Here is a 56,163-nt window from a genome sequence, read left to right as displayed (position 1 = left end):
AGCCGGCCACGGTCGCGGCGACCGAGACCGCCGCCGCCGCTGCGAAGGCCATCCAGTCAAAGTCCACTTGTAGCACCGGGAAGCGGAAATATTGCCGATAGAGGTCGACGATCGCCGCGCCCAGGGCTGCGCCGATCACGCCCCCACCCAGCGCGCCGAGTAAGCCAACCGCGGCGGCAAGACGCCAATAATTCTGAGCCGCCTCCCGATCCCGGTAGCCGAAGGCCTTCAACAAACCGATCTGCTCGCGCTCGGCCTCGACAAGGCGCGTGACCACCAGATGCACCATGGCTGCGGCGACCAGCAGGAAGACAGGCGGCAGAATCGAGGCCGAGGTCGAGAGCTCTTTCAGTTCGGCGGTCAGGAAGGCGTGCGACGGCTGGTCCTTGCGGGCGTAGGCGGTTCGGCCGCCATAGGCCGCCAGCAGCCCGTCCACATCCTGCAGCACGGCCGGCGTCGACGCCCCGGGCGCCAGGCTGAGGGACACCGCATTGAACGCGCCGCTCATACCGGCCGCCCGCTCCACGGCAGGCCGCGGGGCCCACAGGATCGCCTGGTGGGCGTCGTCCGGCATGAAGGAGTCCGGCGACGGGACATAGACGAACTCAGGCGAGAGCGCCGCGCCGACGATCGTGAAGGTAGTCGTACGCCCATTGAGGGTCGCGGTCAGCCGGTCTCCGAGCCGAACACGGGCGGCTTCCAGGAAGCTGTTTAGCGCCACGGCCTCGCCTGTCTGGCCGGGCGCCGGAAGACGGCCGCGGACCAGCCGCAGGCAATTCAAACACCTCGCCGGATCGTCGGGCAGGGAAATGAGCCGGGCGATCGCCGGCCGCGCGAGACCGGGCACATCCATGAGCCCGCTCTCGACAATCCGCGCGTCGGTCGCCGTGACGCCCTCGATCGCCGTCAGGTCGCGCACCCTTGAAATCGGCGCCCGCTTGGCGAGGGCGAACACGTCGGCGAAGCGCGTCTCCTGGTAGAAGTCCGCCTGCGCCCGGGCCAGCGCCTGCTGGGCGGAAAACGCCATGACCGCGACGGACACGCCGCAGGTGATTAGCAGCGCGATCGCCAGCACTTGCCAGCGCATGCGCCACAGATCGCGGGCCAGCTTACGGTCCAACGGCGAGGGCTTCACCAGGTCATCTCCCGCGGCTCGACCTTTTGTCGGTTGGCGCTGATGTCGGTAATGCCGCCGTCGCGGAACCGGATGATCCGGTCGGCCATGGCCGCGATGCCGGCGTTATGCGACACGACCATCGTCGTCGCGCCGACATCGCGGGAGACTTTAGCGAGCGCCTCCAGCACCTGAACCCCACTCTCACTGTCCAAGGATCCGGTCGGCTCATCGCATAGGAGCAATTCTGGCCGCTTTGCGATCGCGCGGGCGACCGCTACCCGTTGCTGCTGGCCGCCGGACAGCTGCGCTGGGAAATGGTCCATACGGTCAGACAGGCCAACCATCGCCAACGCCTCTTCTGGCGCCATTGGGTCGCTAGCAATCTCGGTGATCAGGGCGACGTTTTCTCGTGCCGTCAGGCTGGGGACGAGATTGAAGAATTGAAAAATGAACCCCACGGATTTGCGACGATACAGGGTGAGCGCGGTGGTCGTGGCGCCCACGAGTTCCAGGTCATGGAAGCGGGCCGATCCCGACGTGGCGGCGTCAAGGCCGCCTAGAATGTTGAGCAACGTCGATTTTCCCGAGCCGGATGGGCCCAGCAACACCAGAGTCTCTCCCCTTTCGATTGTGAGATTGACGCCGCGCAGCGCCTTCACCGTGCCCGCCTCGGTCACATACGTCTTGCACAGATCGCTGATGACGAAAGCGGGCTCTGGATCTGGTGTCGTTCGCGATTCTGACACCGCAATCTCCCAGGCCCGGATCGGTCAACCTCTACCCTAGGGCGGTCTTTGGGTAGCGCCGTTGATTTGTCGCAAATGATCCACAGCGGGACGGAGGTCAGCACGCGCTCAGCCCAACACGTCTTGAGCATAGGAACGCCAGAGCCAGGATAGCAAACGAGGACCCCAATCTGCGATACCAGTCGGCGCGGGGCTGGGCCTTGGGATTGTCCGAAGTATTGTCGAGGCGCATGGCGGCAAGGTGACGGTGCAGAGCCCACCGGGCGGCGGCGCCCTCTTTGTCTGCGATTTTCCCAACACCTCCCAGAACCAGCGCCCCCCGGCTTTTGGAAGCGACATCGCCGCCCACAGGCGCTGGCATGATCCTGGCCAGCCCTTGGTCAAAATCAAAGGCGACCGACGTTAGGTCTTCCGAGCCTTGCGGCCGCGCGTGAAACCGCGATCGCTTTCCATGAAGCGGCCGACCATCGGCACGATCAGCTTGCCTGGCTCGGCGACCTTGGCGTTCGTCTCGGCCGCCAGTTGCTTACCATAATCGAGCAGATCGCGATGCAGGGCCGCGGGCAATTCCACCGTGACCTTTACGGGGGTGTCGTCCTCGATAGGACCCAGTTTCAGCTTGCTCATTGAGGGCCTTCCTCGGTGTAGGGTTCGAGCACCAGATCGCGCGACAGCAGCACGCGCAGGGGCGCGCCTGGGCGGATGGTCAGGGTCGGGGTCAAGATGAGGCTGCGGCCGACGGCCTGCTGACCGACGTCGCTGATAGACTGGCTGGCGCCGCGACGGATCGCCCGCTCCAGGTCATCGCCGCCGCTCGACTGCCCGGCCTCGGCCCCGATGGCCAGGACCGTGCTAAGTGCGGCGGCGGCGAGCACTGCCTTGCCGTGCCGGTCGACGCCATCGGCCAGCCCGGCCATGCCTTGGGCGTCGGCGCCCGGCAGCTTGTCGAGCATGATCGAACGGCCCGAGGGCAGGATCAGCCGCGTCCACGCCACCGACAGTCGGCTCTGGCCGACGTGGGTGGCGGTTTCGTATTGGCCGATCAGCCGGGATCCGGCCGGGATCAGGAGGTGATGTCCGCCCAGGCTGTCGAAGACATCCTGACTGACCTGGGCGATGGCCACACCCGCCGCGTCCGATCGAAGGCCCGTCACGAGGGCCGCCGGAATGATCGATCCGGCTTGCAGGAGGTAAGGCGAGGCCGGCGGCTGGAGTCGCTCGGGGCTGGTCGCGCGCTCGTCGGCGATGCTGGCGCCTGCCGCGCCCACCGAAGCGGCGGGCAACGTCGGCTCACCGCCCTTCACCGTCGCCGCCGCGAAGAGACCGGCTTTGCGCGCCGCCTGACGAGCCTGGATCGCTGGATCCACCGCCACCGGCCTCTCGACCGGACGCGCAGTCACTGGCGGCGGCAAAGACATCGTCTGCTCCGACGGCGCGGCTGAAGCGTCGAGCCCGCGAGCGCGCTGGGCGCTGAGCATGGGCCGGCCAAGATCGCCGGGCAGCGGCGGCCCCAGCACCGGAACCTGCCGACGTTGCAGGTAGTCCCGCGGCAAGCCGGTGACCGCTTCGGGCGGCGAGGCGGCCGGCTGGAACACAGGCGCAGCGGCCGAACGCTCCTTTTCGCGCAGCGACCACGCCACGGCGGCGGCCACGCCGATCGCCACAACGCCAACCGTGATGATCAGGGCCTTGCGCGAGACGCGCGCCACGGGCTCGGCCGCGCCACGCAGGCGCAAACTCTTGGCGATGGCCTGCTGTTCTTGGTCGATGGGCTGGGTCATTGGCCGGCCTCCCGCGCAGGCGCCGCTCGTTCGATCCGGACGCGGCGCTCCCATCGTTTCAGGCCAAAGCGCAGCTCGGCGCGGTCGAACAGCCGATCGACCACCAGCCGGCGACCTTCGAGGCGATAGTTGATCAGTTCCGAGGTCTTGCCGTCGGGTCCCAGACCGTAGAGCGGAGGCAGGTCGGACAGGACGATCGCGGGACCAAACTCGACATAGGTCCGTGCGCCGTCGTCATAGACCCGCGCTGGCCGCCAGCGCGCCTCGCCCTTGATGCGATAGCCGAGATTGAGCGTCACGGGCGCTGGCGGAGCCGCCGGTGACACCAAGACGACCGGCTTGACCGGGACCGCCGGCGCCAGGTTAGGCGCTTGCGGATAGCGCCAGGCCACCTGCGAGAGATAGGCGCGCGACGAAGCCCGCATCTGCAGGTGATAGCTTCGCCGGGTGGTGTTGATGATCAGGTTGGTCGAAAGGCCCGCCTCAACGGGCTTGACCAGGACGTGGACGCGGCGGCTGGCCCCCTCGCCGCTCGTGGTGTCGCCGATCACCCAGCGGGCGGTGTCGCCGGCGGCGATCGGATTGGTCTCGACCAGGGTCTCGCCCGGCTCCAGGACGATGTCGGTGATGCGGCCTGGCGCGGCGACCAACTCGAACACGCCGCGCTCGACGAAGAGATACTCCGTGGCCGCCACCGCCTGCACGGTCCGGTCGGCGGCCTTGTGGGGCGGCGACGCCAAGCCGGCCGCCGGCGTCACGAGCCCCGCCAGCGCGACAATCAGCATCGAGCGGGTCATGCGCCGTACTCCCGGGACCAAGAAATCGCCCGCACGAAAATCCCGAACGGGTTCTTGACGAAGGCCTCGGGCGAGGTCGGCGCGGCGATCACCAGGGTCAGGATGGCGCTCCAACGCTGGGTCGAGACCAGCTGGCCGTCGACATAGCGCCGCTCGATCCACGCCAGGCGGAAGCTGTGGGGCGAGGCGCGCACGACGTTGGTGACATCGACGGACACCTGCGCCTTGCCGACCTGGGCGAAGGGATCAGCGCCCCGCGCATAGTCCGACAGGGCCGCCGCGCCGGCCGCGTCGGTGAAGTCATAGGCCCGCCGCCAGTTTTGCCCCAGCACCACCGGGTCGGCCGGCAGGGCGCGGGTGTTCTCGATGAAGCGCGACAGGGTCCAGGCGATCACCGGATCGGGCGGACGATAGCCGCGAACCGCCGGGCCGACCGCGAGGGTCTGGCCGAGGCGATCGACCTCGACGACCCAGGGGGTGACCGTGCCACGCGCGGCCTGCCAGATCATGCCGCCCGACTGGACGATGTTGCTGGCCAGCAGGCCCAGGGCGATCAGCCGCCAGTTGGCGGCCTGGACCCTTGCCGAGCCGATGCGCTCGTCCCAGGCCTGGCCGGCGCGCTGGTAGGGAGTTTCGGGGACGGGTGTCGCGCCCAGGCGCGAGGGACCCTTGAAGGGGTTCATCAGCTTTGCTCCGAGAGAGAGGGACTGGCGCCGCCGCTGTGGTCGTCGCCGCTGGCCAGGCCGTGGGCGGCCAGGCTCGCGCCATGGGCCAGGGCCTGCTGTTGCTTGAGATCGCGCGCCCAGGCCGGCGCCTCGGCGGCCGGGGCCTCGCCCGCGCCGGACGACGCGGCGCCCGAGCCGGGCTCGCCGCCGCCCGAGGTCGCGGGCCTGCTGGGCGCGGCTCCACCGGCTGGCTGAGCCGACCCGCCGCCCGATCCTGGACCCGGGCCAGGTCCCCCGCCGGCGCCGCTGGGAGCTGGCGCATCAGGACCCGGCCGCGGCCCGCCGGCGCCGCCGGCGGTCGAAGCCGCAGCGGCCAAACCCGACCCGCCGCGCACGGCCATCTGCGCCGCGCCTGCGCCGACCATGGCCATGCCGGCCACGGTCAGGCCCGTGCCGACCGCCGCGCCGGCGCCCAGTTGCGGCGCGCCCGACACTAGGCCGGAGGCTATGCCCGGTCCGAAGATCGACAGGCCCAGGAGCGTCAGGGCCGCCAAGGCCATGGCCAGGACCTCTTCCAGGGTCGGCTGGCCGGAGGCGGCGCTGGTGAATTCCGAAAACAGCGTCGAGCCAATCCCGACGATCACCGCCAGGACCATCACCTTGACGCCCGAGGCGATGACCGCGCCGAGAACACGCTCGGCCAGGAAGGCGGTGCGACCGAACAGGCCGAATGGGACCAGGACGAAGCCCGCCAGCGTGGCCAACTTGAACTCTATGAGCACCACGAAAATTTGCACCGCGATCACGAAGAAGGCGACGATGACCAGGAGGGCCACGGCCAGCAGGATCACGATCTGGACGATGTTCTCGAAGAAGCCGGGAAAGCCGCCCAGCTCGCTGGCCGCCTGCAGGATCGGCTTGCACGACGAGATCCCCAGGGCCGCCAGCTTGCCGGGCCGCAGGAAGTCGTCGGCCGAAATCCCCGCGCCCGAGGCCTTCAGGCCCAGGCCCGAGAAGCTCTTCAGAACGATCAGGCTGAGCGCGTGGAAGTTGCCGATCAGGAAGGCGAAGAAGCCGACATAGAGCGTCTTCTTGACCAGGCGCGCGGTGACGTCGTCCTGAGCCCAGGCCCAGAACAGCGCCGCCAGGGTCATGTCGATGGCCACCAGGGTGGTGGACAGGAACGCCACCTCCCCGCCCAGCAGGCCAAAGCCGCTGTCGATGTGCTGGGTGTAGACGTCCAGCATCCGGTCGATGACGCCGGTGTCGCTCATGACGCCGGCCGCCCGAAGAAGCGCGCGCGCGCCGCCGCCCAGGCCGCGCGGCAGGCTTCATCGCCCTCCCCCGCCGTCTTGCAGCGCGCAAGCTCGCTCTGGGCCCCGGCCGACCTTGTCGACCCAGAGACCTGGATTGGCGCTTGGGACGCCCTGCCCGCCAAGACAGCGGCCCCAAGCAAGATGATCAGCACCGTCCCCCAGACGAGGGCCCGAAAGCCGGCGGACTGTTTCATGGCTGGGGCGCGGCTCCCATGAACTTGGAGAAGCGGGCCTTGGCGTCGGCGCGCGCGGCGGCGCGGTCGGCCGCCTCCAGGGCCTGCGCCCGACCGTTGGCCACCACCACGGCGGTCAGGGCCGAGAGCTGTTGGGCCTGCAAGGCCAGGAGCTGGTTGCCAGCCTGGGCCGCTTGCAGCGCGCCGCTCGCGTCCTGGCTGACCGACACCAGGCTCTGCATCTCGCCACGGCTGGTCTCAAGACCGCCGACCACGCCGGCCTGGACCTTCAAGGCGTCCTCGAACCCGGCCACCGAGATGGTCCAGCGGGCCTCGGCCCGCGCGGTCAGGTCGGCGTCCGTGGCCAAAAGATCGGCCACGTCGTAGTGACGATGAAAGGCCTCCTGGATGTCCTGGACATTGTAGGCCAGGGCGCGGGCCTCTCCCAGCAAGGCCTGGGTCGCGGCGACCTGCTGCTGCAGCGCCGACAGCGACGAATACGGGAGGCTGGCCAGATTGCGCGCCTGGCCGATCAGCATCTGAGCTTGGTTCTGCAAGCTACTGATCTGGTTGTTGATCTGCTGCAAGGCTCGCGCCGCCTGCAGCACGTTCTGAGCGTAGTTGCTGGGATCGTAGACGGCGACCTGGGCCACGGCCGTGGTGACCAAGGCCGGCGTGGCCGCCAGGGCGAGCGCGCCGCAGAGCAGCGCCGCCATGCGACGACGGGAGAGGTGTGGTGAAACACTCATCGCGAGGACTCCGGGAGGGTGATCGACGGCAGGAGGTCGGCGGCCCAGAAGAGGCCCCGATGGCGCAGCCAGCCGGCGGCGAAGTCCTCGGGACCCTGGGCGGCGAGGACGGCGGCGATGTCGGCCTGATCGGCTTTCGAGGAGGCCGCGCAGAAGGCCAGGGCGACGGGGCCCAGGCCCAGGTCGAACAGGCGCTCGCCCGCCCGGGACTGGACGTAGTAGTCGCGCTTGGGCGCGGAGCGGCTGAGGATCTCGACCTGGCGGGCGCTGAGCCCGAAGCGGGCGTAGATCGCCGCGCTCTGCGGCTCGAGGGCGCGCGGGTTGGGCAGGAAGATCCGCGTCGGGCAGCTCTCGACGATCACCGGGGCGATCGGGCTGGCGTCGATGTCAGTCAGCGACTGGGTGGCGAAGACCACCGACGCGTTCTTCTTGCGCAGGGTCTTGAGCCATTCGCGCAGCTGGGCGCCGAAGGCCGGGTCGTCGAGCGCCAGCCAGCCCTCGTCGATCAGGATCAAGGTCGGCCGACCGTCCAGCTCGCGTTCGATGCGATGGAAGAGATAGGCCAGGACCGCCGGTGCGGCGGCCGTGCCCAGCAGCCCCTCGGTCTCGAAGGCCTGGACGGCGCCGGCGGCCAGGGCCTCGTGATCGGCGTCGAGCAACCGCCCCCAGGGTCCGGCCAGGGTGTAGGGCGTCAGGGCGCTCTTCAGGTCCAGGGTCGGCAGCAGGGCCGCCAGCCCCGTCAAGGTCCGCTCATCGACCGGGGCGGAGGCCAGGCTGGCCAGGGCCGACCAGATGTGGTCGCGCACCGTCGGGGTGACCGGCACGCCCTGCGCCGAGAGCAGGACCGCGATCCACTCGGCGGCCCAGACGCGCTCGGCCGGATCGTCCACGCCCGCCAGCGGCTGCAGGGCGACCGCTGGCCGTTCCGCATCCAGCAGCGCCCCGCCCAAGTCATGAAAGGCCCCGCCCATGCCCAGGGCCGCGGCCCGGATCGAGCCGCCGAAGTCGAAGGCGAAGATCCGCGCGCCCGCATAGCGCCGAAACTGCAGGGCCAGCAGCGCTAGGAGCACGCTCTTGCCCGCCCCAGTCGGCCCGACAACCAGCGCATGGCCGACGTCACCGACGTGCAGCGAAAGCCGAAACGGCGTGGAGCCATCGGTCTTGGCCATCAGCAGCGGCGGACCGCCAAGGTGCGGGTTGGAGAACGGCCCGGCCCAGACGGCCGACAGCGGCGCGATATGGGCCAGGTTCAGGGTCGACAGCGGCGGCTGGCGGACATTGGCGTAGGTCTGGCCCGGCAGCGTTCCCAGCCACGCCTCGACCGCGTTGATCCGCTCCTTGATGATCGTGAAATCACGGCCGGCGATGACCTTCTCGGCTAGGGCCAGCTTGGCGTCGGCGCGGTCGGGATCCTCGTCCCAGACCACGAGGCTGGCGGTGACGTAGGCATAGGCCACGGCGTCGCCGCCAAGGTCTTGCAAGGCCTGATCGGCCTCATCGGCCTTGTTGGCGGCGTCGTTGTCGACCAGGGCCGAGGGCTGCTGGGTCAGGGCCTCCTGCAAGAGGACACCGATCGACTTGCGCTTGGCGAACCATTGGCGCCGGATCTTGCCGATCAGCCGGTTGGCGTCGGCCTTGTCCAGGCACAGGGCGCGGGTCGACCAGCGATAGGCGAAGGCCAGGCGATTGAGCTCATCGAGGAGGCCCGGCACGGTCTGGCTCGGGAAGCCGACGATGGTCAGGACGCGCAGATGGGATTGGCCCAGGCACGGCTCCAGCCCGCCCTCCAGCGGCTGCGTCGCCAACAGCGCGTCCAGGTGCATCGGCGTCTCGGGGACGCGCACGCCTTGGCGCTGGGTGGTCACCGCCCCGTGCAGGAAGCCCAAGGTGGCCGCGTCTGACAGCCACGCGGCCTCGCGGGTCAGGCCCTGGATCAGGGCCAACAGGCGATCGGACCTGTCGATGAAGCCGGCGAGTTGGGCGCGCCAGTCGATGTCGGCGCGGGCGCGTCCCTCGACGAAGAGGTTCTCCAGCCGGCCCGCCCGCTCGGCCGGCGGCAGGTAGACGAGCGTCAGGAAGTAGCGGCTCTCGAAATGCGCCCCCTCCTCCAGGAAGGCCTGGCGGCGCTCGATATCGACCAGGGCCGAGACCGGATCGGGGAAGACGCTGCCGGGATAGGCCATGGCCGGGTCACGGCGGGCCTCGATGAAGATCGCCCAACCCGACCCCAACCGGCGCAGGGCGTTGTTCAGCCGCGCGGCGACGGCGGCGACCTGCGCGTCGCCGACGGAGTCGAGGTCGGGGCCCCGGAAGCCGGCGGTGCGCTGGAAGGCGCCGTCCTTGTTGAGCACCACGCCCGGCGCGACCAGGGCCGCCCAAGGCAGGTAGTCACAGAGGCGCTTGGGCCGGCGGGCGTATTCGCGAAGATCCAGCATGGCTAGACCTCCAGGCGCGTGGGCACGCGCACGTGGCGGCGGCCAACGTCGAAGATCAGGGGGTCATGGCGCGCGGCCCAGACGGCCAGGCCATGACCGACCAGCCAGACCCCGACGCCGACCAGCCAGAGCCGCAGGCCCAGGCCCAAGGCGGCGGCCAGGGTGCCGTTGACCAGGGCGATCGCGCGCGGGGCCCCGGCCAGCAGCATCGGCTCAAGCAGGGCCCGATGTACGGGCGCGGCGAACCCCATCGCGCGATCGCCGGCCATCAGATCACCGCCCCGCCGCCGAACGAGAAGAACGACAGGAAGAAGCTGGAGGCGGCGAAGGCGATCGACAGCCCGAAGACGATCTGGATCAGCTTGCGCGAGCCGCCGGAGGTGTCGCCAAAGGCCAGGGTCAGGCCGGTGACGATGATGATGATCACCGCGATGATCTTGGCGACGGGGCCTTCGATCGACTCCAGGATCCGCTGCAGCGGCTCTTCCCAAGGCATGGACGAGCCGGCGGCCTGGGCGTGGCTGGCGGCCAGGATCGCCGTCCCGGAAAGCCCGGCGGCGATCGACCGCAGGGTCAGGCGCGAGAAACGCCACCGGGGCGGTTCGAACGAGACTCCAGGCGCGACGAGACTATGAGACATGGGGAATCTCCTTTGAGGTCAGGGCGGGGGTGAGCTGGTAGGCGCCGTCGGGCCCAAGGCCGGTCAGGCGCGCCAGATCGACCAGGCGGCGCTGCCGGCCACGGCCGGAGATGACGGCCACCAAATCGATGGTTTCGGCGATCAGGGCGCGCGGCACGGTGACCACCGCTTCCTGGATCAGCTGTTCGAGGCGCAGCAGCGCGCCCAGGGCCGACCCGGCGTGCAGGGTGGCCACGCCGCCCGGATGGCCTGTGCCCCAGGCCTTGATCAGGTCGAGGGCTTCAGCGCCGCGGACCTCGCCGATGATGATGCGGTCGGGCCGCAGGCGCAGGGACGAGCGCACGAGGTCGGCGAGACTGGCCACGCCCTCCTTGGTGCGCAGGGCCACCAGGTTGCGGGCCGGGCATTGCAGCTCGCGCACGTCCTCGATCAGGACCACGCGCTCATCCAGCGCGGCGACTTCGGCCAGCAGCGCGTTGACCAGGGTGGTCTTGCCGCTGGAGGTGGGACCCACGACCAGGATGTTGTGGCGCTGGGCCACCGCGTCGGCGAGCACGCTGGCTTCCTGCGCCCGCATCACGCCCTGCTCGACATAGGCGCCCAGCGGAAAGACGACGCTGGCCGGCTTGCGCAGGGAGAAGGCCGGGCCTGAGACCAGCGGCGGCAGCAGGCCCGCGAAGCGCTCGCCGCCGCCCGGCAGTTCGGCCGCCACACGCGGCCGGCCCGCATGGACCTCGACGCCGACGTGATGAGCGACCAGGCGGATGATCCGCTCGCCGTCGGCCGGGCTCAACAACAGATCGGCGGGCCGCAGCCCCACATCGAACCGGTCGATCCAGACCGAACCATCGGGGTTGAGCATGATCTCGGCGACGCCGGGATCTTCCAGGCGAGCGAGCAGCAAGGGACCCAAGGCCGTGCGCAGCATGCGATGGCTGCGCGACATCTCCAGATCAGGCTTGGAAGGCTCCACGGCGCATCCCCGTTGTTGACGGGGATGAGTAAGAAGACCGCGTTCGGGCCGGCCTCAACAGCCAAATGGGCCGGGAAAACAACGGCTACGAGAGAGAACCTCGCTGCATGGCGAGTGGCGGATTCCGCGCTAGATCGACGAGCGGGGCGCCTTGGCTATCGAACCCTGTGGTCAGGATCGCGCCATATAAGGGGCCGTTGGCTTGGCTCCAGAGTTCAGACATACAGCCGAAGGCGCCCACACCTAAACGATCCTGCTCGCCAAGCGACTCGCCAGGCGAATGGCTTGGGGCCAGCTTGAGGCAGATCAATGCCCTCCCGTCTGAGGCCCCTACTCACATCAGCAGCACGAAGCCCAAGCCGCTGATGCCCTATCGAAGCGGCACCCGTGCTACCAAGGCTCAAAATGAACTACAGCGTCACCGCAGAGCGCATCGACGGCCACGGGAGCCTGGCGCGAGCCAAGGATGCGAGCCTTGTCCTGGACACGGATGTCGCTGGCCGCCGGGATGCGTTCAATCCCGCGGAACTGTTCCTGGCCTCGATCGCAGCCTGCATGATCAAAGGTATCGAGCGGGTCACCCCGCTCCTCAACTTTAAGCTTCGCGGTGTAGAGGTTCGGATCCAGGCGGTGCGCCAGGACGCGCCGCCCCTCATCCAGCGCGTGGACTATGAGTTGATCGTCGACACCGACGAGGACGATGGTCGCCTGGAACTCCTGCATCGCAATGTTCGCAAATATGGGACGATCTCGAACACGGTCGCAGCGGCGACCGTCTTGGAAGGGGTCATTCGCCGCAGCGTGGTCCAAGCCGCGACCTGAAGCCCCGTCTAGTCGCCAGGGAGGCGCACATGACCTACGTATTTTCCAAGAGCCTCAACGTTACATTCGACGAGGCAGTCATACGGACTCGCGAGGCCCTTGCGAAGGAAGGCTTTGGCGTCATCACGGAGATCGATATCCAGAAGACCTTGAAGGCCAAGATCGGCGTGGACTTCCGTCGCTATCTGATCCTGGGCGCATGCAACCCGGGGCTGGCGTATGAAGCGCTGAAGCTGGAGGCCAATGTGGGCGCCATGCTGCCCTGCAATGTCGTGGTGCAAGAGGGAGATGATGGGCGCACGGAGGTCTCCGCCATCGATCCCGTCGCGTCCATGCAGGCGATCGACAACGCGGGCCTGAAGGACGCGGCTCGGACGGTCGCCGACAAGCTCCACGCGGCGATTTCCAGCCTGTAGGCGAAACCGCCAGAGCTATGACGACAAGGATGTCGCCAGTGGTTTTAGGCGTAACCAGCGCGCAACGGCGTAATGGCGGTTCCAAGCCTAACCTTGTGCTGCTCTGGGGAGCACCGCCAATGCGCCGGAAGGAGACACTTGCTTAGGTCCAGAAACGCGACATTCGTTTCAGGAAAGCTCGGACCACTTTAAGCCAGTTCTGATTGAACCGGGATGGCCAACGGAGCGGCAAGCTATCCGTCGCTTGAGGCGCCCGCCATCCGGTGTCGTCGAGTTGGATGGACGCATGCAAACACAGGAGGTCCGCAATTACCGTCGCCGACCTCGACCAAACCTCACCGTCCAATTTGCCCCAGGGCGCATTGGTGAACGAACGCCTTTCGGCAGTTCTGATCCGCTTATCCCTGTCGGGGAATGAACGCCTATCGATCGCCGATCTGATGGACGGCTTCGGAGAGCGATCCTTTGGCAGCGTGTTGCTGGTCCTGGCTGTGCCCGCGACCTTGTTGCCGCCGCTGGCCTCGGCTGTGCTCGGCGCGCCGCTTCTTTTGATCTCGACCCAGTTGTTGATCAGGCGCGCACAGCCTTGGTTGCCAGAAGGCTTGAGCCGACTGAGCCTTGGGCGGGCGCGCGCCACGATCGTCCTGGCTCGCGCCGCCAAAACGTTAGAGCGCCTGGAGACGGCCTCGCGCCCACGGTTCGACGCTTTGTTCCATCCCTGGCACGCACGCGTGGTCGCCGTGGGCTGCATGGGCCTGTCGATGGTCCTCATGCTGCCGACGCCCATCGCCCATACGGCCGCGGGCCTGGGGATCGGCGCCTTCGCGGCGGGGCTCATTCAGCGCGACGGCCTGGCCCTGCTGGCGGGCTGGTTGCTGACGATCGCCTGCGGCCTCATCCTCGCCCTCATGGTGGCCGGCGCACTGATCGGCTGGCGACATCTAGGTTAGGTGCGGTCGGCCTTCCCCTGGTGCTAGACAACCGCGCCAAACAGCCGGCCGATCCCCGCGGTCAAAGCCATCGCCGCCGCGCCCCAGAACGTCACCCGCACCACGGACCGCCAGACGCCGGCGCCGCCCGCCCCCGCGCCGACAGCCCCGAGCACGGCCAGGCAAGACAGCGCGGCCAGCGCGACGGCGACTGTCAGCCAGGCGGCGGGAACCAAGAGCACGATCGCCAGCGGCAAGGCCGCCCCCACCGTGAACGTCGCCGCCGAGGTCAGGGCCGCCTGGATCGGGCGGGCCGTCGTGTGGGCGGAAATCCCCAGCTCGTCGCGGGCATGGGCGCCGATCGCGTCCTTGGCCATCAACTGCTCGGCGACCTGCCGCGCCACGTCCGGCGCGACGCCTCGGGCCACATAGAGCCCAGCCAGTTCGTCCATCTCGGCGGCCGGGTCGGCGGCCAGTTCCGCGCGCTCCCGGGCCAGGTCGGCCTTTTCGGTGTCGGACTGGGAAGAGACCGAGACATATTCGCCGGCCGCCATCGACATCGCGCCCGCCACCAAGCCGGCGGCCCCGGCCAGCAGAATAGCGCCCTTGTCGGGATTGGCGGCGGCGACGCCGACGATCAGGCTGGCGGTCGAGACGATGCCGTCATTGGCGCCCAGGACCGCGGCGCGTAGCCAGCCGATCCGGGCCACCAGATGTCGTTCGCTATGCAGGCGGCTCATGGGGAAGGTCCTTCAAAGGGGTACGATCGCGAGGCCACCGGGCCAGGGTCGCGCCTGGGTCAGCGGCGGTAAAAATACAGGTGAAGAGCGCGCCGCCACCGTCGGCGTTTCGGGCGGTCACGACGCCGCCGTGGGCCTCGACAAGACTGCGGACAATGCCAAGGCCCAGCCCCGCCCCGCCCTCGGCGGCGCGGGACTTGCGCCAGAAGCGGTCGAAGATCCTGTCGATATCCTCATTCGCAAGGCCGGGGCCATGATCGCGGACGGACAGGCGCGCACCAGGACCGACGGTGACCTCGATCGGCCCCTCGGGATTGGCGTGACGGATCGCGTTCTCGATCAGGTTCCGCAGGGCTCTGGCCAAGGCGTCCGGATGGCCACGCAGCCGAGCGTTTCCCAGATCATTCAGGCGGACGTCGTGGCCGGCCGCGAAGGCGTGGGGCGCGATCTGTCCAACGACCTGCGCCGCCAGGGCGGCCAGGTCGATGTCCTGCGCATCGGTCAGTTCCAGGGCATCGGCCTGGGCGAGGTCCAGCATCTGGTTGACCAGGCGGGTCATCGACTCGACCTCCTGGGCCAGGCGGGCCTTGCCAGGACTATCGGGCAGGCCTTCGATCCGCAGCCGCAGAACCGACAGCGGCGTGCGCAGTTCGTGGGCCGCATCGGCGGTAAAACCCTTGAGCAGCCCCATGGCCTGCTGCAATCGATCCAGCGCCCGATTGACCGCGCCGACCAGGGCGGCGACCTCCCGCGAGGCGTCCGGCTCGGACAGCCTGGCGTCCATGCGGCTGGGATCCAGGGCGTCGACCTGACGAGCCGCCAGCGACAGCGGCTTGAGCAGGCGGCCGACGACCTGGACGTTGAAGAGTAGCAAGAGCAGCGTCAGCGGAATGAGCGGCAGGGCGACATGCTCGACCAGTTCCTGGCCGATCACCGGCCAGTAGAGCCGATTTCCACGGGCCTGCGCGGTGATCGCGATCCAGCGGGGCCCAGCCTGGCCCTCAAACCGCTGAACCCCAAAAATTCGCGTGCCTTGAGAGGTGGTCTCGCGCTGGGTCCAGTCCAGCATGCCCGCCGACGGCGCCTTTGAGGCGCCAGCCAGATCCCCGACCTTGCCGACCAGGCGTTGCCCGCCGTCAAACACCTCGACCCGCCAGGCGCTCACCCCAGCGGGCTTAGCCAACTTGGCCAAGGCGGCCGAAGCCTCCTGCGATTTAGGCTCGCCGGTCAGCAGGTGATCGGCGCGTTGCGCCTGCTGAGCGATGAAGTCCTCGGCCAGCGCCTGCTCGTCATTGGCGTACATCGGTACGACGATCGCCACATCGAGCAGGGCGAAGACCAGGGCCAGCAGGGTCAGCCGCAGGGCGATCTGTGTGAACAGACTTTGTCGGCGCGGCGCGCCGGGTGTGGCCTCAGCCATGCGCGCAAGCCGCGTGCGTTGACGCCAGCAGGACGTAGCCGACACCGTGGGCGGTTCGCAGAATGACGTCGGCCCCGGCGCTGGCGAGGCGCTTGCGCAGGCGCGAGACGGCCACCTCAAGAGCGTTGGGCGTCACTTCCGCATCCATGGCGTAAAGCTGGTCTTCCAGGCTGGCCTTGGGGACGACCTGACCCGCCCGTCGCAAGAGGTGTTCAAGCAAAGCCAGCTCCCGAGGGGTGATGGCGACGCTGACGCCCGCGACCTGAAGGCTCCGGCTGGCGGTGTCCAAGGCGACATTGCCCGCGCTCAGGACGACGCCCAAACAGGCGCCGGGCCGTCGCAGGAGAGCTCGGCAACGCGCCGCCAGCTCGGCGATGTCGAACGGCTTGACCAGATAGTCGTCGGCGCCGACGTCGAGCCCGGCGATCTTCTCGCCCAGGCCGCCACGCGCGGTGAGGATCAGGATCGGTACGACGTCACGATCACGTCGCAGGCGCCTGACGAGATCCAGGCCATCACCGTCCGGCAGTCCCAGGTCCAGCAGGATCAGGTCGTAGGCCGCCAGGCCCCGCGCCTCCAGGCCCTCTTCCAGCGTCTCCCGCCAGTCGATGACGAAGCCCTCGCGCTCGAGCCCTTCGACGATCAACTCGCCCAGGCGCGCATTGTCCTCAATCAGCAGCAGGCGCATGGCAGACGTCGCTTCCCTTCGGCGCACGCTTGAAACCGGTGATCATCGCCAGGACCAGGTTCTCGCGATGACGCCAGCTTTCGACAAGCGCCGCCAGAACGTGGACGATCGCCATGATCAAGATCACATTGGCCGCGCCTTCGTGCAGGGTTTCAAGCCACCGCTCGCCCCAGAAGGCGTCCAGCCCCATCATCCAGCCCGTGACGCCGCACGTCATGACCAGGCCCATCAAGGCCAGCATCATCACCGCGCCCGCCGGATTATGCCCGACATAGCGTGGCTCCCGGCCTCGCGACAGGGCGACCAGATAGGCCAATAGGCGGCGCGGACCGGGCGCGAAGTCGGCGAAGCGGGCATGGCGCGTGCCGATGAAGCCCCAGACTAGGCGGATCACGACGGCGGCCAGCACGACATAGCCGACATAACGGTGGACCGTCTTGACCTCCCGCAGGACGGTCAGGTTGGCGATGCAGCCGAGAGCCAGCGTCCAATGGAAGAGGCGCACGAGTGGATCCCATACCTTGACGCGCGCCGGGGGCGGCGGCGCCAAGGCGTTGGAGATCGGAACGGCGTCGCCCGAGGTTTGAGGCGACATCGGCGTCTAGTCCTCGTTGTCCTGGACGATCGCGCCGGTGACCGGGTTGAAATAGACCTCGGCCTTCTTGCCGGCCTTGTTCATCCCATAGATCTCGTAGCAGCTGCCGCTGACCTGGAAGACCTTGATCTTGGTGTAGCCCAGGGCTGCGATCTTGGCCTTCATCTGGGCCTCGGTGAGCCACTTGGCCTTGGGCTCGGTCGTGCATTTGGGGCCAGCGACGGCGGCGCCGGCGATGGACAGGGTGGCGGCGGCGATGGTCGCCGAGATCAAGAATTTGCGCATGGACTTTCTCCGTTGAAATCCGGAGCGGGCGCTCCTTGATCGCCAGGCTGACCGCGGCGGCTGACGAAAACCTGACGGACGCCAATTTTACGATCGCCTGGCCTGTCAGGTTTTCGTCAGGCCGCGGGCGGAGGTTGGCGGAGCGCGAACCGCGCGCCCTCGGAGACTTCCCATGACCCTGACCAAGCTTCTGGCCGCCGCTGCGCTGGCCGCCATCGTCTCGACCGGTCCGGCCTTGGCCGCCGACACTCTGTCGCCCCAGACCCGCGAGAACCTGCAGGCCGCCATGCACGGCGAGGCCTTCGCCAACCTCAAGTACCGTCGCTACGCCGAGGTCGCCCGCGAAGGCGGCAATGAAGCCCTGGCCAAGCTGTTCGAGGACTCGGCCAATGTCGAAGCCAACGAGCATTTCGCGCGTGAGGCCGACGCCCTGAAGCTGGACGGAACCAACGCCGCCAACCTGCTCGACGCCATGGCCGGCGAGAAATACGAAAACAAGACCATGTACATCGGCTTCGCCGATCAGGCGGAGAAGGCCGGCGACCTGAAGACCGCCGCCCTCTTTCGCCAGATCGCCGCCGACGAGGGCGACCACTATGCCCGCTACAAGGCCGCGCACGACCAGCTGGCCGGCAAGTAACGCCAAGCGCCTCGGCCAGATTGTGGCCGAGGCGGCCGCTTGGCGCGGAACGTCCCGCGCCCCGGCGAATTGACGTCATCTAGGCGGCCATTCCAGACGGCGATCTCATGCGAGATCGCCAAGCGGTCGGACCCGAAAGGGGTCTGATCACTGGCAGACCGTTGGCGGCGCTCTGACAGGATCTGGCCGCCGACGCATCGTCTTCCCGACAGCCTTAAAGATTACGCGCCGCCTGTGGTCCTTGGCGCGATCGTACCGCAACCTCAACACCGAGAAAGGGCTGGCCATGCCGGTCATGACGCGCCTTCGGGCCTACCACGCCGTGCTCGCCGTCCTGGTGCTCGCGGCCTATTTCAGCACCGAATGGGGGGCTGTTCACGCCTGGCTTGGCTATGGCGTGGCGGTTGTGATCCTGGTGCGCGTGATCATGGCGCTGACGGGCGCGCCCCAGTTGGGCCTCATGCGGTTCTACCCGCAGATCCATGGCCTCAAGCTCGACAACGCCTTCACCCATCCGGCCATCAGTCGGGTCCTGCTGCTCGGCATCGCGGTCTGCCTGATCGGGGTGACCGGGACAGGCATCGCGATGGATCGGGGGCGAGCCCTCAAACCCGCCTCAAGTCCCGCATCCGGACCGGTCGCGGCGCAAGTGGAAACGCGCGGCGAGCACGAGGGTGGCGAAGAGGATGAGGGGGGCGAGGAAAGTCCGCTCGGTGAAATCCACGAACTGTTCGGCAACGGCCTGATGCTTCTGGTCGCCGGTCACGTCACCTACCTGCTGCTCTTCAAGCGTCCCCTGGCCCGCTTCATGATCCTGGGCGTGTCCAAGTCTCCGCCTAAATGAATCTAGAAGGCTCGGCAGATCGCTAGCTGCGCCCCCGATCGCAAAAGCGTTACTCCAAGTAGAGAACGATAGATGCGCTTTTCCGTTCACGACGTGGGGCTGACTGGCGCCAATTGCAGACTCTGGAACCGCGCCGGAAACTCGACCTTCAAACCGGCGCGCGAATAAGTTCGACTCTAGCGTGACGCTGGCGGCGATGTCGGCAACAGACCGCATTGACGCGGCGCCGACCTTGGCGCCTCTGCTTTCGGCGCGACCACTCAGTCCGAGGTTCAAAGGTCGTGCAGGTGGCCGATCTCGTTGATCCGACGTGCTTTCACGCCACCGCCATCGATGTCCACCTCGGAGATGCCGCAAGGATCCTGGGCCAGTCGCCAGTAGGCGCTCAGCGGTTGATCCAGCAGTTGCAGCAGGAGCGCGCGGTTGACGCTGTCGTGGCCGACGAACACCACGGTTTCGCCGGGGTACTGTTCAAGGGCGAGCCTCAGCGCGTCGGCTGTCCGCGCGACGAGGTCCTGCAAGGCCTCGCCTTGCGGAAACCGCACCAAGTGCGGCGATGTGCGCCAGAGGCCAAACCGTTCGGGATCGGATTTCTGGACTTCTTCATGGGTGCGCCACTGCCAGGCGCCGTAGTCCAGATCGTGGAGGTCTTCGGTGACAACGACGCCGACGTCGCCGCAGGCGCGCGCGACTTCCTCGGCGGTCCGGCGACACCGTTGCATGGGACTGCTGTAGACGATCGAGGGCGTCCAGTTTCCCGCGATGTAAGCGGCGGTGCGCGCGGCCTGCCGCGCCCCAAGTTCAGTCAGTTCCAGTTCGATCCGCCCTCGGAAACGTTCGGGGTGAATGCCCTCGACGTGGCCGTGGCGGGTCAGAATCAGCTTGGTCAAATCTGACGCTCTCAATTGATCTAGGCTTTGGGCGCTATCGCAGCACGAACATGGCGATCGTGGCGACAGCCATGACCCCCGTCGCGGCCCAACCGAAGATCCTCTGCGGCAGGGTGGCGATGAACGACCCCATCTCGTGGCGACGCGAGGCGACCACCATCATCGCCGCCATGATCGGCACGGAGATCACCCCATTGAGCACCGCGCTCCAGAACAGGGCTTTGATCGGGTCGATCGGCGAATAGTCGATGGCGATCCCCAGCACGGTGGCCAGGCCGATGACGCCATAGAAGCCGATGGCCTGGCTGGCCGGGCGCTCCAGGCCCGTCTTCCAGCCACGCGACTCGCTGATGGCGTAGGCGGCCGAGCCGGCCAGGACCGGCACGGCCAGCAGGCCGGTGCCGATGATGCCCAGGCTGAACAGGAAGAAGGCGAAGTCGCCGGCGATGGGCCGCAGGGCCTCGGCCGCCTGGGCCGAGGTCTGGATGTCGGTCTTGCCGGCGGCGTGCAGGGTGACGGCGGTGGTCAGGATGATGAAGAAGGCGATGAGGTTGGAAAACCCCATGCCCAGCAAGGTGTCCCAGCGGATGCGGCGCAGCTGCGCCGGGGCCTGGTCGGGATTGGCCAGGAGCGAGCCGGTGTCGGGATCGGCCTCCTCGTCCTCCACCTCCTCGGAGGCCTGCCAGAAGAACAGATAGGGGCTGATCGTCGTGCCGAAGATCGCCACCACCAGCGTGACCGCGGCGCCGGTCAGGGCGATCTGGGGCATCAGCGTGCGCAGCGCGACCTGGCCCCAGTCGATGTGGACCGTGAACACCACGGCGACATAGGCGAACAGCGCCAGGGTCAGCCATTTGAGATAGCGGACATAGCGGTGATACGGCACCAGGATCTGCAGCGCCAAGGAGATGGCGGCGAACAGCCAGGTGAACACATGCTGGCCCCAGCCCAGGGTGAGCTTGGCCGCCGCGCCCATGGCCGCCAGGTCGGCGCCGATGTTGACGGTGTTGGCGACGAACAGCAGGACCACCAGCAAGGTGACGACGCCCCGTGGGAAGACGCGCGCCATATTGGCGGCCAGACCAAGTCCCGTGACCCGGCCGATGCGGGCGCTGATCATCTGGATGGCCGTCATCAGCGGATAGGTGAAGACCATCGTCCACAGCATGTTGACGCCGAACTGCGCCCCGGCCTGGGAGTAGGTCGCGATGCCGCTGGGATCGTCGTCGGCCGCGCCGGTGATCAGCCCCGGTCCAAGGCTCTTGAAGATACTGGCGCGGCGCAGGACACGGACGGCGGTTTTCACGCAGGGCTCCAGACGGTCAGGGGTTGATCCATCGGCGCCGATCCCGATCGCGGCCAGGTCGTCATCTTCGGCGAAGTCGCCGGATTTCGGCGTCGTAGGTCTCGTTGGCGGCGCGCCGCAGCAGGCTCGAGACATTGATCATCAGCTTCACGACCCATCGCCCGCGTCGACGTCTTGTCAATCGCTCTCTCACCGCCGCGTTGAGGCGCTGCGCCCCGGCGATCAGCAGCGCCATCTTCCATATGGCGATCTTGCGCTCGATCCGGTCCACCGGGATCTCCAGAACCGCACGGCGCCACGCGGCGAACGGGCCGTCGTCGCTCGACAATGACCACGGCGAGGCGCCGCCGCAAGTGCGGAGCGGACCGCATTGACCTATCCCCCCGGGGAGGATAGGTCAATGCGATGGCCCACGTCGTTCACGAGACCCACCCCCAGATCGTCAAAAGGCTGAAACGCGCCGAGGGGCACCTGCGCAACGTCATCGGCATGATCGAGTCTGGCCGCTCCTGCATGGAGCTCGCCCAGCAACTGCATGCGGTCGAGCGCGCCGTGGCGGCGGCCAAGAAGACCTTGATCCACGACCATATCGACCATTGCCTGGTCCATGCCGCCGAGGATGGGCCCGACGCGGCCGGCCACGCGCTGGACGAACTCAAACAGCTCACCAAGTACCTCTGAGGCGCCTATGGCATCCCTGGCCGATCTCCTCGCGCAGGGCGCGGGCCATGCCTGGCTGTTCGTGCCCTCGGCCTTGCTGCTCGGCGCCCTGCATGGCCTGGAGCCGGGCCACTCCAAGACCATGATGGCCGCCTTCATCGTCGCGGTGCGCGGCACGGTTTGGCAGGCGATCCTGCTGGGCTTGTCGGCGACCGCCTCCCACACGCTGATCGTCTGGATCATCGGCCTGACGGGCCTCTATTTTGGCCGCAACCTCAACCTCGACACCGCCGAGCCCTGGTTCCAGCTGGCCTCGGCGGTGATCATCATCGCGGTCGCCTTATGGATGGTGTGGCGCACGTGGCGCGATGGCCGCGCCGAAGCTAGCGAGCATGACCACCACCATGACCATGCTCATGATGAGGTTCGGCGCATCGACACTGGCCATGGTCTCCTCGCCCTAGCGATCTTCGAAGACGAGATGCCGCCGTGCTTCCGGGTTAGGGCCGAACGCGGCCAAGCCCCTCGCGCCAGCGAACTGACCGTCACCACAACCCGCCCGGACGGCGCGGTGCAGACCTTCGTCTTCATCGACCGGGGCGCGTTTCTGGAATCGATCGACGCGATCCCCGAGCCCCATACCTTCGAGGCGCGCCTGTCGATCGCCCATGGCGGTCACGGCCATGACTTCGACGTCGTCTTCGCCGAGCATGACCACGGGCATGATCACGGCCTGGACGTCGCGGATCCCGGCTATCAGGACGCCCACGAACGGGCCCACGCCAACGACATCAAGAAGCGCTTCGCCGGCCGGGACGTGACCACGGGGCAGATCGTGCTCTTTGGCCTGACCGGCGGCCTGATCCCCTGCCCGGCCGCCATCACCGTGCTGCTGCTTTGCCTGCAGCTCAAGCAGGTCGCCTTGGGCGCCACCCTGGTGCTGTGTTTCTCGATCGGTTTGGCCGTCACCATGGTCACCGTCGGGGTCGTGGCGGCGCTCGGCGTGCGCCATGCCGAAAGGCGTTTCGCCGGGGCGTTCTCGGCCTTCGCCCGCCGCGCGCCCTATGCCTCCGGCGCGCTGATCATCCTCGTCGGCCTGGCTCTCGCGGCCCAGGCGGCGCGAGCGATTCTTAGCTGAGCCGCGCCTCGCCCCAGACGCGCAAGGCGGCCCCACGAAAGTTTTGTTGCGGCGCGACAAGCCGCTTGACAGCGCCGCTTTCGAGGATCATTTCGCGGCCGTCGGCAATCCTCCCCAGGAGGATCGCTCGACACATCAACGGAAACCCCGAACCCATGCCCAGCGACAGTCACAGTCGATCCAACACGCCGCGAGAGGCGTCCCGGTAGGGTCTGGTTTCAGGCTCCCTCGGTGACGGCCGCTCGCGGCCCATAAACGAGGTAGAGCCCCATGGTTTTCCTGTCCGGAGACCCCAAGGCCGCGCGCCCGATCGCGCGCTTTCTTCGCGTCGGAACCGCCCCGTCCTGGGCGGATCTGATCGCCTTCCTGCTTCTGGCCGCCGCCGCGATTCTGATCGTGCGCGGGGCCGACGACATGGGCCAGTCCCTGGCCGTGCTGCATGCCGCGCCGGTGACGCTGGACCCGGCGCGCCTGCCTGAATACGCCCTGCGGACCACGCTGCGGATGTTCCTGGCGCTGGGCGCCTCGCTGATCTTCACCTTCACGGTGGCGACCCTGGCGGCCAAGAGCCGCAAGGCCGAGCTGATCATCGTGCCGGCCCTGGACATCCTGCAGTCGGTGCCGGTGCTGGGTTTCCTGACCTTCACCGTCACCTTCTTCATGGGGCTGTTTCCCGGCCGCCAGCTGGGCGTCGAGTGCGCGGCGATCTTCGCCATCTTCACCAGCCAGGCCTGGAACATGGCCTTCAGCTTCTACCAGTCGCTGCGCTCGATCCCATCGGACCTGGACGAGGTCAGCCGGCAGTTCGCCTTCTCGCCCTGGCGGCGGTTCGTGCGGCTGGAGCTGCCATTCGCCACGCCCAGCCTGGTGTGGAACGTGATGATGTCGATGTCGGGCGGCTGGTTCTTCGTCGTGGCCTCGGAAGCCATCACCGTGGGCGACACCACCGTCACCCTGCCGGGGATCGGCTCTTGGCTGTCCCTGGCCATCGCCCGCCAGGACATGAAGGCCGTGGCCATCGGCGTCGGGGCCATGGCCGTGGTCATCGTGCTCTACGATCAGCTGGTGTTCCGGCCGATCGTCGCCTGGGCCGACAAGTTCCGCTTCGAGCAGACCGCTTCGGGCGAACGCCCGGGATCGTGGCTCTACGACCTGGTGCGCCGCACCCGCTGGCTGCGCGCGGCCTCCGCGCCGCTGTCCTGGCCCGCCAAGGTCATGGCTGCCGTCGATTGGCCGGCCGCGCCGACGGTCCGCCTCGACCGCCTGGCGCCGCCTGCCTGGCTGGGCAAGGCGCTGGACGGTCTCTGGCTCGCATTGGTCGTGGGGCTGGGCCTCGCCGGCGCCTGGGTGCTGTGGGAATATCTGAGCGCCCACCTGGTGTTTGCCGATCTCGTCACCGCCTTTGGCCTGGGCCTGGCGACCCTGGTCCGGGTGGTGGTGCTGATCGCCCTGGCGACGGTGGTATGGGTTCCGGTCGGCATGTGGATCGGCTTGCGCCCGGCCTGGGCCGAGCGCCTGCAGCCGATCGCCCAGTTCCTGGCCGCCTTCCCGGCCAATGTGATGTTCCCGTTCGCGGTGGCCGGCATCGTCGCCTTCCACCTCAGCCCCAACATCTGGCTGTCGCCCCTGATGGTGCTGGGGACCCAGTGGTACATCCTGTTCAACGTCATCGCCGGGGCCAGCGCCATTCCCAGCGACCTGAAGGAGGCGGCCGGGATCTTCGGGATGCGCGGCTGGCAATGGTGGCGGCAGGTGGGGATCCCCGGGATCTTTCCCTACTACGTCACCGGCGCCCTGACGGCTTCGGGCGGGTCCTGGAACGCCAGCATCGTCGCCGAGGCCGTCACCTGGGGCGACAAGCATCTGGAGGCCGCGGGCCTGGGCGCCTTCATCGCCAAGGCCACGGCAAGCGGCGACTACGCCCGCGTCGCCCTGGGCGTGGCCGTCATGTCGATCTTCGTCATCGCCTTCAACCGCGCCCTGTGGCGACCGATGTACCGGTTCGCCGAGCGTCGACTCCGTCTGGCTTAGGGAGGAACTCCCCATGACCCACACCACCACCCACTTCACTCACGTTCACGACACCCGCCTTGTCGAGGTCCGCAACGTCCGCCACCAGTACGGCAAGGCCGGCGGCGCCAACCTCTTGGTGCTCGACGATGTCGACCTGACCCTGTGCGACAACGAGATCGTCGGCCTGCTGGGGCGCTCGGGCTCGGGCAAGTCGACCCTGCTGCGCTCGATCGCCGGCCTGATCCAGCCGACCTCCGGCGAGATCGAGTTTCCCAAGCGCGCCGGCGAGGCGCCGACCACGGTCAGCATGGTGTTCCAGAGCTTCGCGCTCTTCCCCTGGCTGACCGTGCAGGAGAACGTCGAGGTCGGGCTGGAGGCCAAGCGCGTCAAGCCGGACGAGCGCCGCCGGCGGGCGCTCGCCGCCATCGACCTGATCGGCCTGGACGGCTTCGAGAACGCCTATCCCAAGGAGCTGTCGGGCGGCATGCGCCAGCGTGTCGGCCTGGCCCGCGCCCTGGTGGTCGATCCCTCGATCCTGTTGATGGACGAGCCGTTCTCGGCCCTGGACGTCCTGACCGCCGAGACTCTGCGCACCGACCTGCTCGACCTGTGGAGCGAGGGCCGGATGCCGATCAAGTCGATCCTGATGGTGACCCACAACATCGAGGAGGCCGTGCTGATGTGCGACCGCATCCTGGTGTTCTCGTCCAATCCGGGGCGCGTCGTCTCCACCATCAAGGTCGAGCTGCCGCAGCCTCGCAATCGCCTCGACCCAGCCTTCCGGGCCCTGGTCGAGAGCATCTACGTGCAGATGACCCAGCCCGGCCAGGCCCAGGGCGGGCGGCAGAACGAGGGGCTGTTCCCGGGCACGGGGATCAGCATGGTGCTGCCCCGCGTCTCGACCAACACCCTGGCCGGCCTGATGGAGGCGGTCAGCGCCGCGCCCTACGAGGGCAAGGCCGATCTGCCCGTGCTGGCCAAGGAACTGCAATACGAGGCCGACGAATTGTTCGCCATCGCCGAGACCTTGCAGCTCTTGCGGTTCGTCGAGTTGGAAGGCGGCGGCCTGCGCCTGACGCCAGCCGCGCGACGCTACGTCGAAGCCGACGTCGATGATCGCAAGCAGCTCTTCGCCCAGCACCTTCTGGCCCATGTGCCGCTCGCGGGGCACATTCGCCGGGTGCTGGACGAGCGCGCCTCGCACCAGGCGCCGGCCGTGCGGTTCCGTGACGAGCTGGAGGACTCCATGTCGCCCGACTACGCCAGCCAGACCCTGAAGGCGGTGACCAACTGGGCGCGCTACGCCGAGGCCTTCGCCTATGACGAGGGCGCCGACCGCTTCACCCTCGACGATCCCAACTGACCGGCGCTTCGCCTCGCGCTTCCCACGGGAGATCCCCATGGCGATCCTCTTTCGCACGCGTATCTTCGCGGTCGCGTCCGCATGCCTGCTGAGCCTCGCCCCGCGCCTGTCCTGGGCGGAGGACGAGAACTTCGCGCCGACCTATCCGGTGTCGCTGACGATCCACGACACCCTGGACCTGTGGCGCAACACCAGGGGCGGTCTCAAGGTCGGCGACACCCAGCTCAACAAGCTGCAGGTGGCGCTCGGCTTCGACGGCGACGCCCTGGGCCATCCGGACTGGAAGGCGCGGCTGCAATATTTCCGCACCAATGGCGAACGCCTCAGCGGCGGCCGGGTCGGCGACATCCAGACCGCCAGCAATATCGAGGCGCTGAGCACCGACCGACTGATGGAGGCCTGGATCGAGCGCGGCCTCTGGAAGACCGGGGCGGTGCGCGTCGGCCTGATGGACCTCAATGCCGACTTCGACAGCATCGCGCCGGCCGGCCTGTTCCTCAACAGCTCGCATGGCATCGGCCCGGACCTGGCCCAGACCGGCTTGAATGGTCCGTCGATCTTTCCGGTCAGCGCCTTCGGCGTCCATGGCGTGTGGAAGGCCTCGCCGTCCCTGACCCTGCGCGCGGCGGCGTTCGACGGCGTGCCCGGCGATCCCGACCACCCCAAGGCCTTCGCCGCCGTCAAGCTCAGCCGCCGCGACGGCGCCCTGCTGATCGGCCAGGCGGATTGGGCGGTCTCCGACGACGTCCAGGCCTCGTTCGGCGCCTGGCGCTATACGGCGTCCTTCGACCGCCTGGACCGTCCGGCGCGCCAGCGGGGCCAGGGCGGCGCCTATGCCTATGTGCAGGGCTCAATTCCGGGGCTGAAGAACTGGAGCGGCTGGGTTCGGGCGGGCTTCGCCGATCCCAACATCGAAGTCGTCGGCGACTATCTGGGCCTGGGCCTGGTCAAATCCGCCCCCTTCCCCGATCGCCCGGACGACCAATTCGGCCTCGCCATCGCCCACGCTGGGATCTGTGGGCCCGCCAGGCGATCGGACGATCTACCGAAGGCGGAAACGACCCTGGAGCTGACCTATCGCTATCAGGGGCTCGCGGTGCAGCCAGACGTCCAGTACGTCATCCATCCCGCCTCACAGGCCGGGTTGGACAACGCCCTGATCATCGGCCTTCGGCTAAGCCTGACCTTCAAGCATCCGGTCGACGCGCCGCTCGACTGAGCGGTCCGTCAGGCACGGTTAGCGCGGCGCCATCTCCTTCCAGATGGCCTGCAGGATCCGCACCTGAGGATCGACCACCTGTCGCAGGTCGTGGGGCTCGCCGAACGCCAGGCCGATCTTCAGGCCGCGACGCCAGATCACCCTGGCGTCGTAGACCAGGCCGTCGCGCGCCAGGAGAAGCCGCAGCGGACCGGCCAGCAGGATCGGCGCCTGCAGGTCGATCAGGGCGCCGCCGGGGCCGACATTGCGGATCCCGCAAGGCACGGTGACCGCCGGCTCGCCATACGCCAGCTGGCCCGCCAGCAACGTGCGCTGGCGCTGCGCGCTTCGGCGCTCCACCGGGCGCTGGACGGGCGAGGTCTCGAACGGCGACATGGCTGCAGCATCTCACTCAAAGCTTGAGCTTAGGTTGCCGAAGGCCGACGCCACCTGGGATGGGAGGCCTTTCCATGCCATAGCGCGCTCATCGAAGTGTCAGTGATCGCCGGAGAATCCATGAGCGTCGTCGCCGCTTTCGCCTATGCCGCCGGAAAGCGGGCTCGAGAGGTCTTTCTCGACCAACCCGACAGCCTGGAGCCGCGCGAGGGCGAGTTCCTGTGGATCGGCCTCTTTGAGCCTAACGAGGCGGAGCTTCGGACCCTACAGGACCGTTTCGACCTGCATCCGCTGGCCGTCGAGGATGCGCTGAGCGCTCGGCAGATGCCCAAGGTCGATGTCTACGGCGAGCAGCTGTTCATCGTCGCCAAGACCGCACACCTCGAGACCGACCATATCGCCTATGGCGAGACCGACATCTTCCTGGGCCCCCGCCATATCATCACGGTGCGCCATGGCTCGGCCCGCGCCCATAACGAGCTGCGCGCCCAGCTCGAGGCCTCTCCAACCCTGCTGGCCCACGGCGGCGACTATGTCCTGCACGCCGTGCTCGACTTCATCGTCGACGGCTATCTGCCGATCGTCGACTCCATCGAGGAAGAGATCCAGCTGATGGAGCGTCACGCGCTGGACGCCTTCCTCAGCCGCGCGGAGGTGACCAAGATCTTCACCCTGCGGCGCGAACTGATGAAGTTTCGCAAGCTGCTGGGGCCGATGGAACAGGTGGCCAGCCACCTCGAACACCATGACGTGCCCTGCGTCGACAGCGAGGTGCGCCTCTATTTCCGCGACGTGCGCGATCACATCCAGCGCGTTGCGGCCCTGGTCGAAGGCTTGCGCGACGTCCTGTCGTCGGTGTTCGAAATCAGCACCCTCATGGAGCAGCAGCGCCAGGGCGCGATCACTCGGCAACTGGCCGCCTGGGCCGCCATCCTGGCTGTGCCGACGGCCATTGCCGGCATCTATGGAATGAACTTCGAGCACATGCCTGAGCTGCGCTGGAAATACGGCTATTTCCTCGTGCTTGGCGCCATCACGCTAATCTGTGGCTTGCTCTACCGCCGATTCAAACGCGCCAAATGGCTTTAACGCTAGCGGCGTCGCGCCTCTAGTCCGATCGGCGTTATCGCGCCAACAGCAGAAGTTGGCTGCGCTCCGGGAACGAGACATTCAGCGTGGTGAGATCTTGCCGCGCATCAGTCGTTCTGCGCCAACGATCCCATAAGAAGCGGCGCGCGGCCGGCCAGCCTTTGGGACACGAAGTCGATGAAGAGCCTGACGCGCTTGGTGTTGCGCGTCTCGCCTTGGGTGAGAATCCAAAGCGCGCCATTCAGGCGTGGCGCGATGCCCGGCGCCCTCGTCAGCATGGGGTCGGCGTCGCCGACGAAGCACGGCAGCCTTGTCATCCCGAGGCCTTGCCGAACCGCCGCGAGCTGTACCTCCGCGTCGGGCGCCCTGAAAGGCGCCCCCGTCGCTTTTATCTCGCCCGCGCTGGCCCAGTCCGGGACGCCACGATCATTGATGACGATAGGCCTGATCGGCCCCGTCGCGCCGACGCGCCATCTGGCCAGCAGATCGCGTGACACGTAGACGCCGCCGGCCAGCTGCGGTCCCATCAGGCCGTGCAAATTGAGTGGCAGGGCCTTGCGATCGACGACGAAGCGGATCGCCACATCGGCTTCACGGTTGGTCAGGTTCGCGACTTCGCCGGTCGACAGGATCTCGATCTCGATATCCGGATGCCGTTGGGTGAAGTCTGCCAGGTCCGGCATTAGAAGATTGGCCAGGAATGGCGGCAGCGTAATCCGCAGAAGACCGCGCGCGCTCTGATCGCGACCGAAGACGCGCGCCTCCAGTTGGTGGGAAGACGCTTCCATCTGCTCGGCGAATTCGACGACCTCCTCCCCCGCCGCCGTCAGGCGGTAGCCCGAGGGCCGCTTTTCGAACACCTGCACCCCAAGCCGTTGCTCCATCTGGGCGATGCGCCTGAGCACGGTGGCGTGGTTCACGCCAAGGCGTTCGGCGGCGGCTCTTACCGAGCCGCCTCGCCCGACGGCGAGAAAGTAGCGAACATCGTCCCAGTCGATTGAGGCCATGGTGCGATCCTGCACCTCAGCGAGCGATTTTCAAGGCTCGTGGCGCCACATTCTGCGTCATTCCTCAACCAACCGGATTGTTTCCGCACCACCGATGTGCGCCGCTCCGCACTGAAAGCCGGCCTATGCCAGACCTACTTCGAGGCTGTCGGACCGCCCCTGGCGGCCAAACGGAACCCGAAAGGAAAGATCATGGGCAAGCTTGAAGGTAAGGTGGCGGTCGTCACGGGCGCGACGAGCGGCATGGCGCTGGCCAGCGCCAAACGCTTCGTGGAGGAAGGGGCATACGTCTTCATCACCGGCCGTCGTCAGGACGCGTTGGACGACGCGGTGAAGGCGATCGGCCGGAACGTCACAGGCGTGCGCGGCGACGCGGCCAATCTCGACGACCTCGACCGCCTGTTCGAAACAGTCAAGCGCGAGAAGGGTAGGATCGACGTGCTCTACGCAAGCGCCGGCTGGGGCGAAGCCGCGCCGCTTGGTGAGATCACCGAACAGCACTTCGACACGATCTTTGGTCTGAACGCGCGCGGTACGCTCTTCACGGTGCAGAAGGCCTTGCCCCTGTTCAACGACGGCGGCTCCATATTCATGACGGGGTCTGTGGCTTCGATCAAAGGGTTCCCAGGCTACAGCGTCTACGCGGCCAGCAAGGCGGCCCTCCACGCCTTCGCCCGCGGCTGGCTTAACGAGCTGAAGGGCCGGAACATCCGGGTGAACGTGCTGCACCCGGGGCCGATCGCCACGCCAATGCAGGATCAGGTTCTCACCCCGGAGGCCAAGCAGATGTTCGAGTCCCTGATCCCGCGGGGAACGATGGGCCGTCCCGAAGAAATCGCCGCAGCCGCGCTGTTCCTGGCCTCGGACGATTCCAGCTTCGTGAACGGCGTGGAGCTGGCCGTCGACGGCGGCTTCTCGGCCATCTGACCTTATCTTGGATCGCCCGAGCGGCGGACCATCTCCTCAGGAGAGCCATCATGAACTACGCGATCATCGGCTTCGGCAAGATCGGCCAAGCCCTCGCTCACACCTTTGCGCGCCGCGGCATTGAGGTGGCGGTCGCCAGCCGCCAATCGCGTGAGGTCCTCGCCCCGCAGGCAAGCGCGATCGGCCCGACCGTCGTCGCCACCTCCCTTCAGGAGGCGCTGAAGGCCGACACGATCTTCCTGGCCGTGCGTTCGGAGTCTCATCGCGATGTCGCTAAGGCTCTGCCGAGCTGGAAAGGCAAGACCCTGGTGGACGTTACGAACTCGCAGGCGCCACTGGAGGCGATGGACGGGCTGCTGTCTTCAGCCTTCGTCGCCAAGCTCTATGACGGCGCCAAGGTGGTGAAGGGGTTCAACCACCTGGGCGCTACCGCCCTTGCGGCGGATCCCATCGTTCCGGGGGGACATCGCGTCGTCTTCTTGGCGAGCGACGACGAAGACGCTGTCGCGCCCGTGGCGGCCCTGGCCAAACAGCTCGGCTTCGCCCCCGTCAATCTGGGGCGGTTCGACGAAGGCGGCGCGCTCGTGCACGCTCGCGGTCCTACCTGGGGGCCGCTCATCTTCCAGAACATGTTCAAGAAGGAGCAGTAACCAAATCGGGGAAGGGTGTTTTCGCGCCCTTCCCGCCTGCTTTGTGGGCCGTGGACCAACCACTTTCCTTGAGGTGGTCGAGACCCATCGGCGCTACTTCCATCCTGTTGGCGAGGGATGGCCGATCAATCCCCCAACTACATCGCGTTTCGCTGGGCTGGGCGGCTACAGTCGATCCATCACGTGGATGACTACGAGGTCATCACTGCCTTTTCCCCGCACTTTCCTGATATTACCGAAGGCGATATCCGTCCTCATTTTCTCTACCGTTTGGGTCCTCCGATCCGTCCGTCACGCGAGGTGCGAACAGGCGACGGCATCTACCGGGCCGCGCGGGTGTACGCACATATCGACCTGCTTCTCACCGCGCCAACAATCGCTGATGCGATGCGCCTGACGCAGGAAAGGCGTAAGGCGACGCTGGGGTAGCGCCATGAACAAATCGCGGTTTCACGTCCTAGCGTTGGCTTAGGCTGTGGGTCGCAATCGTCGGCCTGGTCGTCCTGGCAACGCTTGGGTACTGAAGGGCCAAAACGCGTGAAGGGGGCGCAAGTCAGCGGATGGAAATCAAGGAAGCCCTGGCGATCGCCGATGGATCGCTGATCGCCACGGCGAAAGGCTGGAAGATCAAGTTCGCCTTCGCCGGACCCGACCGGCGCTATCAGTACACGTTCTTGGACCTTGGTCTGCGCGAGGTGGATACGCTCATCAAGGACTACCCACTGGCGTTCGAGCGCTACGAACGCCTCAAGCGGGAGTTGCCGGCGACGGCCAAGGCCAACGAGACCTTCAGCGCCAACCTCACGATCCGGGTCAACGACTTTGCAGAAGGCGTTTGCCTGGCGGCCTATCGGGCTCCGATCAAAACACGACGTGAGCTCGAGCTCTACGTGGACATTTTGCGCAAAGCCCAACTCCGAGGCGCAGAGCTCATGCAGGCGGCGGCTGCGCTGAGTCGATGAAACGTCCCTGCCCTGCTACGGCTTAAGGGCCTTGAGGCTGGGCGCGCGGGCGACCTCAACGCCGACCGTTTGGCCCGCGACTTCAATTCGCTTCAACGGCGTCGCGCCGATAGCCAGCGCCTTCTCGATGACCAGATCGCCACCGGCCTGCGCCAGGTCAGCCTTCAGGGCCGTGACGTCGCCACACCACAGCGTCTCAGCATCTCGGTCGCGCGAAAGATCCGGGCCGCCATTCGGACCGGCAAACGCCACAGCCCGCATCTGGAAGCGTGCAGCCGCCGCCCCACCGGAAATCTCGACGCCATAGTCAGGCCTGTCGGCCTTGCGCAGGACGACCTTGCCGTCGCTGACCCAAGCGGTGGAGAGGCCTTCGGTCACCTCGTAGCCTAGGCCCGCCAGACTTTTCAGCACCGCCTCTCGACGCGCACGGGCGGCGAGCGCCGCCTTAGCGTCGGACAACGCCGCCTGGACGTCCGCGGCCAGCTGCGCCAAGGCGACTGGATCGGCGGGCGCCGCTTCCAGCCGCTGCTCAAAGAGCCTCTGGTCCTGGACGGGATCCAGCTGGGCCAGTTCGGCCAGATCCAGGCGGATGTCATCAAGGCGGCCGGCGATTTCACGCGCGGCCTTCAACGCCTGACCAACCTCGATGTCCAAGCTGTCGGCCACGAGGTTGCGACGAACGCCGGGCGCTTCGGCCAGCAGGCTAGTCAAACGGCCTTGAAAATCCCGGGCCCGATCGGCATCGCCAAGGCTCGCGAGTGTCTCGATTGCCGATTGCAAGCGCTCGGCCTTGGGATCGATGACCTGGGGCTGGGCTTGAAGCCATGCCGCCAGGCTACGGTCCTCCGCTCCGTCCTTGTAGAGCGCCGCCAGGGCCGTTCGGTCGGCCAGGCCTTCGTCGCGCGTCGCGCTCAGCAGCACAAAGCCGCGCGTCATGGCGGCCGGATCCTCACGACCCGTAGCAGCGCCCTGCAGAGCGGCGCGAAGATCATCTCCCACCAACGCGCCAGCCTTGTCCAAAGCCGCCAGCAACACCTTGGCCGCCTCACCGCGACGTTGACCGGCAAGCCTGGCGGCGGCGGCGGCCGCCGCAGCTTTGGTCAACCGATCACGCTGGTCGTCCTTCAGAAAAGCCAGTTCCCGCTCTGCTTCGCGCTGAACCTCAGCAAAGCGATCCTCGCGCAACATCTGGCGGAGACCGTCCAGCCGCGCTTGGCCCGCGGCCTTCTCGGCCTGGGTGATCCCATTGACGTGGTCACAGGCGCGCTCCCAGGCGACGAAGGCCGCGGCGACGCGGGCCAGCGATCCTTCCCCCTGGGCGATCAACTCCTCTCGGGTGACGATGCGGACGACCTTGGGACCGCTCATGCCGCCTTCCCTTGGCTCAACGCGGCGGCGATGGCCTCGCGAAGCTTGGCCTTCTCCGCCTCGGGAGATTGCAGCCAGCCTTGCGAGGAAACGCGATGCACCTTGCCGATCGAGCGCGCCAGCACCGTGGGCCGCCACATCTCGCGCGCGCGCGCCGTGGACAGCAACGCGTGTCGCGGCGCGTCACATTCGATGCCGATGCCGTAGAGCCCCGTCTCCGGGTTCTCGATCGCCAGGTCCAGACCGAAAGCACCGGTGTCAGCCACCGGATGGGCGGTCCAGCCCAAGGACGCGACGTAGCTGGCCACCGCGATCTGGAAGCCGTCCTGTTGCGCGGCGCTCCAGCCGCGCCCCTCGGGCTGGTCGGCGACCAACCGGGTCAAAAGCGTCCGAGCATTGTCCAGCTCTCCGGCCGACATCGCGCGGGCATATTCGAAGTAGGCCTGAAGATAGTCGCGCGGCGACGCGGCCTGGCGGCGCGTGGACAGGAAGTCGGAGATTTCCGCGATCGGCATGGAGGTGACCAACACCACCGTCTCGCGCGCCCGGGTGACGGCGACGTTGAGGCGGCGCTCTCCGCCGACTTGTCCGAGCACGCCAAAGGCGCGCCGGAACGCACCCTGGGCGTTGCGTCCGAAGGTCGTGGAGAAGATGATCACGTCACGCTCGTCGCCCTGGACGTTCTCGACGTTCTTGACGAAGAACCCCATGTCCTCGCCGTCCTCGACGCGATCTCGTTCTTGCGCAAAGGCGGCGCGGAACACCGGATCTTCCTCCGCACGAGCCTCGAGAACCTCCTCGATCAGGTCGGCCTGCTTGCGATTGAAGGTCACGACGCCGATCGACTGGCGTTTGTCAGCCGGTCGCTTCCAGGCCTTGGCCAGGATGTCGGCGACCTTGTGCGCCTCGGTCGGGTTGGTCTGGTTCTCGTAGAGACCGTCGGCGCGCACCATGGCAATCGGACGCACCCGGCGGATCTCGGCGTCGGGATGACGCGCCGGAACGCTAAGGCGATTGAGATAGAAGGCGGCGTTCGAGAACTGGATCAGCTCACGGTAGGCCGAGCGATAGTGGATCTGCAGCGTCGTGCTGGGCAGGACGGTCTTGGCCAACTGCAGGAGGTCGGGACAGTCCTTGATCTCGCGCCGGTTCCAGGTCTCGATGGCCTCCTCGCGTTCGGCCTCATCGGCCTCGTCGTCGCGATCCTCGCCTTCAAAGATCTCAGCCTCGTCGTTCTCGACCTTGCTGGAAAAGAAGTTGGTGGGCGGCATCTGCTTTTCGTCGCCGCTGACGATCATCTGGCCGCTGCGATAGAGGCTTGGCAGAGCGTATTCGATCGGCATCTGCGAGGCTTCGTCATAGATGACGGTGTCGAAGAGGCTTTTCTTGAGCGGGAGCACACGGCTGGCGACATCGGGGTTCATCAGCCAGATCGGACGCAAGGCCATCAGGCCAAGATCGGCGGCCTGATCGACGAACTCGCGCAGGCGTTTGGTACGCGGCCCAGAAAGGCGCGTCACCTCTTGCCAGGCCTTGGGCGAGGCCAGGCGATCGCGATCGATATCCTCAATCAGCAGATTGCGGTTGAGCCGGCGCATCAGTTGATCGGCTTGCGCCAGGGCCGCGGCCTTGGCCTGCAGCTCGGCGGTCTCTAGCAGTAGCGCCGGATGCTTTGTCTCCAGGCGCGCCTTCCAGGCCAACCGCGACTCGCGTTCGATCGTGCGGCGCACCTCGGCGTCCAACTCGGCTTCCGGGAGCTTGGCCAAGGCCGCCGAGACGCCGCGCAGCACGGTGAAAGCGGCCAACGCCTCGGGTGACAGCAGCGCTGCGCGGGGCCGAAAGCGCTGGTAGGCCGCCAAGGTCGGGGCGGCATTGGAGACCGCGACGACCGCTGGCGTGTTGGCCCCGTTGGCTTCGATCACGGCATGCCGCTCGGCGCGCCAATCGTCTTCGAACCAGGGTTCGAGTTGGGCCAAGGCTGCGTAGCTGAGCCCCCGCGCTTCATGGCGGCTATAGGCCTGCTCGTGTTGATCCAGGAAGGCGGCCAGGGCGCTCGCCTCCCCTTGCGCGGCCATGTCGAACGCCTGGACCGGAAGGGGGTGATGCGCCAGGCGATCGGCCTGTTCCAGCGCCGCGCGCAATTGGTCGCGCAAGACCTTGGCCAGGGTTACGAGGTCGGCGCGGCTTAGCGGCTCGAGGATAAGGTCCGGCTCGTGCAGCGCCTGGCGCACCTCGTCGAGAGCTCGCCGGGAGGGTCGCAGGGCCTTTTCGGCGCGCAAGGTTTCGCCGAGCTCGAGCTTTGGGTCGAGCTGGTGGGTCTTGAAGAACTTGCGCAGACGCGCCTGCTTTGCCCAACGCGCTGGCGACAATCGCGCCAGGAACCCGGCCGGCCGGGCGAGATCGTCGACGGTGTCCAGGAGCTCGGCCAAATCATGGTCACCCAAGGTCACCGCAACGGTCGTTACGGCGTCGATCGTGGCCCTGGGCGCCAAGTCGCCGAACGCCACGACAAGCGCGTCCAACTGATCAGCCAGTTCTGGGCCACGCCCAGCCGAGCCCTGACGCAAGCGCGGCGTCCAGCGTTGGAGGCGTTCGCGCGCCGCGTCGGGCAACGCCAACAGGCTCTGCGAATGCGCCTCGATCCAAGCGCGGAAGGGCGCAGGGTCGTCCATCTCCAGGGCGGCCGGCGTTCGTCCAAGCACAGCCAGTCGCTCATGCTCACACCGCACGAAGGCGGCGAAGTCGTCCGCGAAAGCCTCAAGAGACCCTTCATCTGGACTGAACGTCTTCACCACCGAGAGCGCGCTGCCTTCAAAGGCGGCTGGCAACCACAGACGCGCCAAGGGACCGCAAACTTCCTGCAGGGTGGCGACCTGGCCGACATCCATCACTCCGACCAGTCCACGCAGGTTGGGCGCGGCGATCGCCGGTCGCGCCGGGGCGTCCAATCCGATCAGATCTCCCAAGACCAGCCGGTAGCTCAGCCCCGTGGCGGTGTCGTCGGCATGAAGGGCGGCGTGGTGAGCATCGAGCTCCCCCTGAAGGGCTTCGATCCGGGCGGCGGTCTGCTGGCGCTGCTGACGCCACAGGCTCGATCCCATAGGCTGCGAAAGCAACGCCTCGACCTGCTCGCGGACCGCCTGGATAACGGCCTTTCGGTCCTTGTTGACGTCGTTGATCATCACGATGCGATCGCGGAGGCCTTCGGCGACCAGGCGCTTTTGAACGACCTCCAGAGCCGACTGCTTTTGGCAGACGATCAGCAAGCTGCGCTGCCGGCCAATGGCGTCGGCGACCATATTGACGATCGTCTGGCTCTTACCCGTACCGGGCGGGCCTTCGACCAAGAGCCCACCACCTGCCCGCGCATCCAGAACGGCCATCTCCTGCGAGGGGTCGCTGGCGGCGGTAAAGAACCGATCCAGTTCCGGCGGTGCGATCGAGTCGGGACGCTCTGGCGTTTCTCCGGTTCGGAACGCGGTCTCCAAGGCCGATCCCGTCGGCGGAATGGCCTTCAGCTGTCGAAGGTCTTCCATCACCGCTTGGCCGATGTAGGCCAGATGAAACAGTGCGCCGGCGCACACCAAACGATCCTGGCCCGCGACGACTCTGACGTCTCTTCCCGGCACAGCGCCCAGCGCTCGCCCTTGGACCTCCGCCACCAGGTCGCTGAGCGCATCGACCACCTCGGCGGCGTTCAGGCTGGCGCGGCCAAGCATTTCCTTAGCCAGCTCCGACCAGCGCCGCGCGGCGTCAGGCCCCAGCAGCGCCTCGAAAGCCGGGTTGAGGCGCACCTCCTCGCGGTCGCGATCGAAGGCCACGCTGATCTTTCCGCGCGAGCCGACCTCGGGCTTCAGCTTGATCGGCCAAAACAGAACCGGCGTGATGCGTGGCTTCACGTTCGGCTTGACCTCCTGCATCACCAGGAAGGGAAAGCCCAGATAGAGGCCGTCAATGCCGGTATCGCGGCGATACAGCGTGGCGTGGCTGTAGAGGGTGCGGATCCGGCGCTCGATCTTGGGATCCTGGGTTAGAACGTCCGGGTCCAGATCGAAGGTTTGCTCGTTGCGCAGCAGCAGGTGATCCAGCAGCGCGGCAGCGGGCTTTCGCGCGCTGCCCAGCTCCGTCAAATCCAGGCGCGCGGTCGTCTTGCCGAAGGTCATACGGGTCAAGGGACCACGCATCACCGCCCCAGTGATGCGCTTGGCGAAGAAGTCGAGCAGCGTGGCGACATAGGCTTGCTTTGGCGGCTCTTGCCAGATGTCCCAAGGTAGACCCAGCAGCGCCAGAGCCCGTCCAATCGGCAAACGGCGCTCAAGGCGGAACTGGTCAGCCCAGGCGTCGACGCGCTCGATCCCGCATCGGGCGAAGCCTTCGAGCCGATGCTCGATCTCCGCGTAGATGGCCCGCCGAGGTTCATCGAGCCAGGCGCGCGCCTGTTCGGGGTCGAAGTCCCGCACACCGGCCCGCGCAGCGATTTCGGCAGCCTCGGCCAAGATCGCCTCGGCCGAACGGAACTGGCCGACATCGGCGCTCAGCAGCAGAATGTAGTCTTCGTCTGTCGTCTGCCGACGTTCGAGGATCGCGATCAGGCCAGGATGATCGGTATCAGGCAGGAGCCGACGGCGATCGGCCCAGACCGCGGCGAGACGCGCGCGCGAGGTCGATAGCAGATGGACCTGGACCTCGTGTTCATTGAGCGCCAGGTCCAACTGCTTGGCGCGCTCGCGCACGGCGTCGGCGCGCAGCTTCAGACGGTAGAGCCAGGGCTCGGCGTCCTTGTCGCGCAAGAGCTGCGGCACGGGACCGGCGATCAGAGCGTAGCCTTCGTCAGGATGGTCCAGCAGCCAGCCGGGCGTGATGATTTCGCCGCGCGCGGTCAGCGGCATCGCAGGGTTCAGCGCTTTGAGCGCGAGGCCCAGCCGCAGGTCCTCGGAGACACTTTCCATCTGCGCGAGCTTGCGCAGCTCGGCTTGTAAACGCGCATCGAGGTCAGCGTCCTGCGCCCAAGTGACCAAGCCGCCGCCAAGCAATAGCGCCCGCGCTTCGTCCCAGGTATCGGCCTGGGCGGCCGCCAAGGCAAAGCTCGTCGAGCTGGTATAGGGCCGGCCTGCCAAGGCGATAGCCCGCCGCGTCTTGGCTGCCCCTCCCCCCGATACGCTGGCGGGCGCCGCCGGCGGCGTCCCGTCCAGCCATTGGCGCACTTGCGGCCAGGCCCAGCGCTCATGGCGATCTCGAGCCAGGAGACCGCGCAGCAGCAGATCGACATGCGGATCCAACCCCTCGGGGATCGGCGCACCGTTGGTCAGGACCTGGATCAGGAACGCCTGGTCATGGATACCGTCGAAGCAGGCCCCACGCGTGACCTGCTCCAGTAGGACCATGCCCAGGCTCCACCAATCGCTGGCGGCCGCCACGCCGCCGGCGATGGCCTCGGGCGCCATATATCGCGTGGTCTCCAGGGGTGAGACGATATCGAGGTCGAAGTCCGACAGCCTGGCCGAACCGAAGCTGGTGATCACCAGATCAAGCGGCTCGCGAGCGCGAACAAGGATCGCGCCTGGGCGAATATCGCGGTGGCGCAGCCCCTGCTCCGCCAAGGCGTTCAGAGCGCCGCCGACCTCCTCCAGCACACGCGACAAGGTCGCCACGTCGTCCTTCAGCAGGCCGAGGTCCGCCAGAGTGCCACCGCGCAGGTCTTCGGTGACTTCGAAGGCCTGCTCGCGCCAATGCCCGACCGCCAGGATTTCCGGGACGTGGTCGCGATCCAAAACGCGGAGCACATCGTAGACTTCGGGGTCTGGCTCGTGACCAGCGGCGTAGAGCGTCAGGACCGCCTGGCGATCATCAGTCCCATGCCGGGCGATGTAGCGTTCGCGCACCGCGCTTTGGGACAGCTGGCGCTCCAGCCGCCACCCTTCGATTTCGGTCGGCGCCGAGTCCAGGTTTGCCGGATCAAGATCCACCGCATCCCCATCCGGAGCGGTCAGCGACATCGACGGCGCGATATCGGCTCCACAGGTGTCGCACAGGAGATCGCCTTCCCCGACGGGATGGCCGTTGGGGCAAACTAGCGACGGGCTGCCAGCGACAGGCGTGGCCGCCGCGGACGGCCGCCAGCCGGCGGCGCGCACAGCTACCGACGACAGGTCCCAGCCGCACTGGTTTTGTCCGACCAAGCCTTCACAGAAGAACTCATGGACCGCGCGCTCGGTCTCGCAGCCTGGGCAGAAGCGCATCATTGGGCCGCCCCCGCGGTCTGATCGGAAAGTTGGATCTGGTGGCCCGCGGCCCGCATGGCCTGACGAAACCGCACGAAGTCGCCCCGAGCCGGTATGCCGGCAAACCAAGCCCCGCCTTCGGCGTCGAACGTCACGTCCAGGCGCCGATCGGCCGCCTCCGCGATCCGCTCGAAGGCGGTGAACCGCGCGCCACGGTCGCTCAGGATATGGAGGGTCTGGTTGTCGCTGCCGCGCAAGGCCAACGTCTGGGAAGCGCCCATCTCAAACGGCTCGGCGATCAAGGCGTCGATCAGCCCCGGATTCTGCGTCAGCCAAGGCGAGACCTTGGTGAACGGATAGCCGGTAAACACCAGCACGTCGGCGTTGGACAATGTGCGCCAGCCGGCGATTAGCGCCGCCAGGGCCTGCGGCTGGTCGAAGGGCTCACCGCCCGAGACGGTCAGGCCGTCAGCGTCCGGTGCCCAGGCCACCATGGCGGCCAAGGTCTCCGCAACGCTGGTCACGCCTAGCCCCGGCGCCCAGGTGTCGGGCGAGATGCAGCCGGGGCACTGGATTGAGCATCCTTGGAGCCACACGCCCACGCGTCGGCCAGGCCCCAGCGTGGTGACGGGAAAGTGCAACCGCGATAGGGCGATGGCGCTCATACCCAGGCCTTGAGGTGCACAGTCGTCACCGCCCCCACCTCAAGCCGGGCGATCTCATAGGCGCCCTGCCCGTCGGTCTCGAACAAGGCCCGGGCCAGCGGGTTGATCAGATGCGCCTCGATCTTGTTGCGAATGCCGCGACCGCCATTCGAGAGATCCTCGACACAGAGACCTTTGAGCGTGGCCTTGGCTTCCGGCGCGAGGGTCAGCCCGTAGCCGGCCTCGGCCGCGTTCGCGACCACCGCTTGAACCATGACGTCGAAGATCTGCTCGGCCACCTCCGGTCGGATGAAGTCGAAAACGATGATGTTCTCGCCGATCCGATTGAGGATCTCAGGACGGTTGAGCACCAACTTGAAATGAGCGTCGATCTCGGCGCGGACCCGCGCGCGGACGTCCTCGAAGCTGTCGGCGGCGGTGACATTGGGCACGCGCGTTCCAGCCGCATCCGTGGCGTAGATTCCCAGGTTGGAGGTGAAGATGATCAAGGCTTCGGAGAAGTAGACCCGATCCCCGCGTCCGGAAGTCAGCACCCCGTCGTCCAGGATCTGCAGGAACTTGTCGAGAATCCTGGGGTGGGCTTTCTCGATCTCGTCGAACAACACCACGCTAAAGGGCCTTTCGCGGATGGCGTTGGTCAACTCGCCACCGACATCGTAGCCCACGTAGCCGGGTGGCGCGCCGATCAGGCGCTGATCGGCGTGTTCAGCGCTGAACTCGGACATGTCGAAGCGGATGTAGGCGCTCTCGTCGCCGAACAGCAGTTCGGTAACGGTCTTGGCCAACTCAGTTTTGCCCACGCCGGTGGGGCCCGCCAGGAACGCCACGCCGCGGGGGCGCCCGCCGCGCTTGGATCCCGACAGGCCGGTGGTGGCGCGCTTGACGATGTCGAGCATATGCGTGACGGCGTGGTCCTGGCCAATCACCCGGCGCGTAATCAGCGATTGACCCGCGCGAACCTTATCCCGCTCGATCTTCTTCCAGGCGTCTTCGGTGACCCCGACCTTGTAGCGCCGGATCGCATCGGCGATCTCGGTGGCTGGCACCTTTTCGGAACGCGCCAATTGGATGATGGCGTTGAGGTCGACGAGCAGAAGCCCTTCGGCGCCATCGACCAACTCGTCTTCAGCCTGGGCTATGTCCGCCGGTGATAGATCCCGAGCGCCGGGCAGGCTGCGCAACAGCCGCGGCGCCAGGGCCCGACGGGCCACGCGGTCGGGCGCTGGCACCGGAATGTGGCGAAGGCGCGGATTGTCGATGGTGAGCCAGTCGGGAAGATCGCCTTCCTTGTCGACGATCCAGAGGACGTTGTTGAAGAGCGGTCCGCGGTTTGGCCCCACCGGCCGGGCTTGGGCCGTCTGGCTCAGTACCAAGGCGCGCGTGAAGAGGGCGTGCTCGTTCGGGGCCAGGGCGTCACTGCGCACCACCAGGCGAGAAGCAAAGTCGACGATCAAGGCGATCGGCGCCCCTTCTCGCTGGACCACGCGCTCCAGCGTCGAACTGAGCACATCAACACCGCCACTGGCGCGCCCCTGACTTGGCGTCAGGCCAAGGCTGCGCAGAACCGTATCGGAATCGCTCGCGTCGCCATCCGCTGCCTCGATGACCGAAAAGCCCGACAGCGGACTGAAGACCACGATGTCGGCATAGCCGGCCGCGCGCATTTCCGTGGCGATGACAGTGTCCAGACGGCCGGACGTAAGGGTGCCGCCCACGTCGTGGACCTGCAGGTCACGCACATTGCCGGTGAGCAGGAACTGGCTCTTCAGCGGCAGAAAGCGGGTCAAATCCCTCAGCCAGCGCGGCTTTGGACTATCAGTCTTCAAGGTCACGCCCCCAACTAGAGCGCGACCATATCGTGATGAACGCCCGCCCCCTAGCCAGAAAAACCCCCACTAGAGGTCGCATCTCCCCACTTTGACAAACGTCGACGCACGCCGCGCGTGTAGGCTGAGCCCCATACCGGCAGTTCTGAGCCTCTGCCCAAAATGGGCGATCGCAGCTCCAAAGCCCTACCATAGGGTTGCACCCACGAAGCACGGCTCTTTATGGTGGTGATGGATTGCGCTTCGCGATGACGCTCTGAGGGTTGGAATGGGAAAGAAGCTTGCTGGTGCTGGCCTCGGCGCGGCCTTGGCGCTGGCCGCATTCGCCTCCGCGCAAGCGCGCGAGACTGGCTACGTCGCGGGCTACTCGGTCAATTGTCGAGAGGAGGGCTGGTCGAGCTCGAAGATCGTCAAGGTGCTCCACCGTGGCGACCGGGCGGCGGTCGTCGATCGCGTCTCCGGATGGGCGAACTTGGATTTTGGCGACGAGGCCTGTTGGGTGCTGGCCAAGTATGTCGGCTCGCAGACGCTCGCCAACACGACCGGAACGCATTCCGTGAAGAGCACGCGCGCGCAGGCCAGCCGCGCCAAAGACAGGCCCAAAGCGGGTTCCTTCCGCGCTGTGGCGGCGTCCTCACCGGCGCGCAGGCCAGCTAGGCGGTCTAGCCGAGCCTCCAGCGGCTACTCTGCGGCGGGGTGCCCCTGCTCCGGCAGCCGGGTCTGCGTCGGCCCGCGAGGCGGACGCTACTGCATCACTTCAGGCGGCAACAAACGGTACGGGGTTTGATGACTTTGATGGTTCACCCACCCAAACTGGCACCGCTTGGGCTTATCTTCTGTTCGGCAATCAGTCTCTGCGCTTGCGGGCAATCTTCGCAAACCCCGCCCTCTGCGCCAGCGGCGAGCCCCGAGTCCGTGAAGGCAGAACTGCCCGCCCCCGTTCTCACGGATGGCGACCTTGGCCGGGTCTGTCGCGGCGCCATCGCTGCTCTGAACGGCCGCGATCCAGGGATTATCAAGGTCGAGACCGTCGCAGCAGGTGTTGCGCAAGTCGCCTACAGCCGGCCCGACGATGGAAAACGCTGGAAGAACCAGTGCCGCGTCGTCGGCAACCGTGTGACTTGGGCCGCCGTCGACCTGAGCGGCCCAGGCACTGGACCAGGACGCTGGCGCATCGACCCGGCAGACGAAACCGTCACCTACAGCCTCGTCGGATCTACCGTGAAGATCAGGATCAGCTACTCCGACGGTTCGGGGGCGGAAGAGAGCTACACAATCGACTAGGCGATCCAGCGGTTCTCCGCCAGTTCAGTGATGAGATCGAGCGTGTCTTCATATCAGTAGTGTGAGTAGCGGCTAGTCACTGCGATGAAGAAAAGGGCATAAAGGCCGCACAAGGCAGCCGTGTGCAGAAGGGTGCCACACGCTCTGGCTTTCGCGGGCGGCATCGAGAGGGGAAATACATGGCGGAGATCGGCCTGATCACGTGGGCTGGCCAACAGCCGCCCTGGGTGCAAGACAGCCTGCGGCGCATCGCGATCGCGGGCACGGTCTCCAAGGCCGATCACCAGGCGGTCTTGCAGCGTGTGCGCCACGCGGTGTTCGGCGACGGTCCTGCGCCGACGTGCGAGCCGATCGGCGCGGATCACCTGGCCAAGTCCGACGAGACTGGGCCGCGGGTGGCTCTCGCCTCGATCGGCCCGGTCCACAACATCGACCGGCTCGCTGCCGATCAACAGCTACGCTTCGCGCCCAGGGGGATCACCCTGATCTTCGGGGAGAACGGGAGCGGCAAGAGCGGCTATGCCAGGATCACCAAGCGGCTTTGCCGTAGCGTCTCGACGGACGCGCTCAAGGGCGACATCTTCCTGGCCCAGCCGGCTGGGCCGCCCACGGTTCGGGTGCGCTACCAGGTCGGCGACGCACCCGTGGCGGCGCTGGACTGGACGCCTGAGGCAACGGCGCCTTCGGCCTTAAGGCAGATCTCGGTCTTCGATAGCCGCAGCGCCAGTCTCTATGTCGACCAGCAAAACCGCATCGCCTACATGCCCGCCGAGATTGCCATCCTCGAGCAGCACGGTGAGCTGTGCACTGAGCTGGCCGAAATTTTCGCCACAGACCAAAGGGCCATCACCGGACGCGTCAAGACGCCGCTTCCAGCCGGCTATGGCGCGGGCGGGACCGTGCAGGCCCTGCTTAACCAGTTGGACGTGCGCACGACGACCCTGCCGGCCAAGGCGGATTTCGAGGCCTTGGCCGCCGTCGGCGACGTCGAGCGCCAGGAGCTTCTCGCGCTGGAACGCCGGCTTGCCCAGGACCCTATGGCCCTAGCCGCCACTCGCCGACGCGGCGTCGACCTGCTGGCCCGCCTCGTCGAGGTTTTCAAGGAGTTGGAGGCTGGCCTGTCGCACGAGGTTGCGGCCAAGCTGACCGATCTTCGGCGGGAAGCGGCCAGCGCCGTGACCGCCTCCCATTTGGCAGCAACCGAACAGTTCGCCAGCGAGCCGCTGCCGGGCGTGGGCCAGGACGCTTGGCGTCTGCTCTACGAGGCGGCTCGCGGCTTTGTTCTCCAGGCTGGCCTGGACCCGCCGGGCCTCCCGCAAGAGCCAGGTGAACCCTGCGCCCTGTGCCAGTCGCCCTTGGATGAGGCCGCCGCCCGCCGGTTGGCGCGCTTCAACGCCTTCATGAAGGGTGAGGCGGCCAAGCGCGCCGATGCGGCCCGCGCAGTCTTGGCTGCGGCCGTAACCGCGATTGAGGCCCTGGTCGTTCCGCCCGTCCAGACGGTGAGCGATGCCTTGGCCGCCTACGCCGTCCTCGCCCCCCGTTGCGCCAGTCTGCTGGCCCGCATCGAGGGGGCGCTGGCGATCTGTCACAGCCGACGCGGCGCGTTGATCGCCGCGCCGACCGAACCGGCGGCCGAAGTTCCCGAACCCGCCCCGGCCCTGGGCGAGGCGCTCATGGCTGAGATGGCGTTGTTGCGGACCGAGATCGAGGCTCTGGAGCGCGACGCCGCCCACAGCACGGGTCTGGACCAGGCCCGCTCGCGCCTGGGCGAGCTGCGGGACCGGATCAAGCTTGCCGATGACCTGGCCACGGTTCTGGCCCGCCTGACCGATCTGGAGACGCTTCAGGGCCTCAAGGCCTGCGCCGTCCAGGTGTCGACGCGCGCGGTCTCGCTACAGATCAGCACGTTGAGAGCCCGGCTGGTGACCGAGAGCCTCCAACGGCGCATTCAGGCCGAGATCGCCAACCTCGACCTGGCCCATATCCCGTTCAAGGTCACCAACGCCAGTCAGCAGGGCAAGAGCTGGTTCGGCGTGGGCCTTTCGGGTGCCACCAAGGCTATTAATCGTGAGGTCCTCAGCGAAGGCGAGCAACGCGCCCTGGCGTTGGCCTGCTTCTTGGCCGAGATGGGCGATGACGGCGACCGCTATGGTCTGATCGTGGACGATCCGGTGTCCTCGCTGGACCAACGCCGAATCCGGCTCGTTGCCGAGCGGCTCGCGCGCGAGGCGGCCAAAGGGCGGCAAGTGGTCATCTTCACCCACAATCTGGTATTCTTCAACGAGGTCGTGGCTGCGGCCACACGACAGGGCGAGGCCGCGCCGCTGATGAAGATGGTGGTGCGCAAGACCCAGGCGCAAGGGTTCGGGGTTGTCGAGGAGGATTCCGAGCCGTGGATCGCTCTGGATGTCACCAGGCGGCTGACGGCCCTGGAGGCGCGCGCCAAGGCGCTGGCCCAGGAGACCGACCTGGCGGGCGAGGCCTATCGCCGGCAGGCCAAGGACTTCTACACCGACCTGCGTGAGACCTGGGAGCGCTGCGTGGAGGAGACTGTGCTCAACAAGACCGTCGAGCGGTTGGTCCCTGACGTGATGACCAAGCGGCTGAACGGCGTAATCGTGACCGATGACGACTACAGGACGATCTACCTGGCCATGGGCCGTGTCTCCGAGCGTTGCCATGACATGCCGGTCGGGCGTGACATCGCCGTCCCGACCCCCGCGGAAATGGTCCAGGACATCCAGGTGCTGCGCGCGTTCAACTCCGACTATCGGACACGGCGCAAGGCGGCGATGGCCCATCGCACGACGCTGCTGGAGCCGGTCAAGGCCGACCTCGTATAAGGTCCGGGCCGCCGTCGCCGCGCTAGGCGTCGAGCGGCACGCCGCCCTTGCGGACCCAGCTGATCATCTCCGCCAGTTCGGTGATGCGGTAGAGCGCGTCGGCGTCGCGCCCCTTGAACAGCTCGCTCGCCAGGAAGCGGCGTTTGGAAAAGCTGGCGGGGTGGGTGTTGAAGCCGGCATGGTTGGCGAGCTCCACGGCCAGCTGGCGGATCTCGCCCATCGCGAGGTCGTCGGCGGCCGCCGTACGCTCCTCGGTCTCGGCCTGGATTTCCGCCGCCCGGGCGGCGAACTCGTCTTCCAGCGTCGCTGACCACTCGGCGACGACCTGGGCGGCGTGCAGGACGCCCTCATAGAGAAACCCGGCCAGGGTCATGGTCGGCTCGCCCTCGCGACGTTGCGCGCGCTTGGTGATATCGGCGAAGCGACGCGCCAGAAGCGGATCGGGTGGTGTCCCCAGGCCCACGGTCTCGCAGGCGCCTTCCAGCTCGCTCTCCGGATCGAAGGTCGCCTGGATCCGATAGACCAGCTTGGGCTGCACTGCGGCGAGCGCCGAAAGGAAATCGGCCGGGCTCATCATGACCCGGGGAGCCTCGCGGTCCGACTGGGGCCAACCCTGGACCAGGGGGCTCGCGGCGGCGTTGGCGGCGGCGAGAACCGCCTCGGCGAAGGCGGTGGCCGAAAGGGCGGATGTCATCCTTGCTCTCCTCTAGTCGTCACGGCGTGGCGCGATCTGGCTGCCGCGCAGGGTGCGCACCACATCGAAGCCGGCCAGGATCTGCTGCTTGACGCCGTCCACATGGCTGATCACTCCCACCGCGCGGTCCTGGCCGACCAGGTCACGCAAGGTCTCCAGGGCGATATCGAGGGTTTCGTCATCGAGATGGCCAAACCCCTCATCGATGAAGATGGCGTCGAGCCGGACCCCGCCGGATTCGGCCTGGACGACGTCTGACAAGCCCAGGGCCAGTGACAAAGAGGCCAGGAAGCCCTCGCCGCCTGACAAGGTGTGGGCGTCGCGCTTCTGATCGGTGTGGGCGTCATAGACCTCGATATCGAGCCCGGACCGCACGCGGCCGTCGCCGCCTTCGAGCTTGCGCTGCAGGGCGAAGCGCCCACGCGACATCCTGCTGAACCGCAGATTGGCCGCCTCCAACACCAGATCGAAGGTCGCGGCGATAGCGAAGTCCCGCAGCCGAAGCCGGTGGGCGTTACGTCCGTCGCTGAGATTGGAAAGCTCCCCCAGGACGCGATAGCGCTCGGTGGCGAAGGCCAACTCGTCTTCCAGTTTGGCGACGATGTCGCGTGTGGCCTCCAGCTGTCCCACGCGCATGCCTATCGTCGAGACCGCCTGTTCCAGCCCGGCCAGGCGCGTGTCGGCCGCGACGAGCGCGGCCTCGGCCAGGGCCAGGTCAGGCCGCGCCTGGTCAGCGATGGCGGCGGCGGCGCGATCACGCCGATCGGCCGCGGCCGCGGCCCGCTCTCCGAAGGCACGGATCTGCGCCGCGAAGGTCTCAAGATGGGGCGCGTCGGCCTTGGCGGTCTCATAGCCGGCCGCGTCGAAGCCGGCGGCGGATAAGGCCGCCTCGAGCGCTATCGCCTCGGCCTTGGCCGTGACCTCCAGCTCCCCTTCGCGTTGGCCCGCCGCCTCGGCCGTTGCCGCAGCGACCTTGGCCGCCTCGCTCGCGCTGCGTTCGGCCGCAAGCGCGCCGGCGTGTCGCTCCAGCATCTGGTCGCGGTTGGCGATCGCCTGCGTCCGGGCCGCGGTGAGCCTGGTCTCGTCGCGCAGATCCTTGGGAACGTCCGACAGCGCCGCCTCGAATGCGGCCTTTGCGGCCGCGTCGTCCTTGTCGGCCAGAGCGAAGGCCGTCTGTGTCTCAGCCAGCGCCTTGTCGGCGGTGCCCACCGCGCCTTGGGCGGCCTCGAGCGCTTTGGCCAGGCCTGCCAGATCCTCCGCCATCAGTTGGGCGAGGTCCTGTTCCAAGCGCACGCAGTCGGCGGCGACCTGTTCGGCGGCGCGCGGCGGCGCCTTCAGGGCGCGCAAGCGGGTGCCGGCGCCCTTGCCCTCGCCTTCGATCATGGCGGCCGCCTCCGCGGCCTGGCGCTCGGCGGTGTCGGCGTCCTGTCGCAGGGTTCGCGCCGCTCGCCGGACCTGCTCGAGATCTTGGCCGGCCACGGCCGGCTTCGCCGGATGGGGGTGGGCCTCGGATCCGCAAACCGGACAGGGCTGACCCTCGACCAGGACGAGGGCCAGATGCGAGGCCTGGGCCTCGGAAAGCGCGGTTTCGGCCGCCTCTTCGACCGACCGCGCCTTGGCCAGGTCCAAGCGCGCCGCGGCCAGCCGCGCCTGGGCCGAGGCCGTGAGCGCCGAGAGACGTTCGACGGCCTTGACCGCGTCTTCGAATTCCACGGCGGTTTCGTGTTCCTTGCGGGCGAGCGCGAGTGCGGTCTCCAGCGCCTCGGCGCGCAGGGCTTGCTGCTGGGCCCGCGCGTGCTGGGCAAGGCTCTGCTCAAGGACCTCGGCAGCGGCGGCGCGGGCCGATTGCGCGCTGGCCAGGGCGCTGGCTGCGCGTGCGCGCGCCGACGCGCTGGCCAAGGCGTGATCTTTCAGGGGGCGGGCGTTTTCCAGGCGCGTCCCGTAGGCGTCCAGGCCGGTCACCAGAGCGACGGCGGCGTCGCGTTCGGGCTGAAGCGCAGCGGACTGGTCCAAGCGATCGGCGGCGGCGGCGGCCAGCGCGTCCAGCCGTTCGGCCTCTTCGAGCGCCGTCCGCCGCGCCGTCGCGGCCGTGGTCAGGGTCTGGGCCGCAGCCGCCGCGCGAGCGTCCGCAGCGGCGCAGGTCTCGGCCTTGGCCGCCGCGGCATGGCGAACCTTCAGGTCTTCGATCTTGCCCTGTTCGTCCAGCAGGGCGGCGACGGCGGCCTGGGCCGCGTCGTGCTCGGCGAACCGCCCCGCCAAGGCTTGCGCCGTCTGCAACGCTGTTCGCAGGCGATCACGATCCTGCGCCTCGGCGTCACGAAGCCGGGCCTGGGCCATCGCCTGTTCGGCCGCGTCCGCCAAGGCCTGGTTGAGCCCTTCCAGGTCCGAGGCGTCCTGAGCCGCCAAATGAGCCTCGATCTGCGTGCGGCCCTGGCCCACCACGTCGCGTAGCGCGCTGGCTTCCGCCTTCAGCCGCTCGACGAAGCGTTCATAGAGCGAGACGTCGAACAGCCCGCGCAGCACCACCGAGCGCTGGTCGCTGGAGGCGGTCAGCAACTGGCGGAACTGGCCTTGCGGCAGCAGGACCACCTGGCGGAACTGGGCGGCGCTGTAATGCAAGATCGCCTGCAGGCGATCGGCTACGGCCTCGACCTTGCGCTCCTCGAGCGCCACGCCGGGATTGTCGGGGCCGATGTCGTCCACGGCCATGCCTGTGGCGTCGTAGAGCGCAGCCCAGTGCGCGCGTTCGACCAAGGTGCCAACGCGCCGGCCGCGCACTGTCTGACGGGGACGCCGGACGAGGTGATAGCGTTTGCCCCCGACGTCGAAAACCAGCTCGGCTTGGGTCTCGACCTCCGCGCTCGCGTGATGCGATCGCAGGTCCTCGCCCTGGCGTTCCTGGCCCGAGGACTCGCCAAACAGCGCAAAGCAAAGGCCATCGAGGATTGAGGTCTTGCCCGCGCCCATGGGGCCGTAGATCCCGAATAGGCGTCGTTCCAGGGCTGGGCGAAAGTCGATCACCTGGGTGTCGGCGAACGGGCCAAAGGCCCGCAGGGACAGGCGCAGCGGGCGCACGGTTAGACCTCCTCGACTTCGACGTCGGCCAGGGTGGCGGTGATGATCGCTGCTTCGGAAGCGTCAGGGCCCTGGCCGCGCACTGCCTCCAGGAAAGCGGCGATGACCCGGGTGGGGTCGCGTCGGTCGACCATCGCGGCGGCTGCGCCCGGCCCAGTCAGCATGGGGCGGTTCGAACGCTCCAACTGCAGGACGTGAGGGTAGACCGCGCGCAGCTGTCCGATCGCGTCGATCAAGGCGCCCTCGTCGGTAAGCACGGCCTTGATCAGGGCGGGAGCGGCTCCGGCTGCGATCCGGCCGGCCTGCAGCAGTTCCTGAAGGCGCCCGGTCAGGACCCGCAGGGGACGCAGGCTCGACAGGGGCACTGTGCGCACCGTCACCGAGCCGGCCGCGTCCAGATCCACGAGGCTGAGGGACTTGGTCTCTTCGGCCTCATCGAAACCAAAGCCCATCCACGCGCCGGAATAACGAATATGCGCCGCCCCGGCCTCCTGGGCGCGATGCAGATGGCCGAGTGCGACATAGGCCGCGCCCTCGAAGGTCGCGGCCGGCACGGTCTCGATACCGCCGACCTGGGTCAGGGGGCGCTCGGTCTCGGTGATACGGCCGCCTTCCACGAAGGCGTGGGCGGTCACCACCCAGCGGGCGCCGGCCGGAACATGGCCTCGCGCCTGAGCCACTTGAGCGGCCAGGACGTCGGCGGGGCTGGCGATGGTGGAGTCCTCGAAGACGTCGCGCGCGGCGTAGACCTCGCTGAACGGCAGCGCCGATATCGCCACCTCGCCGTGTTCATCGTGCAGCACGAGCGGGTGAGGCCGGTCGCGCAGAGGTCCGCGGATCAGGACGCGGCGGGGATCCTGCAGCGCGGCATTGAAGCCGATCCGATCGGGGGCATCGTGATTGCCGGCGATCGCCACGATTGCAGCTGGCGTGTCAGCATAGACCCTGGCGAGGAAATCATTGAACAGTTGCACCGCTTCCTTGCGCGGCACAGCGCGGTCGAAAAGGTCGCCGGCGATAATCAGCGCATCGACCCGGTGATCCACGATCGCTTGGAAAACCTGGTCGAGCAGGTGAGCTTGATCATCGAGCAGGCTCTCTTGGGCAAGCGTACGCCCCAGGTGCCAATCGGACGTGTGCAGAAGTCGCATCTTTCGCCCCCTCCCCCTTTTTGAGGCCGCGCCCCGCCTTAGCTCTACTCGATCATAAGTCGCGTCGGCGACAAAACCGGGCGTGGCCCTTGTTTCCAGATCCCCCCAGAGCGTGACAAAGCTCGGCTCGTGCTCACACTCTAGTCCGCCAGCGTGAGCTGAGTGAGAAGCGTCCAGCCCCGGTCCCTGGTCGCGACCTGCCCCAACGCCCTGCGGGTAGCCGGCCCGACCCGGCGACGATAGCGCTCGTTCTCGCCGCCGCTGCCACAAAGCAGACCTTCCCAAGGTCAGCGATGAGTCACGTCCGGTCTGAATCCACATCAGACAATACCTCGCCCCGCAGGAGACGCCCCTCGGAAATACGTCGCGACAGCAGGTCGATGAACGCCGCATAGCGCTCCTGCCCCTTGGCGCTGGCGGCCCGATCCTCGACCGCCGACATCGCCGGCGTGACCTTCAGCCAGGTCTTCACGAACAAGCCGATGGCCTCATTGGAGATGGTTACGTCCCGCTCGAGCCGAGCGAGCTGACGCGACATCCGGTCGAGCCTACGAGACAGCGCCGCCTCCCCTGCCTCCGCTCCATCGGGCGACAGGTAGGCTTCGACGGCGGCACGGACGATCTCCGACTTCTGCCGTCGGGTCCGCCGCGCCCGCTCATCCAGGATCCGGACCGTGTCGCTCGTCAGAAAGACCTTGGTGGGGATCTTCATGCGTCGCCTCCGAGTGGGATCCCGTCATCGCGATCCATGGCCGCCTGCTTGGCCAAACCAGTGAATCGGCGTTGGAGCTCCCCTCCCTGCTGGACCTCGTCGCCCTCGTGCTCGGGGTCCAGCTCAAGCTCTTCATCGAAAGGCGCAGTCGCCACCTCTTCGGGGCCATCAAGCTCGGGCTCTCGCTTCAGCCCGCCCTCGTCCGTTACGTCCGTCCCTTTTGCTCCCGCAGCGGTCGCGGGGCCGGCGGCGATCCCATCCCAATCCGCTCTAGCAGACGACCGTGGCACGCTCACCGGCCGGTAAAGAGCGCGCACCCGCCCTGCCAAGCGCGGATCCGCATAGTAGCGGATTTTGGTTGCCCGGATCGGTGGCGCGCCAGCCACGAGAACGACGGCTTCGTGCGACGGAAGCTGCATCACCTCGCCAGGCGTCAGCAAAGGGCGCGCCGTTTCCTGGCGCGAAACCATCAGATGTCCAAGCCAGGGAGACAGCCGATGGCCCGCATAGTTGGCCATCGCCCTCATCTCGGTCGCGGTGCCCAAGGTGTCGCTGATCCGGCGCGCGGTGCGCTCGTCGTTGGTCGCGAACGCTACACGGACGTGACAATTGTCCAAGATCGAATGGTTGGGCCCGTAGGCGCGCTCAATCTGGTTCAAACTTTGCGCGATCAGGAAGGCCTTGATCCTGTAACCTGCCATGAATGCCAGGGCGGCCTCGAAAAAGTCCAACCGCCCCAGCGCCGGAAATTCGTCGAGCATCAACAACAACGGCCGACGCGTCCGCGAGGCCTCCAGACCCTCGGTCAGTCGGCGGCCGATCTGATTGAGCACCAGGCGGATCAATGGCTTGGTGCGGCTGATGTCGGATGGGGGCACGACCAGATAGAGGCTGACGGGTCTGTCGGACTCCACGAGGTCAGCGATGCGCCAGTCGCAGCGGCGGGTCACGGCGGCGACCACCGGGTCGCGGTAGAGCCCCAGGAAACTCATCGCGGTAGAAAGCACCCCGCTTCGTTCGTTGTCGCTCTTGTTGAGGAGTTCGCGGGCTGCACTGGCCACCACCGGATGGACGCTGTCCCCGAGGTGGCGCGTCGTCATCATAGCGCGCAGAGTGGTCTCGATCGGCCGCGAAGGATCAGCCAGAAAGTTGGCGACGCCGGCCAGGGTCTTGTCGGCTTCGGCGTAGAGGACGTGGAGAATGACCCCGACCAGCAGACTGTGAGAGGTCTTTTCCCAGTGATTGCGGCGCTCCAACGCACCTTCCGGGTCGACCAGAATATCCGCGATATTCTGCACATCCCGGACCTCCGTTGGACCGCGCCTGACCTCCAACAGCGGGTTGTAGGCGTTGCTGTCCGCGTCGGTCGGATCGAACCGCAGGACATGGCCAAATTTGGCGCGCGCCCCAGCGGTCAGCTGCCAGTTCTCGCCCTTGATGTCGTGGATGACCGCCGAGCCGGGCCAGACCAGCAGGCTAGGCACCACCAGGCCGACGCCCTTGCCGCTTCGGGTCGGGGCGAAGCACAACACATGCTCAGGACCGTTGTGGCGAAGGTAGTGTTCGCCGGTGCGCCCCAACATCACGCCGTCGTCGCCGAGCAGGCCCGCGGCCTTTATGTCGCTGAGTTCGGCCCACCGCGCCGAGCCATAGGTCGTCACGTTCTTGGCCTCGCGAGCGCGCCAGATCGACATGGTGATCGCGACCGCCACGCCCAGTAGCGCGCCAGACACCGCGATGAACGCGCCGCGCAAGAACACCGACGGCGCATAGGCGTCGTAGATGAACCACCACACGAAGAAGGCAGGAGGCGGATACAGCGACCAGTCGCCAAGACGCAACCAGGGTGGTCCGAGGCCGACTTGATAGGACAGTTGCCAGGCCGTCCATTGGGTGGCCGCCCAGACGCCGCAGAGCGCCAAGCCGCCGATCAACAGGATCTGGCCCCATAGGATTTTCGTGCCGTTCATCGCTTGCACCTCTAAAGTCCAAGCCCGCGCTTCTTCCCCAGCGACCAATCCATCCCGCCGCTGGGCGTGATCGTCCCCCTCACCTCCTGCCCAAGCCGCGCATCAAGCGATCGAGTCCACGGCACCAACTGGAAGCCGAGACCGTCCTCGATCATGGCGAACCGGCCCGAGACCAGATCGAACCGGCGGCTGTAGACGCCAGCGACGATCTCGCCCTTCCCCGTCTCGATAAGGGCCGCCCCCGTCTCGGCTCGAATGTTGGCGACGACCCGTGACAGCTCCTGGTTCCGGAGGGTCACGATGAGATTGCGCGCCGGCGCCAGTCCACCGGTCTGGCGGTTTGCCAGCCCCAAGGTTTCCAGATGAGCACGCCGCCGATTGAGCGCCTCGCGCACCTCCAGGCCGAACCCCGCCTGGGCGAGCGATTGCGGCTCGCGCGCGACCATCTGCCGATCCAGCCAGGTCGCTCCCGACGCCTTGATCTGGGCGACAAGATCCAGATCGGATCGATGGACGAGTTCCAGCCGGCTGCCGCCATCATCCAGGCTCCGCGATCGAACTTCGACCAGTCCGCCGATCGGGGTGTCGCCAGTCTGCGGCAGGTCGTTGAATCTGAAATGATGGCTCCGGCCATCGACCGCATCGACGACGACATAGGCCTGACCCGTCACCTCGTCATGGAGCCCCCGGTCGACCAGTTTGCCGAACACAGGCGCTTCCAGGTCACGCCCCTGGATCACGACGGCGTTGAGATCCCGACCCTGCCCGCGCAGCGTGGCGTGCAGGGTCTTGATGATGTCTCCGCGCTCGGCGAGGGCACGCAACTGCGGCTCCAGGTCGTTGACCAGGCGCCATTGGCCCGGTCCCTCAGGCTGCGTCAGGCCCAGGCGCTCCAAATATTGGGCCCGGCCGATCAGCCGCGCCTCGCCAGGGCCTTGCCGCGTCCCGTCGGGGCGCAGATCGACACCGCCCGTGTCGTTGGCCAGGTCGCGCAGACGTCGGTCGAGATGGGTCCAGCGATCGGCGGTCATCTCGCGATCCAGGCCGGCGGCGATCTCGGCCTCTGACCGGGGCCCCAGTTCCAAGGACACCAGAGCCTGCGCCATCTCCCGGAAGCCATGCTTGAGAAACTCGGGATTGATGACCAGGTCGCGGCCATCGTCGGCGACACCGCGCACCAAGACATGGACGTGCGGGTTGTCCGTGTTCCAATGGTCGATCGCGACCCAGTCCAGCCGCGTTCCCAACTCCCGCTCTGCCCGCGCCATCAGCTCACGCGTGGTGGCCCGCAGATCCGCCAGTTTGGCCGCGTCCTCCGGCGAAACCATGAAGCGGAAATGATGACGGTCGTCCTCAATGCGCTTGGCGAAGCCGTCATGGTCGGCGACGCCGTCGCGGTCGAACATCTCCGCTCGCCCGCCGTCGCGGGTGGCGCCCTGCCGGCGCAGATAGCTCAGATGCATCTTCATGGGGGCGGCGCGGTACCGCGAGCCCTTGTGCTGGATGATCCGCGTCTTGATGACCACGCGCCGGGACGCCAATCGACCGCTTGCCGCACGCCCGCCGCCGCGACCGAACCGCCCTGCCCGTCCCCGTGATCCAAGGTCCAGCGTTCCCAGGCCCGAACGCCTGGACGCGCTCAGGACTTCGCCGACGAAGCCGCGCGCCTTTGGAACCGCGCCGGCGCCCTTGTCTCGGGACCGGCCGAACCGAGGGCGAAACTCGTTTTCGCGTTTCATGGCGCGACCTCAAGCGAAAGGTCCCTGCCAAGTCGTTGAAAATACGAATGAACTGGCTTGAAGAGGAACCTGTCTCGTGTGGCAGGTTCCGCAAATTCCTCAACACCATCAATGACATGGGACCTAAAGGTCCCTGTCCTTTTATCTTGCCCTAGGAGTAAGCCTGCCGTTTGCGTTCGGTTGTTGCACTCTTGTTCTCCTTCCATGAGGCGAACCATGTCGGGCTCCTGATTATCGAGGGAGGT

General features: G+C 67.3%; 51 protein-coding genes (1 of these 51 only partly in view). 19 read left to right on the top strand and 32 right to left on the bottom strand.

From position 1 onward, the window contains the following. Both AC1RNC_RS23150 and AC1RNC_RS23145 read right to left on the bottom strand, forming a co-directional pair. On the bottom strand, positions 1 to 1,120 hold the beginning of the coding sequence (locus tag AC1RNC_RS23150) for an ABC transporter permease (protein ID WP_492888408.1). It extends 1,235 nt beyond the left edge of the window; the window shows 1,120 of its 2,355 coding nt (coding positions 1-1,120); it begins with the start codon at positions 1,118 to 1,120; the stop codon falls past the left edge of the window. Between the two features lie 11 nt (positions 1,121 to 1,131). After that, the gene (locus AC1RNC_RS23145) at positions 1,132 to 1,863 is read right to left on the bottom strand and encodes an ABC transporter ATP-binding protein (RefSeq protein WP_423748646.1); all 732 of its coding nucleotides are present in this window, start codon (positions 1,861 to 1,863) and stop codon (positions 1,132 to 1,134) included. A 175-nt stretch (positions 1,864 to 2,038) separates the two neighbouring features. On the opposite strand from AC1RNC_RS23145, the gene AC1RNC_RS23140 reads away from it, so the two are divergent. Beyond that, positions 2,039 to 2,269, top strand: coding sequence for an ATP-binding protein (locus tag AC1RNC_RS23140; protein ID WP_492888499.1), 231 nt, complete (start codon positions 2,039 to 2,041; stop codon positions 2,267 to 2,269). On the opposite strand, the gene AC1RNC_RS23135 is transcribed toward AC1RNC_RS23140, so the two are convergent. The 11 genes from AC1RNC_RS23135 to trbB are packed head-to-tail and all read right to left on the bottom strand — an operon-like array spanning position 2,266 to position 11,347. Next, positions 2,266 to 2,490, bottom strand: coding sequence for a DUF2274 domain-containing protein (locus tag AC1RNC_RS23135; RefSeq protein WP_096054060.1), 225 nt, complete (start codon positions 2,488 to 2,490; stop codon positions 2,266 to 2,268). The two genes, AC1RNC_RS23140 and AC1RNC_RS23135, sit on opposite strands and share 4 nt — an antisense overlap. Beyond that, positions 2,487 to 3,644: a TraB/TrbI/VirB10 family type IV secretion system protein gene (locus AC1RNC_RS23130; protein WP_492888407.1), complete on the bottom strand. Its 1,158-nt coding sequence runs from the start codon at positions 3,642 to 3,644 to the stop codon at positions 2,487 to 2,489. Before AC1RNC_RS23130 ends, AC1RNC_RS23135 begins: the two co-directional genes overlap by 4 nt. Beyond that, positions 3,641 to 4,441, bottom strand: a complete 801-nt coding sequence (gene trbG / locus AC1RNC_RS23125; protein ID WP_492888406.1) for a P-type conjugative transfer protein TrbG — start codon at positions 4,439 to 4,441, stop codon at positions 3,641 to 3,643. The genes AC1RNC_RS23130 and trbG overlap by 4 nt, the downstream gene beginning before the upstream one ends. Next, positions 4,438 to 5,124, bottom strand: coding sequence for a conjugal transfer protein TrbF (trbF, locus tag AC1RNC_RS23120; protein WP_492888405.1), 687 nt, complete (start codon positions 5,122 to 5,124; stop codon positions 4,438 to 4,440). The genes trbG and trbF overlap by 4 nt, the downstream gene beginning before the upstream one ends. Continuing rightward, positions 5,124 to 6,380, bottom strand: coding sequence for a P-type conjugative transfer protein TrbL (trbL, locus tag AC1RNC_RS23115; RefSeq protein ID WP_492888404.1), 1,257 nt, complete (start codon positions 6,378 to 6,380; stop codon positions 5,124 to 5,126). The genes trbF and trbL overlap by 1 nt, the downstream gene beginning before the upstream one ends. Further along, positions 6,377 to 6,616, bottom strand: coding sequence for a putative entry exclusion protein TrbK-alt (gene trbK-alt, locus AC1RNC_RS23110; RefSeq protein WP_492888403.1), 240 nt, complete (start codon positions 6,614 to 6,616; stop codon positions 6,377 to 6,379). The genes trbL and trbK-alt overlap by 4 nt, the downstream gene beginning before the upstream one ends. Further along, positions 6,613 to 7,344: a P-type conjugative transfer protein TrbJ gene (trbJ, locus tag AC1RNC_RS23105; RefSeq protein ID WP_492888401.1), complete on the bottom strand. Its 732-nt coding sequence runs from the start codon at positions 7,342 to 7,344 to the stop codon at positions 6,613 to 6,615. The genes trbK-alt and trbJ overlap by 4 nt, the downstream gene beginning before the upstream one ends. Then, positions 7,341 to 9,779 carry a conjugal transfer protein TrbE gene (gene trbE, locus AC1RNC_RS23100; protein ID WP_096054053.1) on the bottom strand — a complete coding sequence of 813 codons (2,439 nt, stop codon included), beginning with the start codon at positions 9,777 to 9,779 and terminating at the stop codon, positions 7,341 to 7,343. The genes trbJ and trbE overlap by 4 nt, the downstream gene beginning before the upstream one ends. Before the next feature lie 2 nt (positions 9,780 to 9,781). After that, entirely contained in the window at positions 9,782 to 10,048 is a 267-nt protein-coding gene (locus AC1RNC_RS23095; RefSeq protein WP_096054052.1) for a VirB3 family type IV secretion system protein, read from the bottom strand. Continuing rightward, positions 10,048 to 10,419, bottom strand: a complete 372-nt coding sequence (locus tag AC1RNC_RS23090) for a TrbC/VirB2 family type IV secretion system protein (protein WP_233279871.1) — start codon at positions 10,417 to 10,419, stop codon at positions 10,048 to 10,050. The genes AC1RNC_RS23095 and AC1RNC_RS23090 overlap by 1 nt, the downstream gene beginning before the upstream one ends. Next, complete coding sequence (gene trbB / locus AC1RNC_RS23085) at positions 10,409 to 11,347, bottom strand: P-type conjugative transfer ATPase TrbB (RefSeq protein WP_205685724.1); 939 nt, start codon at positions 11,345 to 11,347, stop codon at positions 10,409 to 10,411. The genes AC1RNC_RS23090 and trbB overlap by 11 nt, the downstream gene beginning before the upstream one ends. A 450-nt stretch (positions 11,348 to 11,797) precedes the next feature. Between trbB and AC1RNC_RS23080 the strand changes: the two genes are divergently transcribed. The 3 genes from AC1RNC_RS23080 (at position 11,798) to AC1RNC_RS23070 (ending at position 13,580) form a co-directional block, all read left to right on the top strand. Then, entirely contained in the window at positions 11,798 to 12,214 is a 417-nt protein-coding gene (locus tag AC1RNC_RS23080; RefSeq protein WP_096054051.1) for an OsmC family protein, read from the top strand. 29 nt (positions 12,215 to 12,243) lie between these two features. Next, complete coding sequence (locus AC1RNC_RS23075; protein WP_492888398.1) at positions 12,244 to 12,630, top strand: DUF302 domain-containing protein; 387 nt, start codon at positions 12,244 to 12,246, stop codon at positions 12,628 to 12,630. Between the two features lie 365 nt (positions 12,631 to 12,995). Beyond that, the gene (locus tag AC1RNC_RS23070) at positions 12,996 to 13,580 is read left to right on the top strand and encodes an exopolysaccharide biosynthesis protein (RefSeq protein ID WP_492888396.1); all 585 of its coding nucleotides are present in this window, start codon (positions 12,996 to 12,998) and stop codon (positions 13,578 to 13,580) included. A 23-nt stretch (positions 13,581 to 13,603) separates the two neighbouring features. Here AC1RNC_RS23070 and AC1RNC_RS23065 read toward each other — a convergent pair whose 3' ends face one another. From AC1RNC_RS23065 to AC1RNC_RS23045, 5 genes are read right to left on the bottom strand one after another with little or no spacing between them, the layout of a single operon-like run. Continuing rightward, the gene (locus AC1RNC_RS23065; RefSeq protein ID WP_492888394.1) at positions 13,604 to 14,299 is read right to left on the bottom strand and encodes a VIT1/CCC1 transporter family protein; all 696 of its coding nucleotides are present in this window, start codon (positions 14,297 to 14,299) and stop codon (positions 13,604 to 13,606) included. Then, positions 14,283 to 15,719, bottom strand: coding sequence for a sensor histidine kinase (locus AC1RNC_RS23060; RefSeq protein ID WP_492888393.1), 1,437 nt, complete (start codon positions 15,717 to 15,719; stop codon positions 14,283 to 14,285). The genes AC1RNC_RS23065 and AC1RNC_RS23060 overlap by 17 nt, the downstream gene beginning before the upstream one ends. Continuing rightward, positions 15,712 to 16,407, bottom strand: a complete 696-nt coding sequence (locus AC1RNC_RS23055; RefSeq protein WP_492888392.1) for a response regulator — start codon at positions 16,405 to 16,407, stop codon at positions 15,712 to 15,714. Before AC1RNC_RS23055 ends, AC1RNC_RS23060 begins: the two co-directional genes overlap by 8 nt. After that, on the bottom strand, positions 16,388 to 17,002 hold the full coding sequence (locus tag AC1RNC_RS23050; protein ID WP_492888391.1) for a cytochrome b/b6 domain-containing protein: 615 nt from the start codon (positions 17,000 to 17,002) through the stop codon (positions 16,388 to 16,390). The genes AC1RNC_RS23055 and AC1RNC_RS23050 overlap by 20 nt, the downstream gene beginning before the upstream one ends. Before the next feature lie 6 nt (positions 17,003 to 17,008). Beyond that, positions 17,009 to 17,287 (bottom strand): PepSY domain-containing protein, encoded by a 279-nt coding sequence (locus tag AC1RNC_RS23045; protein ID WP_492888390.1) that lies wholly within the window; start codon positions 17,285 to 17,287, stop codon positions 17,009 to 17,011. A 172-nt stretch (positions 17,288 to 17,459) separates the two neighbouring features. Here AC1RNC_RS23045 and AC1RNC_RS23040 point away from each other — a divergent pair, with 172 nt between their 5' ends. Together AC1RNC_RS23040 and AC1RNC_RS23035 are read left to right on the top strand one after the other, a co-directional pair. After that, entirely contained in the window at positions 17,460 to 17,927 is a 468-nt protein-coding gene (locus AC1RNC_RS23040) for a ferritin family protein (RefSeq protein WP_492888389.1), read from the top strand. Between the two features lie 286 nt (positions 17,928 to 18,213). Continuing rightward, a complete protein-coding gene (locus AC1RNC_RS23035; protein WP_492888388.1) occupies positions 18,214 to 18,771 on the top strand; it encodes a cytochrome b/b6 domain-containing protein in 558 nt (185 codons plus the stop codon). A gap of 272 nt (positions 18,772 to 19,043) precedes the next feature. On the opposite strand, the gene AC1RNC_RS23030 is transcribed toward AC1RNC_RS23035, so the two are convergent. The 3 genes from AC1RNC_RS23030 to AC1RNC_RS23020 form a co-directional block, all read right to left on the bottom strand. Further along, positions 19,044 to 19,661, bottom strand: a complete 618-nt coding sequence (locus AC1RNC_RS23030) for a histidine phosphatase family protein (RefSeq protein ID WP_492888387.1) — start codon at positions 19,659 to 19,661, stop codon at positions 19,044 to 19,046. Positions 19,662 to 19,695: 34 nt separating this feature from the next. Then, the gene (locus AC1RNC_RS23025; RefSeq protein WP_492888386.1) at positions 19,696 to 20,967 is read right to left on the bottom strand and encodes an NRAMP family divalent metal transporter; all 1,272 of its coding nucleotides are present in this window, start codon (positions 20,965 to 20,967) and stop codon (positions 19,696 to 19,698) included. 61 nt (positions 20,968 to 21,028) lie between these two features. Further along, positions 21,029 to 21,295, bottom strand: coding sequence for a hypothetical protein (locus tag AC1RNC_RS23020; RefSeq protein ID WP_492888385.1), 267 nt, complete (start codon positions 21,293 to 21,295; stop codon positions 21,029 to 21,031). Between the two features lie 77 nt (positions 21,296 to 21,372). Here AC1RNC_RS23020 and AC1RNC_RS23015 point away from each other — a divergent pair, with 77 nt between their 5' ends. The 5 genes from AC1RNC_RS23015 to AC1RNC_RS22995 all read left to right on the top strand — a co-directional run bounded on the left by AC1RNC_RS23015 (position 21,373) and on the right by AC1RNC_RS22995 (position 27,360). Beyond that, entirely contained in the window at positions 21,373 to 21,648 is a 276-nt protein-coding gene (locus AC1RNC_RS23015; RefSeq protein WP_492888384.1) for a metal-sensing transcriptional repressor, read from the top strand. Positions 21,649 to 21,655: 7 nt separating this feature from the next. Beyond that, a complete protein-coding gene (locus tag AC1RNC_RS23010; protein WP_492888383.1) occupies positions 21,656 to 22,765 on the top strand; it encodes a nickel/cobalt efflux transporter in 1,110 nt (369 codons plus the stop codon). Positions 22,766 to 23,035: 270 nt separating this feature from the next. After that, positions 23,036 to 24,796: an ABC transporter permease gene (locus AC1RNC_RS23005; protein ID WP_492888382.1), complete on the top strand. Its 1,761-nt coding sequence runs from the start codon at positions 23,036 to 23,038 to the stop codon at positions 24,794 to 24,796. A 13-nt stretch (positions 24,797 to 24,809) separates the two neighbouring features. Continuing rightward, complete coding sequence (locus tag AC1RNC_RS23000; protein ID WP_492888381.1) at positions 24,810 to 26,141, top strand: ABC transporter ATP-binding protein; 1,332 nt, start codon at positions 24,810 to 24,812, stop codon at positions 26,139 to 26,141. A 37-nt stretch (positions 26,142 to 26,178) separates the two neighbouring features. Further along, positions 26,179 to 27,360, top strand: a complete 1,182-nt coding sequence (locus tag AC1RNC_RS22995; protein WP_492888380.1) for a carbohydrate porin — start codon at positions 26,179 to 26,181, stop codon at positions 27,358 to 27,360. 18 nt (positions 27,361 to 27,378) lie between these two features. Here AC1RNC_RS22995 and AC1RNC_RS22990 read toward each other — a convergent pair whose 3' ends face one another. Next, on the bottom strand, positions 27,379 to 27,735 hold the full coding sequence (locus AC1RNC_RS22990) for a PilZ domain-containing protein (RefSeq protein WP_492888379.1): 357 nt from the start codon (positions 27,733 to 27,735) through the stop codon (positions 27,379 to 27,381). Positions 27,736 to 27,855: 120 nt separating this feature from the next. On the opposite strand from AC1RNC_RS22990, the gene corA reads away from it, so the two are divergent. Continuing rightward, positions 27,856 to 28,824 (top strand): magnesium/cobalt transporter CorA, encoded by a 969-nt coding sequence (gene corA, locus AC1RNC_RS22985; protein ID WP_492888378.1) that lies wholly within the window; start codon positions 27,856 to 27,858, stop codon positions 28,822 to 28,824. A gap of 107 nt (positions 28,825 to 28,931) precedes the next feature. On the opposite strand, the gene AC1RNC_RS22980 is transcribed toward corA, so the two are convergent. After that, positions 28,932 to 29,831: a LysR family transcriptional regulator gene (locus AC1RNC_RS22980; RefSeq protein ID WP_492888377.1), complete on the bottom strand. Its 900-nt coding sequence runs from the start codon at positions 29,829 to 29,831 to the stop codon at positions 28,932 to 28,934. Between the two features lie 192 nt (positions 29,832 to 30,023). Between AC1RNC_RS22980 and AC1RNC_RS22975 the strand changes: the two genes are divergently transcribed. From AC1RNC_RS22975 to AC1RNC_RS22960, 4 genes are all read left to right on the top strand, one after another. Beyond that, a complete protein-coding gene (locus AC1RNC_RS22975; protein WP_492888376.1) occupies positions 30,024 to 30,758 on the top strand; it encodes an SDR family NAD(P)-dependent oxidoreductase in 735 nt (244 codons plus the stop codon). A 50-nt stretch (positions 30,759 to 30,808) separates the two neighbouring features. Next, entirely contained in the window at positions 30,809 to 31,408 is a 600-nt protein-coding gene (locus AC1RNC_RS22970) for an NADPH-dependent F420 reductase (protein WP_492888375.1), read from the top strand. A gap of 117 nt (positions 31,409 to 31,525) precedes the next feature. Next, complete coding sequence (locus tag AC1RNC_RS22965) at positions 31,526 to 31,837, top strand: hypothetical protein (protein ID WP_492888374.1); 312 nt, start codon at positions 31,526 to 31,528, stop codon at positions 31,835 to 31,837. 131 nt (positions 31,838 to 31,968) lie between these two features. Beyond that, on the top strand, positions 31,969 to 32,370 hold the full coding sequence (locus tag AC1RNC_RS22960) for a hypothetical protein (RefSeq protein WP_492888373.1): 402 nt from the start codon (positions 31,969 to 31,971) through the stop codon (positions 32,368 to 32,370). 1,364 nt (positions 32,371 to 33,734) lie between these two features. On the opposite strand, the gene AC1RNC_RS22955 is transcribed toward AC1RNC_RS22960, so the two are convergent. Genes AC1RNC_RS22955 through AC1RNC_RS22945 form a run of 3 tightly spaced genes read right to left on the bottom strand, consistent with a single transcriptional unit; the run spans position 33,735 to position 42,456 of the window. Then, positions 33,735 to 39,980, bottom strand: a complete 6,246-nt coding sequence (locus tag AC1RNC_RS22955) for an AAA domain-containing protein (protein ID WP_492888372.1) — start codon at positions 39,978 to 39,980, stop codon at positions 33,735 to 33,737. Then, positions 39,977 to 40,624: a 4Fe-4S cluster-binding domain-containing protein gene (locus AC1RNC_RS22950; protein ID WP_492888371.1), complete on the bottom strand. Its 648-nt coding sequence runs from the start codon at positions 40,622 to 40,624 to the stop codon at positions 39,977 to 39,979. The genes AC1RNC_RS22955 and AC1RNC_RS22950 overlap by 4 nt, the downstream gene beginning before the upstream one ends. Beyond that, positions 40,621 to 42,456 (bottom strand): AAA family ATPase, encoded by a 1,836-nt coding sequence (locus AC1RNC_RS22945; protein WP_492888370.1) that lies wholly within the window; start codon positions 42,454 to 42,456, stop codon positions 40,621 to 40,623. The genes AC1RNC_RS22950 and AC1RNC_RS22945 overlap by 4 nt, the downstream gene beginning before the upstream one ends. Before the next feature lie 262 nt (positions 42,457 to 42,718). On the opposite strand from AC1RNC_RS22945, the gene AC1RNC_RS22940 reads away from it, so the two are divergent. From AC1RNC_RS22940 to AC1RNC_RS22930, 3 genes are all read left to right on the top strand, one after another. Next, the gene (locus AC1RNC_RS22940; protein ID WP_492888369.1) at positions 42,719 to 43,237 is read left to right on the top strand and encodes an SH3 domain-containing protein; all 519 of its coding nucleotides are present in this window, start codon (positions 42,719 to 42,721) and stop codon (positions 43,235 to 43,237) included. Positions 43,238 to 43,365: 128 nt separating this feature from the next. Then, positions 43,366 to 43,734 carry a hypothetical protein gene (locus AC1RNC_RS22935; protein WP_492888368.1) on the top strand — a complete coding sequence of 123 codons (369 nt, stop codon included), beginning with the start codon at positions 43,366 to 43,368 and terminating at the stop codon, positions 43,732 to 43,734. 179 nt (positions 43,735 to 43,913) lie between these two features. Then, on the top strand, positions 43,914 to 46,577 hold the full coding sequence (locus tag AC1RNC_RS22930; protein ID WP_492888367.1) for an AAA family ATPase: 2,664 nt from the start codon (positions 43,914 to 43,916) through the stop codon (positions 46,575 to 46,577). 22 nt (positions 46,578 to 46,599) lie between these two features. Here the strand turns inward: AC1RNC_RS22930 and AC1RNC_RS22925 are convergent, their stop codons facing one another. The 6 genes from AC1RNC_RS22925 to AC1RNC_RS22900 form a co-directional block, all read right to left on the bottom strand. Next, positions 46,600 to 47,271: a hypothetical protein gene (locus AC1RNC_RS22925; protein WP_492888366.1), complete on the bottom strand. Its 672-nt coding sequence runs from the start codon at positions 47,269 to 47,271 to the stop codon at positions 46,600 to 46,602. Positions 47,272 to 47,283: 12 nt separating this feature from the next. Continuing rightward, positions 47,284 to 50,346: an AAA family ATPase gene (locus tag AC1RNC_RS22920; protein ID WP_492888365.1), complete on the bottom strand. Its 3,063-nt coding sequence runs from the start codon at positions 50,344 to 50,346 to the stop codon at positions 47,284 to 47,286. A 2-nt stretch (positions 50,347 to 50,348) separates the two neighbouring features. Then, entirely contained in the window at positions 50,349 to 51,497 is a 1,149-nt protein-coding gene (locus AC1RNC_RS22915) for an exonuclease SbcCD subunit D (protein WP_492888364.1), read from the bottom strand. Positions 51,498 to 51,795: 298 nt separating this feature from the next. Beyond that, positions 51,796 to 52,209, bottom strand: a complete 414-nt coding sequence (locus AC1RNC_RS22910; RefSeq protein WP_492888363.1) for a ribbon-helix-helix protein, CopG family — start codon at positions 52,207 to 52,209, stop codon at positions 51,796 to 51,798. Then, a complete protein-coding gene (locus tag AC1RNC_RS22905; protein WP_492888362.1) occupies positions 52,206 to 54,179 on the bottom strand; it encodes a conjugal transfer protein TraG in 1,974 nt (657 codons plus the stop codon). The genes AC1RNC_RS22910 and AC1RNC_RS22905 overlap by 4 nt, the downstream gene beginning before the upstream one ends. A gap of 11 nt (positions 54,180 to 54,190) precedes the next feature. Then, on the bottom strand, positions 54,191 to 55,918 hold the full coding sequence (locus AC1RNC_RS22900) for a relaxase/mobilization nuclease domain-containing protein (protein ID WP_492888361.1): 1,728 nt from the start codon (positions 55,916 to 55,918) through the stop codon (positions 54,191 to 54,193). Positions 55,919 to 56,163 lie beyond the last annotated feature (245 nt).

The sequence above is a fragment of the Caulobacter sp. GW822-FHT01G02 genome (assembly GCF_058802865.1).
The sequence above is the reverse complement of the archived record's forward strand: the minus strand, read 5'-3'. Positions and strand labels throughout refer to the sequence as shown.

Bases quoted from the DNA above. Each gene is read 5' to 3' on its own strand.
- trbL (WP_492888404.1), bottom strand. From the start codon at position 6,380: ATGAGCGACACCGGCGTCATCGACCGGATGCTGGACGTCTACACCCAG.
- AC1RNC_RS22900 (WP_492888361.1), bottom strand. From the start codon at position 55,918: ATGAAACGCGAAAACGAGTTTCGCCCTCGGTTCGGCCGGTCCCGAGAC.
- AC1RNC_RS23035 (WP_492888388.1), top strand. From the start codon at position 18,214: ATGCCGGTCATGACGCGCCTTCGGGCCTACCACGCCGTGCTCGCCGTC.
- AC1RNC_RS23130 (WP_492888407.1), bottom strand. From the start codon at position 3,644: ATGACCCAGCCCATCGACCAAGAACAGCAGGCCATCGCCAAGAGTTTG.
- AC1RNC_RS22925 (WP_492888366.1), bottom strand. From the start codon at position 47,271: ATGACATCCGCCCTTTCGGCCACCGCCTTCGCCGAGGCGGTTCTCGCC.
- AC1RNC_RS23065 (WP_492888394.1), bottom strand. From the start codon at position 14,299: ATGAGCCGCCTGCATAGCGAACGACATCTGGTGGCCCGGATCGGCTGG.
- AC1RNC_RS22980 (WP_492888377.1), bottom strand. From the start codon at position 29,831: ATGGCCTCAATCGACTGGGACGATGTTCGCTACTTTCTCGCCGTCGGG.
- AC1RNC_RS23045 (WP_492888390.1), bottom strand. From the start codon at position 17,287: ATGCGCAAATTCTTGATCTCGGCGACCATCGCCGCCGCCACCCTGTCC.
- AC1RNC_RS23055 (WP_492888392.1), bottom strand. From the start codon at position 16,407: ATGCGCCTGCTGCTGATTGAGGACAATGCGCGCCTGGGCGAGTTGATC.
- AC1RNC_RS23075 (WP_492888398.1), top strand. From the start codon at position 12,244: ATGACCTACGTATTTTCCAAGAGCCTCAACGTTACATTCGACGAGGCA.
- AC1RNC_RS22995 (WP_492888380.1), top strand. From the start codon at position 26,179: ATGGCGATCCTCTTTCGCACGCGTATCTTCGCGGTCGCGTCCGCATGC.
- AC1RNC_RS23050 (WP_492888391.1), bottom strand. From the start codon at position 17,002: ATGTCGCCTCAAACCTCGGGCGACGCCGTTCCGATCTCCAACGCCTTG.
- AC1RNC_RS23135 (WP_096054060.1), bottom strand. From the start codon at position 2,490: ATGAGCAAGCTGAAACTGGGTCCTATCGAGGACGACACCCCCGTAAAG.
- trbJ (WP_492888401.1), bottom strand. From the start codon at position 7,344: ATGAGTGTTTCACCACACCTCTCCCGTCGTCGCATGGCGGCGCTGCTC.
- AC1RNC_RS22930 (WP_492888367.1), top strand. From the start codon at position 43,914: ATGGCGGAGATCGGCCTGATCACGTGGGCTGGCCAACAGCCGCCCTGG.
- AC1RNC_RS22990 (WP_492888379.1), bottom strand. From the start codon at position 27,735: ATGTCGCCGTTCGAGACCTCGCCCGTCCAGCGCCCGGTGGAGCGCCGA.
- trbB (WP_205685724.1), bottom strand. From the start codon at position 11,347: ATGCTGCGCACGGCCTTGGGTCCCTTGCTGCTCGCTCGCCTGGAAGAT.
- AC1RNC_RS22975 (WP_492888376.1), top strand. From the start codon at position 30,024: ATGGGCAAGCTTGAAGGTAAGGTGGCGGTCGTCACGGGCGCGACGAGC.
- trbK-alt (WP_492888403.1), bottom strand. From the start codon at position 6,616: ATGAAACAGTCCGCCGGCTTTCGGGCCCTCGTCTGGGGGACGGTGCTG.
- AC1RNC_RS23040 (WP_492888389.1), top strand. From the start codon at position 17,460: ATGACCCTGACCAAGCTTCTGGCCGCCGCTGCGCTGGCCGCCATCGTC.
- AC1RNC_RS22905 (WP_492888362.1), bottom strand. From the start codon at position 54,179: ATGAACGGCACGAAAATCCTATGGGGCCAGATCCTGTTGATCGGCGGC.
- AC1RNC_RS23095 (WP_096054052.1), bottom strand. From the start codon at position 10,048: ATGGCCGGCGATCGCGCGATGGGGTTCGCCGCGCCCGTACATCGGGCC.
- AC1RNC_RS22960 (WP_492888373.1), top strand. From the start codon at position 31,969: ATGGAAATCAAGGAAGCCCTGGCGATCGCCGATGGATCGCTGATCGCC.
- trbE (WP_096054053.1), bottom strand. From the start codon at position 9,779: ATGCTGGATCTTCGCGAATACGCCCGCCGGCCCAAGCGCCTCTGTGAC.
- trbF (WP_492888405.1), bottom strand. From the start codon at position 5,124: ATGAACCCCTTCAAGGGTCCCTCGCGCCTGGGCGCGACACCCGTCCCC.
- AC1RNC_RS22965 (WP_492888374.1), top strand. From the start codon at position 31,526: ATGGCCGATCAATCCCCCAACTACATCGCGTTTCGCTGGGCTGGGCGG.
- AC1RNC_RS22940 (WP_492888369.1), top strand. From the start codon at position 42,719: ATGGGAAAGAAGCTTGCTGGTGCTGGCCTCGGCGCGGCCTTGGCGCTG.
- AC1RNC_RS22955 (WP_492888372.1), bottom strand. From the start codon at position 39,980: ATGATGCGCTTCTGCCCAGGCTGCGAGACCGAGCGCGCGGTCCATGAG.
- AC1RNC_RS23060 (WP_492888393.1), bottom strand. From the start codon at position 15,719: ATGGCTGAGGCCACACCCGGCGCGCCGCGCCGACAAAGTCTGTTCACA.
- corA (WP_492888378.1), top strand. From the start codon at position 27,856: ATGAGCGTCGTCGCCGCTTTCGCCTATGCCGCCGGAAAGCGGGCTCGA.
- AC1RNC_RS23080 (WP_096054051.1), top strand. From the start codon at position 11,798: ATGAACTACAGCGTCACCGCAGAGCGCATCGACGGCCACGGGAGCCTG.
- AC1RNC_RS23010 (WP_492888383.1), top strand. From the start codon at position 21,656: ATGGCATCCCTGGCCGATCTCCTCGCGCAGGGCGCGGGCCATGCCTGG.
- AC1RNC_RS23090 (WP_233279871.1), bottom strand. From the start codon at position 10,419: ATGTCTCATAGTCTCGTCGCGCCTGGAGTCTCGTTCGAACCGCCCCGG.
- AC1RNC_RS23000 (WP_492888381.1), top strand. From the start codon at position 24,810: ATGACCCACACCACCACCCACTTCACTCACGTTCACGACACCCGCCTT.
- AC1RNC_RS22950 (WP_492888371.1), bottom strand. From the start codon at position 40,624: ATGAGCGCCATCGCCCTATCGCGGTTGCACTTTCCCGTCACCACGCTG.
- AC1RNC_RS23015 (WP_492888384.1), top strand. From the start codon at position 21,373: ATGGCCCACGTCGTTCACGAGACCCACCCCCAGATCGTCAAAAGGCTG.
- AC1RNC_RS22970 (WP_492888375.1), top strand. From the start codon at position 30,809: ATGAACTACGCGATCATCGGCTTCGGCAAGATCGGCCAAGCCCTCGCT.
- AC1RNC_RS22915 (WP_492888364.1), bottom strand. From the start codon at position 51,497: ATGCGACTTCTGCACACGTCCGATTGGCACCTGGGGCGTACGCTTGCC.
- AC1RNC_RS23005 (WP_492888382.1), top strand. From the start codon at position 23,036: ATGGTTTTCCTGTCCGGAGACCCCAAGGCCGCGCGCCCGATCGCGCGC.
- AC1RNC_RS22910 (WP_492888363.1), bottom strand. From the start codon at position 52,209: ATGAAGATCCCCACCAAGGTCTTTCTGACGAGCGACACGGTCCGGATC.
- trbG (WP_492888406.1), bottom strand. From the start codon at position 4,441: ATGACCCGCTCGATGCTGATTGTCGCGCTGGCGGGGCTCGTGACGCCG.